Source organism: Streptomyces sp. NPDC036984 (assembly GCF_055607665.1).
Map to the genome: position 1 here is coordinate 1 of NZ_JBVJRL010000023.1, position 55,764 is coordinate 55,764.

Genomic DNA, 55,764 nt, shown 5'->3' on the forward strand with positions numbered 1-55,764 from the left:
GCTACGTGGCCCGCGAGATCTACCAAGCCCTGCTCACATCCAGAAAGCAAGCCCCGGCACCAGTCCCCGCCGGTTGACATCCATAGGGGCATCAAACGCGGATACGTCTTTCTCGGCACCGTCACCGTCGCAGCCATCGTCATCTGGCTCCGCACGTGATCGCCCGGACAGGTCCTAGCGGAGCTGCAGGACACCCGGAGCGCGGTCTTCGAAAATCTCAAGCAACCAGTCGAAGACGGTCGCCCCACGCCCCTCACGGGCCGCAGCCAGCTCCGCGCTGACCGCGGGACGGTTGTCGGGGTGACAGCGTGACAGACGCATCTCCAGCTGGCGGGCCGTCTCCGCATGCGCCAAATGCCCGCGGGAGACTTCGTGGTCCTGCCAGACCACCACGTAGTCGTCATCCTCGGGTGTCCCGAACCCGCCGTTGAGACAGTCGGCAAAGGCATCGAGGTTCCGGCCGAAGTAGCCGCCCGTACCGTTGATCGCCTCACCGATCACCTGCCAGAAGTCCTCCAGCGTCCTGATCCGCGTACCGTCCAGTACATATACCGCCGTCATAACCCGCAGAATACGTGCTGCTGGGCGAGGCTCCGGATACGGACTACTGGGCCGAGGGCCGGATACGGACTACTGGGCCGAGGGCCGGATACGGACTACTGGGCCGAGGGCCGGATACGGGCTCCTGGGCCCGGGTCCGGCCTCGGGACCGACCGCACGGCACGGACACCGGGGACGGCTCACCGCCTCCCCTGGGCCAACACGGCGGCCAGCAGCCCCGGGAAGCGGGCATCGAGTTCGGTGCGGCGCAGAGTCATCAGACGGGCTCTTCCCACTCGGCGGGTCTCGGTGATTCCGGCTTCTCGCAGGATCCGCCAGTGATTCGACAGCGTCGACCGGGGCACGTCCAAGCCGTCCGGGCTGCACACGCTCTCGCCGCCCTCGGCCATCCGGCGGACCAGTGCCAACCTCACCGGATCACCCAGGGCATGCAGCACTGCTGCCAACTCTTCATCCGTCTCCGCACGGTCGTGCTGTCCCACCGGCCCTCCTAGCCCTCGTGTGCATGACGCCCGTAGTATGCAGATCGCTTCGATGCTTCGAGAAAGTCGAAATGATCTTGGAGATGGCCGTGACCGTGCTCGCCACCCTTGCCCGCGTCTACGTCGACGACCTGGACGCGGCACTGCCGACGTTCGTCGAGCTCACCCAAGAACAGCCACGACTGCGGTTCACCTACGGCGACCTGGAGCTCGCCGGCGTCGGCGGCTATCTGCTCGTCGCAGGTTCGCAGGAAGCCCTCGCCCCCTACCGCGCCACCCACGCCACCACGATCATCGACTCCCTGGACCAGGTTCTGCGCCTCACCGAGGACCAGGGCGGGGAGATCCTCGACGGCCCCAACGACGTCCCGACCGGCCGCAACCTGACCGTGCGGCACCCCGGAGGCGCCATCATCGAATACGTCCAGTTCCACGCCGCCGCACGGACGTCACTTATATGAGAGATCCACCTTGCAACCATCCTCCCGACCCGCGTGTCTCCTCCTATAGCAGAACGAACCTCAACCAATGGGGACACCATGCAACGAACAAGGGCGGCAATCGCGGCGCTCGCTCTGACAGGAGCCTGGTTGGGAGTGGCAACGACCACCGCGGGCCCCGCAACGGCAGCCACCACCCACGCCACGGCCTGTCCGACCGGCTGGGGCAGCGGCGACAAGGGAGGCGCCACCTCAGGAGCCGCACCGCTGAAGAACATCAGGACCGGTCGGCACGACTGCTACGACCGCATGGTCTTCGACGTGCCCGGCGGCAGCACCGTCGGCTACTCCGTCCGATACGTCGACCGGCTCTACCAAGACGCAAGCGGCCGCTCCATCCCCGTCCGCGGCGGAGCCATACTCGACATCCACATCGGCGCGCCCAGCTACGACCCCGCCAGCGGCACACCCAGCTACCCCGGAAAGGTGGGCCGCACCCTGCCCGGCGTCAACATCAGCGGTTACCGCACCTTCAAAGACACCCGATTCGCCGGCAGCTTCGAAGGCCAGTCACAGGTCGGCCTCGGCGTCCGCGCCCGCCTGCCCTTCCGGGTCACCCAACTGACCGACCGCCTCGTGATCGACGTAGCCCACAACTGGACGGGCAACCGCTGACCACCCCACAGTTCCACCCGACGAGGGGCGCTGCACAGGAGTGCAGCGCCCCTCGCGCACTCGGAAGAAACAGAGGCGGCAAGGAAGACCGTCAGCCCGGCCGCCGCCTCCGCCAGGGCTTCACGTCGGCAGCGCTCGTCCGCTGGTTCGGGGCGGCGGTCGCAGATCTTGAGACTGTGATTGTCCATGTGGGAGGGGGTGTTCGTCTTGGGGGAATGGAGGCTCACCGGCCAACTTCTTTGTGCCATCAGCCAGTACGACGGCCACGACGGGGCGGAGGAGACTTTCTGCCGCGACCGCGACCGGGCGAGCCTCCGATTCCGGAGGGCCGGCGTGGCCGCGTACAGGTCCGAAGCACAGGAGGGGGCGGCACGTGAGCGTGCAGCAGTACGACGAGATCGGCGAGGCATTCGAGGGGTTCAAGTCTCTGCCTCTGATGCGGTACGGGGAGGTGCCGAGCTTCCTTGGCATGGTCGGGGACGTGAACGGCAAGTCGGTTCTCGACCTGGCCTGCGGCACCGGTTTCTACAGCAGGGAGTTCAAGCGGCGCGGCGCCACGGAGGTCTTCGGTGTCGACATCTCCGTCGAGATGATCGCCGCCGCGCGGGAGATCGAGCGTCGTGACCCACTGGGTGCCCACTACGAGGTCGGCGACGTGGCCGAACTACGGCCTCTCGACCGGCGCTTCGACATCGCACTCGGAGTGCAGTGCCTCAACTACGCCGAGGACATCGCGGTGATGGAGCGGATGTGCCACAACATCCACCGGAACCTGGCGCCGGGTGGGGAGTTCTTCGTCCTCGCCCAGAAGCCCGACTACCAGTTCGACTGTGCTTCCTTGGACAGGTACGGGTTCCGCTGCGAGCCGACCGGCGAGGAGATCGAGACGGGTCCGCGGGTGCGGGTCACGGCCCTCCTCGACCCGCAGCCGATCAGCATCGTCTCCACGGCCCCGCGCCGCGAGGTCTACGAAAAGTGTCTGCGGGCGGCCGGTTTCAGCGCAGTGGAGTGGGTTCCGCTTCAGGTGTCCGAAGCCGGCATCCGTGAGTTCGGCAAGGACTTCTGGGCGGACCTCCTCGCGCACCCGCCGCTGGAGATGCTGCGCTGCCGTGCCTGACCGGCCGGCTGACCGAACCCAAAGGCTGTCCCGTAATGATCAACTGAGTCGACACGTCAGCGTCGGGGATGGCCGCCTCAGGCCGGTCCATCCGGCGAGCACGAGGTTGTGCAGGCGGGCTATGCCAAGCATGGCGTGATGAACGCCGTCTCCCTTCAAGCGGCAGTCGCGGACGACCTTCCAGCTCTTCATGCGGGCGAAGGTGCGCTCGACGCGGGCACGGGCCTTGCGGTGTGAGCGGTTGTGCTCCTCTTTCCCCACCGGGAGTCCGGCCTGGCCGGGTTCGCGGCGGTGCGGGCTCACCAGAGCAGTGCCGCGGTAACCGCCGTCAGCGATCACCGTGGTGTTGCCGACCACGGCCTTCGCTCCGGACAACTCCCATGCCTTGCACTCGCTGCGGTTGCCAGGCAGAGGCTGGCCGACCGCGACGACCAGCCGCGTATCGGGGTCGATGACAACCTGGTGGTTGGTGGAGTACCGGTAGTTCTTCGACTGCTCGGCCACCGTATGGTCACGCGTGGGGACCACGCTGTGCGGCGCGATTTCCGGTGGTGACACAAAGCGTCTCGCCGCCGACCGGATCTGCTCCTCGGACCATCCCGGCTGCTCAGCTCGCAGTCTCGCCGCGTATTTCTCGAAATAGCGGTGCTGCAGTGCCGGGGGACGATAGCCCTCGACCACCAGGAACCTCAGGTCGGCCGGCAAGTGCGCCTGCGCCTGGAGCAGACGCTCCAGCACGCCTTCCCGCAGGTAGAAGAAGGCGTCCGAGTCGTCCTGCTTCCGCAGGTCCACAAGGAGCGGACCGCCCCTTCGGATATCGATCAACGGCTCACCGCACTCGCGCACGGGGACGGCTGCTACTCGTGGATCCGACATCAAGATGATCTCGCTCATCGTGCGATGATCTCGCACGTGCTTTGGGAGTCATCAAGGAAACCTTGGCCAATCACCCGGCGAACGTTCCTGGTCACAGTACTAGCAGCCGGTGCTTCGTCCGCCGACCAACTACTCCACCCGATCGGACGGCACGCCCGATCACCGGCAGACGACCCAGGTCGCCTAGGATCCGGCGCGTGGCACAGGTCCCCGATGAATTGATCAAGCTGGAACGATCCGCCGAAGAAGAACGCGCGAAACTCGCCGGCCTCACCGGTGAGGAGTACGACGCCCAATTGAACCGCTGGCGCACAGCCTCCGAAGCAGTCCGCGCGGCCATCAGCGAACACGCCGAGGCCACCAAAACCAGTCGGCAGGAAGTGGAACAGGCCGTGAAAAAGGCCCTCCACAACACCCAGGAAGACCCGGCCGTCGAATAGCCGGCCGCACATCCACCGCTGGTCGGGCCAGGCGACCAGCGCGCCGGCGATGTCCTCACGCCCCGACCGGCCGAGCCGGACCGACCGGCCATCGCCGGCGCTTTGGGGCGACCGGCCGAGGTCCCGCTGCACGCCATCGGCAGGCGCCGCATGAGAGCCGTCATCGACGGCCACGAGGATCGGTGAAATGGGCGGTCATGCGGGCCAGCACAGGCTGACGTCGGACGTCGGCGTGGGGCAGCTCAACCAGCTGCCCGACGCGGTCCGGGCCGCCGGTTTCAGTAACCGATGGTGAAGCGACGCTGGACGAGGCGAGGCAGCTCCGCCTCGTCGATCAGAGCGACGGCGGCGTCCTCCACCGAGATACGGCTACGGCCGTCCGCGTCCAGGACCGGCTGGTCGCCGCCGACCCTGAAGCGACCGGTACGTTCCCCGGGGGCGATCTCCTCTGCTGGGCTGAAGTAGGTCCACAACCGGTTGGAGGTCCGCAGGACGTCGAGGGCGTCCCGGTGACCGCGCACCGCGGCCGCATACTCACGGGGCAGCCCCAGTTGGTCCAACGCGGCGTGCAGCAGCGCGTCGGAGTCGGCGCGCACCACACCCGGCTCGCCCTCCAGGCTGCCGGCACCGCCGACGGTCGCCGGGCGCGGGCCTGGCCCCGCCACCGATTCCAGCACGGCCTGCTTGGCGAGCAGCCGGGCCCTGGCCGTCGGATACTGAGAGGTGAAAAGGCGGGGAGTCGCATACGCCTTCTCGCTGGCACCGCCCTGCCAGGGGGTAACCATGAGTGACCATCACGGGCACGACCATGACCACGACCACCCCAGCCCGAGCCCCGACGACCCGACCGGCACGACCGGCGGTCACGGAATGCTGGTGTTCGGTCAGGATGTGATCTACTTCTCGCATCTGCCAATGTTCGACATACCGCACAACTACCAGGTGCTACTCGAAGTGGGCCTGGACGACAACGTGCGTGAGACGCTTCGATCGCACCACCACGTGATCCGTAAGGAACCGTACGACACGTTCAAGCCCGTTCCCTTCCCGATGGCCGAGATCGATCCGGCTGAAAGCGGCCCGAGGCGAACCTCCATCAGCGGAAGCATCTTCTGCGGCCACTTCGAGCGCGGGGCGGACGGACAGCAACCGCTCGCCGACGACATCGAGGTGCGCATCGAACGCATCGTGCGGTTCACCAAGCTCGATGTGGACGCGCATGCGACCGGCGACGGCACGCTGGAATACCTGTGTTTCGGCCACGGCGACCACCTCTACCTCGCGCACGCGATCGGCGGCTGGCCGAGTTTCGACCAGATTCTCGAGGTCCATGCCGTTCCCGGCACGGCAACGAGCCGTATGGGAGAGCCGCTGCCGGATGACGCGGCCACGATGGAGGAGTTCTTCCGGGAGCACTTCGCCACGGCCGACCCGTTCGACATCCGCGGGCGGAACGACGACCCGGACCACCGGCTGGCTTCCCATGAGGTGGCCGACGGAGCGTTCCTCGCCACCTCCCCGCCCAGCGGGTTCCACGGGTTCAACGTTCAGCTCGAAGCCGAGCGAGAGGTGTATCTCGAAATCGGCGAACTGGCGCACCCCATGCACCCCATGGGCTGATCCTCGGGCGACGGGTCGTGGCCCCTGTCCCCACCGGGCCCTGCCTCGCGGAACAGCCCGACCAGCGGCCCGTATCGCCGCCCGGCAGCATCTCGCCGAGCCCCGGCGTTGATCAGGAACTCCGGGCCGAGATCAGGAACTCCGGGCCGGCACGCAAGCTGCTTCCTGCGCTGCCATGACCTCGTCGCCGTGCTCGAAAGCCCACGCACCGACGGCGTCGATGGGCGCCAGGAAGGTCCGGCCCAGAGTGGTGAGTCGGTACTCGACCCGTGGTGGTGCGCCGGGATGGGTCTCGCGGTCGACCAGTCCGTTGTACTGCAGCCGCCGTAGAGTCTCGGTGAGGACTTTGGAGCTGATGCCCCCGATGCGCTCTCGAAGTTCGACGGGGCGCATGGGGCCGTCGCGCAACGTCCAGAGCACCACCGCGTTCCAGGTGTTGGAGAGCAGGTCGAAGGCCAGGCGGGCGCGGCAGTCGGCGAGAAAGGCGTTGGGCGTCACGTTCGTCACGTACCAAATGGTGCCTGAGCGTCCCTCTAGCGTCGGTGCGAACGGTCGAAGCCGGCACGGAGAGGGAACGCCTGATGAAAATCGGAGTACTGGGAACGGGCACCATGGCCGACGCGCTCGCCACGCACTGGGTGCGCGCCGGACACGAGGTGACCATCGGGGGGCGGGACGGAGACAAGGCAGCACGGCTTGCGACGCGGATCGGAGGCGGCGCGCAGCCCGCCAGTCTGCGTTCGGCGGCCCAGTCCGGTCAGGAAGTGGTGCTGGCCGCGCTGCCGTTCGGGGCCGGAGCAGAGGTGGCACGGGATCTGCGTGCGGCCCTGGACGGCAAGGTGCTGCTCGACTGCTCGAACCCGGTCGGGCCAGGGTTCCGGCTTCTGACGGAAGGAGGGCCCTCGGCCGCTCAGCAACTGGCCGCGGCGGCACCCGGAGCCCACGTGATCAAGGCTTTCAACCTCTGTCACGAGGGCGTGTGGCGCATGCGGCCGCCTGTCTTCGACGGGAGGCCGCTGGCCGTGCCGGTCTGCGGGGACGACGAGACGGCCCTCGCACGTGTACGCCAGCTGGTGCGGGACGTGGGCTGCGTCCCCGTGTCCAGCGGCGGCCTCGAACGCGCGGGACTCCTGGAAGCCACCGCCGCGCTGTTCATCGGACTGTGGGTCGGCGAGGGAGCGGACGCCCAGGCGATCGCTCCTCCGCTGGCCTTCGCGACCGGCCCGAGCAACCAGGAGACGGAAGACGCGACGGGGGCGTCGCGGTAGGGCTTCTCAGGCCGACCCGCCGGCCGGCGGCGGGAGTTCACACCGGCGGGCTCCGTCTGCCGGAGGTGCCGCCGGGGCCCCCTGCGCGGAGTGAAGGCAACCTCCAAGGTACCAAGGTGATGTGGGTTCGGCGGGCGTCATGCAGTGAACGCGCCACGGGGCTGCGAGGCTGTTTGCCGAGGTGGGCGCCGAATTGAGCGGTCGCACCGCCACGGCGCCCAGACATCCCGGCTCCTCACCCCCACGTATGAGTGGGCCTCAGCGGCATGTCCCAGCCGCGGGCAAGTCTCGACGGGTGCAGATTCCGGCTGTCGCCGTAGAACTCGCAGAACTTCATGATCAAGGGGTCCCAGCGGTCGGCGTCCAGGTATGAGGGACGGTCCGGCACCAGGAGCTCCTCCTCCACGTGGATCCGCACGATCCGCGCGTCGATGGCCACGACACCCGAACCTTCCTCCGCGAAGGGATGGATCCTGTCGACGACGGCTTCCAGATGCACCGGGCACTCGGCGATCCGGGGCGGATCGACCGTCTCCGAGGGCAACGGGCTCAGGCCGGCCGCGCCGAACTTATCGGGTTCGTAGCGGTACCCCTTACGCCGTTTGTGCTCTGGCACCACAGGTGATCCGGTGAGCAGGGCGAGACGGTCGACGGCCCCGACGAGTTCGGACGACGGGAGGTTCAGTACGCACTCCCCGGTGCGGGCGAGGTTCTCCGTCGTCCGCGAGGTCTCATCAAGCCCCAGCATGCAGGACTGCCCCACCCACCAGACGGACGACATGGGCGCGAGGTTCGCGGAGCCGTCGTCGTTCGCGGTGCTGACCAGAACGACTGGTGTGCCGAAGTAGAGAACCCGTGGATGAACGGTTCGATGCACGCTCCTGCTCCCCTGTGGTGCTGCCCGCCCGCGCCGCGCCCGGACGTGATCCGCCGGCGGCGGACACTCCACTGTGCGGGTGCGGATGCGCCGGCACCGGCGGAAAAGCGACATCGAGCCGGCACGCGGTGGCCGGCCCGCCGGCTCCGAGACGGGCCGCCTCGGTAGGGCGAGCGCGGCCCCGTCTGCCTGGGCGCCGTCACCGCTGCCGCCCTGCTCCTCCGGCTCCGGGCCTGATCGGCACGGCCGAGCCGCAGCGCATCAACCGTTCGCGCGCTCCCCCGCGCTGGGTTCCACGCAGAACTCGTTGCCCTCGGGGTCATGCAGCGTTACCCATCCGGTTCCGTCGGGCCGTCGGTGGTCGCCCTGAAGCGTGGCACCGAGCGAGAGGAGGCGCTCGACCTCCTCGTCCCGGGTGCGGTCCTGGGGTTGGAGGTCGAAGTGCACGCGGTTCTTCACCGCTTTGCGGTCGTCGACCCTGACGAACAGCAAGGTGGCTGCCGCAGCCGTGACGAGCGCTTCCGGGTCTCCCGGGAAGTCGTCGTCAGCGAGCGAGCCGTTCAGGGCCTGGGCCCAAAAGCCCGCGAGAGCATAGGGATCGGCGGAGTCGATGGTGACATGACGAATCAAGGAACTCATGCCGGGACCCGATCATGGATGCCTCCGGCTGTCCAGAGGCGGCCGGCCCTGGAGCCGTGATGCCACTGGCCGCGACTGGCTGCGCCTGCCGGCAGCTGCCCCCTCGTCCGGACCGTCGAACCGACCGCTCGCCGTCGATCGACGCGCCGACGGAAATTCCCTACCGCAGTGGCCGGAAAGGGCGGAGACTCCTTTCATGGCTGACATGGAGTCGTTCCGGGAGGCGGTCACCACGTGGGCGGCCGGTGGGCCCGGCGACGCCGCGCGCGAGCTGGCCGCGCGACTGTCCGTCCGGACGGCTGTCCTGCTCGAAGGGCCGAGCGACGCCGCAGCGGTCAGCGCGCTGGCCGCCCGGCGCGGCCGGAACCTGGCGGCCGAAGGCGTCTGCGTCCTGCCCATGGGCGGTGCGATGAGCGTCGGGCGCTTCGCCCGGCTCCTCGGGCCAACCGGCCTGGGCCTCCGCCTTACCGGACTGTGCGACGAGGGGGAGCGTCGCTACTACGCCCGTGCCTTGGAGCGGGTCGGTGCGGCACGGCAAGAGTTCTTCGTCTGCGCGGCGGATCTGGAGGACGAGCTCATCCGCGCACTCGGCGTGCACCGGGTGGAGGAGCTGGTGCGGGCGGAGGGCGATCTGCGCGCTCTGGAGACCTTCCTGCGCCAGCCCGCGCAGCAAGGGCGCACCTCCCAGCAGCAGTTGCGGCGCTTCTTCGGCACGAAGAAGGGGCGCAAGATCCACTACGGCCGTGTGCTCGTCGAGGCCCTCGACCCCGGCCGTACACCGGCCCCGCTCGACGGCCTGCTCACCAGCCTCTGACCGCACGCCGTACTCCCCCTCGTGGTTGTCCGGATCCCTGGCCGGCCCGGGCCCGCCGGGAGTCCGCTCCGCTCACCCCGCCGGTGAGAGGGCCTGATCACCCATCGCCGAGATCCACCTGGATCGGGCCACGCGCCCCCTCAAGTCCGCCGCCTGTGTGATCGGTTGAAGGCGCGTCCGGTCGTGGCCCGGCACCCGCTTGGGTTCTGGGGCATCACCGGGGAAACTGATTCCGTGACGTCCCGTGATCCGCGTGGCTCCCTGCTCCGACTCGTCCGACCGCGACCGCTGACCGCCGCCCCGAGGACTCTGAATGCGCGGCCTCCGCGCCGTCCCGCCCCGCGGCCGCCGGAGGGCACGCCCGCCCCCGCGGAGCTGGCCGCAATGGCCCGCGCCTGCCTGGCCGGTGCGGCGCGCGTCGCCCGTTGGGCCGACGCCGCCCTCGGCGCCGGCCAGGGCGGTGCCACCGCCGACGGCAGGGCCGGTCTGTCGGACGCCACCGCCGAACTCGCCGCCGCCGACCTAGGCCTGAGCGTTCGTCAGGTCCGCGCCGAATGGGACACCGCCCGCCTCGCCGGACTGGTCGAGGTGCACGGCGACAGCGCGCGCCCCGGCTGGCGGCTTCGGGTCTGGGACCGCGACCAGAGCGCCGTACTGCGCAGCTGGGTCGCCCTCTTCGACGCCTGGTCGCTCGCCTGCCGCGAACCCGCCGGGCACGATCCGGCCGCCGTCGCCGACGTCGTCGCGGCCATGCCCCAGGTGCTTTCCTTCCTCCAGTTGTGCGCCGGCCCCGTCCCGGTGGAACAACTTCTCGACCTCTTGATGCAGCGGGCCGCAGAACTGCGTACCGAACGCTACGAGAAGCCCCATGGACCGCAGGTCGAGGGTGCGCACGAGCCGGCCACCGCGGAACTGCTCGCCCCGCTGCTCGACTGGGCGCTGCGGGCCCTCGCCTCCGTCGGCGCCCTCACCTGCGGCGACGGCCAGGCCACCCTCACCCCGCTGGGCAGCTGGGCGGTGTGGGTCAAGCTGGAGCAGATCTGCGTGGCCGCGCAGAGCCCGGCCGGCAACATCGAGCAGTCCGCCGAGGACATGCTCCGCGGCTGCGCCCGGCTCCGCCCCAACGCCGCCCGCGCCGAGTACCGCGCCTGGCTCGCCGCGCGCTCCGTCCACGGCGCCGTCGCCGAGCTGATCGCCGCCGCCCGCGGCGACGACGCCCTGCTGCGCGGCCTCGCCTTCGAGGCGCTGCGCGTCGTCGGCGCCCCCGCCGAGCCCGGTGTCCGGGAGGTGGTGGACGAGCCGGCCCTCAGGCCGTACGCCCTGCTGTGGCTGGCGGAGTACGACGGTGTCGAACCGGAGGACGCGTTCCAGGTCCTGACCCGGGAGGAGGCCACCTGGCTGTGGGTGGACACGGCCGCCGCGGTCGCCGACCACGGTGAGGCGCCGATGCTGGTGCGGCATCTGGAGTCGGCGGTGCAGCCCACCGTGCCCCAGCTGCTCGACGAGGTCCGCGCCGTCGGCCACCCGCGCACCGTGCAGGTCCTGGTCGCACTCGCCGCCGCGCATCCGGATCCGGTCCTCGCGAAGGCCGTGCGGCGGGCCGCCTTCCAGGTGTACGACGGTGTGCCGCCGCGCTGTCGGGCTCAGGTGACGCTCGTGGACGGCGATCCGCGGGCGGGGAGCCCCGTACGCCTGGCCATGCGGCTGGTGGCCGACTCCGGTCATCCCTGGGCCCGCCCGGGTGCGCGTCCCCCGCTGGACATCGTCGCCGTGCCGCTGAGCAGTGCGGACGTCGTGCCGGCCACGGTGCTGTACGGCCCCCAAGAGACCGGATCCGCTCAGTTCAGCGTCACGGCGGCGGAGCCTGGCACGCACCGGATCCGGTTCACCTTCCTGCACCACGACACCGGCGTCGCGCTCCAGCAGGTGGAGACCGACGTGGACATCGCGGCAGCCGCCGTTCCCCCGGAGGTGGGGAAGAGTCCGCTGTGGCCGCACGGGGGGAGGGCCTGACGACGTGCCACGCCCATTGACCACCCGCGTCGTCCAGGACCCCAGCGACGGCTTCCGTCACCTGCCGCATCTGGAGACCGAGCCGCCCGATCTGCGTGTCAGTTTCGATGTCCTCGGTGGTGGCCGGATCCGGGCCCGGATGACGGGCGCGTCCGTTCCCGCGCTCGCGGGCAGCGAGCACAAGGCCGACCTGGTCTGTGGGCCGGACGAGGTCCACGGAGCTGCGGCCCGGCTGTGCGCTCGGTGGAAGGAGCGGTTCGTCGACTTCCAGCCGGTCGACGGCCATGGCCGGGTCATACGCGACCGGCGGCGCCCGTATGCGCTGGCCGCGGACCTCAGCGGCGAACCGGAGGACGAGGTGCGCACGGTGGTGGCCGATCTAGCGCGCGGCGGTGAGTCCCTGCTGTTCGACACTCTGCTGCGCGGAGACGACGTACGGATCGAGACGTTTCGCACCTATCTCCGGTCGGCCTTGTCCAGGGAGGGGCTCCGGGTGCGGTTCGACTCCGATCTTCAGCTTCCCTGGCCGATGCTGTGCACCGGAGCGGAGTCCACCGCGTCGGCAACCCTCGGTGAACTCTTCGCCCGCTTCCTCGGCCACCGGCATCAGATCGAGTACACGGGCGACGCCTACGCGTGGATCGGACCACCGCGCAGGCCGCAGCAGCGGCCCGCCGTCAGCTTGAACCACGACGTCCACGTGGGCAGCGCGACCCGGGCCGACGAAGTCGCGAAGGCGCTGGCGGAGGGCACGGAGTGCACCGTGCGCACGACGTACGGGGAACTGGTCCGCGACTTCGAGAATCCGTGGCTGGCCGAGCAGTTCATGTACTTCTGGTGCCACGGCGAGTTCATCGGCAACGCGCCCGAACCCCACGTCCTGGTCATCAGGCTGACGGACGGCATCGCCTTCGACGGGCACCTCGTGCGCGAGCTGCGGTCAGGAAAGCGGCACAGCTGTTTCCGGCCGCTCGTTCTGCTCAACGCCTGTCATGCCGGAGTCCCCGGGGCGAGCGCGGACCGTGCCTTCCTCGGGCGCATGCTCATCGAACACGGTGCGCAGGGCGTGCTGGGACCGCATATCGCGATGCCGCAGGCGTTCGCCGCCGAGTACGCGCTCGAGTTCGTCCGACGCTACCTGCGGGGCGAGTCGACGGCCGGCCGGATCGTGCACGGGCTGGCCCGGCACTTCGCGGCCCGCTACCGCAACCCCCTGGGGTTCGCCTATGGGCTGCACGGTGGCATGGACGCCCGTCTGGAACGGAGAAGCGGAGGTGACACGTGAACCGTGGCGTCGCGGTCGTCGAGGCCGTCGACCTGGACGAGAGCGGCTGGTTGCTCGACGCCGGCACGGGTGAGCCGGTACCCGACCACCGGCTGCGTCACTACTTCACGGAGCACCTCGCCCCGCCCCCCTGGGCCACGGACGTCTTCGTCTACGTGCACGGCTGGCAGACGTCACCCGGCTCCGCCCTCCGCACTGCGGAAAGGCTGCTGAGTCTGGCACACGGCAATCTGGCGGCGGCCCCCGACAGGTATCCGGCCCTGGCGGCCGAGGGCTTCAGCCCGTGGTGTGTCGTGGTCCGCTGGCCGTCGTCCAGCCCGGTCAGCCCGGCCGGCTACCGCAGGGTCAGGGACCGGGCGCACGCGATGGGTGCGCGCGACGGCGAGGGACATGCCGCTCACATCCTGGGCCGCTTGCTCGGCTATCTGGACGAGGAGCGCGCCGACCCCGAGGCGGCCCCGGTGCTGGCCAACCGCGACGGTCAGTACCTCCATCTCGTCGGGCACTCCTTCGGCTGCCGGTTCCTGTGCGAGGCGGTGCAGTGGGCGGCGGACCCTCGGCGCGCGGACACGCTCGGCTGGAGTGCCTCGCACCGTTCACCGGGCCGCCCGTTCACCGTGGACAGCATGGTGCTGTTCCAGATGGCGGCACGCCGTGACGCCTTCCTCTCCCTCTTCCCCCGCCTCCTGCCGAGTGACCGGCACGGCGGCGCCCCCCTGCGAGGGCCCATCGTGGCCACGTACTCCCGCCACGACCGGGCGAACGGGTTCTGGCACCTGCGTGCCGAGGGGCAGCACGGCATCGGGCACTCCGGGATCGGCCCGGCGCCCGCGCCCATGTTCACCACACGTCTGCTGCCGCTGGACGAGCGGTATCCGCTCTCCGCGCTGGACCACCGCTTCGTCAACGTCGACGCCTCCGACCTGTACGTCCGCGGTCGCCGTCTCAGCCCGGCGGGCGCCCACTCCGACCACGTGCGTCCGGAGTCGGCCCATCTCCTGCTCACACTCGCGGACTACTCGCGCTGAATCGGTCGTGCAGGACGTCCGGCGAGCCATGCCGGGTCGCACAGGAGCAGGCCGTCGTCGGGTCCGACGGGCAACGAGCCGGTGGTGAGCGCCGCGCCGGCGAGACCGGCGGCGAGCTCCTCGCAGGGCAGGTCGAAGAAGGAGGCATTCGGCGTGGGTCGGGGCGGGCGTGGAGCCGTCGACCGGCGGAGCGCGTCGATGGTCAGAAGGTCGGTCGCCTCCCGGACCGCCTCGTTGGTCAGGATGGCGAAGATCCGGACCGGTTCGCCCAGGTTCCTCCAGCCGACAAGGTCCAGGAGGCCGGGCTGGACCTGGAGGGCGGGTATCCCGGCCGTCCGGGGACGGAGGGCCACCATCCGCCGGGGCCCGTGGGGGAAGGCGATCAGGACCCGGGTCTGCTCGCAGACCGTGTCGAGCAGCCGCATGGCGTCCTCGGCGCGGTTTCGGATCATCGTGCGTGCGGCCCACGGGTGCCCGGCGGCACCGCTGGAGGTCAGGGCGTGCACCAGGAGCGGCTCTACGAGACGCAGGGCCAGGTCGCGGTCGAGGAAGACGGTGTCCGGGGCGGGAGCGGCCTCGTCCTCGTCCGGGTCCGGCAGGCTGGCGATCACCAGTCGGGCGCGGGCGCTGTAGTCCACCGGCCGACGGAGGTAGTCGTCCCGCAGCGGACCTGTGGAACTCCGGCGGGACTTCAGTGAATCCGCGAGACCGACGAGCTTTCTGCCGTCGCCCTCCTGCGGCGGTTCCGGCTGACGGCCGTTGTCCAGCAGCTTGCCGACCTTGAGCTGGAGGAGTCGGCGCGCCTCTGTCCGCACCTTCGACGGCGCGCCCATGTCGTCCAGGCGCCGGAGTGACGCGGCGCTGGAAAGCACCGCGCTGTAGAGGGCGTTGAGATCGCTGACGAACGTGAAGCCCTCATCGGAGCGCACGACGTGAGGGCGCAGATCCGGAGGCAGGACGGGCAGCCGCTGCATGACGACGGTGTCCGGGGAGAGGCCGGCTGGGATGGAGTCACCGGCTCGACGAAGAAGGAACCGCACGGCTTGACCGCCCGTCAGGGCTGTGGCGCCGCTGCAGTGGGTGGTGGCGGTCCACTCCTCGGCACTCAGCAGCCGACCGGCACGCAGTGCCGTGGGGCCGGGGTCGGTGACCAGGAACAGTTCGCAGTCGGCGATCTGCCCGAGTTCCCGCTCGGTCAGCCGGAGGGAGCGCGCGAGCAGTGCGCCGGCCGTGCCGCCGAGGCACCAGCCGTGGACCACCGGCACGGGGAGTTCGATGTGGCCGAACCGGCGGCCGCGCTCACGGAGGGTGGCCAGAGGGCGTCCGCAGGCGTCACATGCCCCGTCGACGTCCCGGAGGTTGACGGGCCAGGGGCTGAGGAGCGCCCCGCAGACGCAGTCCTCCGCACGGTCCGAGCCGAAGATCCGCTCGCAGAAGAGCCCGTCCGGCCAGGGGCGTCCGGTTCGTACGTCGAAGTAGACGTCGCTCTTCACTTCGCCGTGCGAGAGGCGCAGTACGTCGGCGTCGGTCATCAGGCGCAGCCCGATCCGATCGGCTTCGCGCCGCGGCGCGATACGAGCGGCGCGCAGTGTCAGGTCGAGCCGACGGATGGCATGGGTCGGTGCGTCATGCAGCGCGGTCGGCGGGCCGGGGGGTGGGCCGGCGGCATCGCCGCGTTCCTCCAGCGAGGTGCGCAGGCTCTTCCGCCAGCCTGCGCAGTCGCCGCGCGGTCCATAGATCTCCAGCGCCAGGTGCCGTGCCCCGTGCTCGATGAGTAACTGGAACTCCTCGGGTTCGATCAACTGGGCACCGTCGCCGGTCCTGCTCCACAGCGGCTGCTGGAGGACCAGGGAGTAGCCGCCCGCGGACCGGGCGCCGGTGTCCTGCCCGGCCAGGCCATGGGCGGCGAGGCGGACTCGGACGGTCTGGCCGGCTTCGCCCGGTGGTGGAGCCCAGGGGTGGTCGGGGGCCACGACCAGGTCCGGTTCGTCGGCGCTGCCCGCGAGGTGTCTGAGCGAGGGTCCGCCGACGAGGCCGCAGACGACGGCGGAGGCACCGGACTCGTCGTCCAGCCTGTCGCCGTGCTGCACGGGCTGGTCGACGGCGATGGTGACCGTGATGTGCGTCCCCGACCCGCCGCCCCGCAGCTGCCGACCGGGGACCGCCGGAATCGCGTCGGTCGCAAGGGCACCGCTGATCCGCTGCTCCAGTACGTGTCCGGGCAGTCGACCGGGCATGGCCAGTGACCTGTTCCGCAGCGCCCGGTCACCGAAGACGGCGTACAGCAGGCGCTCCTCAGGCGTGCGCAGCGTTTCCTCGTCGGTCACGGGCGAGGCTGCCCCCACCAGGAGCTGCCCGGGTCGCACCGGCCGTCCCGGGGTGACCAGGCCGCACGTGTCGAGGCTCGCTGCCTCCTCGTCGGCCACAGTCGGTGGCGTCGGGGTGAGGATGGCGCCGTCGGGCAAGGTCGTGCCCAGCTGGACCAGGGTCGGGACCGTGAGCGCGTCCGGATCCGCCAGGCGCTCATTGGCCAGGGCCGCCGTGCCCCGAAGTCGTGGCGAGGCGACGACGGTGCACTGCGCGGACACCGCGCCACGGCTCACCAGATCGCCGAGTTCGAGATTCCGGACGGTCACGCGCTGCAGGCGGTCCCAGAATCCTTGCGTGTACGACGTGCTGCTGCGGTACTCGGTGCCCGTCGGGGGCCGCCGTCCAAGAGGGCGCGTCTGCCCGGGCGGCCCTTCGATCACGTCCTGGAGGAGTTCGTCGGTGAACCGGGCGTACCCCTTGCGGTAGCCCAGCAGGGTGCGTCGCAGCAGGGCTTCGAGGATGGGGCCGAGCTGGGTCCGGCCGTCGTAGCGCAGTGTGTCCTTCAGCCCGAGGAAGCGGTCGCCCTCGTAACCCCGGGGCCAGGGCACCGTCATCGCGCTCGCCCAGAAGACGGTGGGTGCGTCGAAGACGATCTCTCCGTGCCGTTCCCGTAGGCCGATCGGCAGCGGCAGGTACATCAGCAGGTGGCGGGCCCGCTCGATCGGTCCCCGGTCCTCGGCGACGAGGTCGAGGAAGAGGGGTACCAGGAAGTCGTCGGCACCGGCCCCGCCCCGTCGTGCCTGCCAGAGGTTCGCCAGGGTCACCCTGGTCCGGCAGGCGGGGCAGACGGCGTAGTCGACGGACCCGGTGCAGGTGGGGCCCGGGCAGCGGGGCGTCGCCTCGGTGATCCTGCCGTGGCCCGAGACGGCCGTGCACGCGCAGGTGTGGTCGTAGCGCCGGGCGAGGCCGGTGAGCCGGCCGCAGGAGCAGCTCCATTCGCCCAGCTCGTACCCGGCCAGTCGCAGGCTGATGCCGGACGTGTCGGAGACGGAGTCGGGGAAGAATCGCCGCAGGACTCTGTGCAGGCCGGTGTCGAGCCGCTCGTGCGGGAGCCGGTCGATCTGGAGGAACCCGGCCAACTCCTGGCAGTGCTGCTGCTGGGCGAGCACGCTCTCGGGGGTGCCGAAGGGACGCTGTTCCAGGAGGAGTACCTGTACGTACCTGAGCAGATCGGGTCGCTGCGTCAGGGAGTACGTGCGCGCGATGTGCAGATCGGCCCGCAGTGCGTCGACGCCGAACATGCGCCGGCGCAGGCTCCTGAACTCCTCGTCGAGGATCGTGTCGTGGAGGTCGTCGCCACGTCCCTCCTCTGCGGCCAGCCGGATGGCGTTCTGGATGGTGTAGGGCGTGGAGCACTGCCGCCAGTTCCGCACCAGGGCCGAGAGGCCGGCCCGCGGCCGCCCGCTGGACAGCAGCGCGCTGACCTCGTCGCGTATCGACGGCATCCGCTATCCGATCCCGGCGCGGCTCCGGAAGTACTGCCGGAACCGGTCGTGGCAGAAGCTGTACTCCTCGCCGGCCCTGCCCGGTGCGACGCCGGGCGCGGCGCGCCGGTGAACGAGCAGGAAGCGGTGGATCTCCCGCAGGATGGTGTCGAAGTTCAGCCAGGTCAACCCTTCGACCAGGTTGTACAGGTCCATCGCGGAGAGCGTCCCGGCTTCCAGGAGGAACCCCAGGATCTCGACGTGCTCGGTACGGTGGGCACTGCGGTTGAGCTGCTCCAACTGCTGGTCCAGGTAGCCTTCGAGACCGGTGGGGGTGCGCTCGACGTTCTCGCGTGTGAGCACGCCGGCGGCGGCGTCCTCCGCCAGGAAACGTACGTAGAACGGGTCGCCGGCGGAGACGCGGTGCATCTCTGCGACGAAGTCGGCGTCCTCGGCGAGTCCCGGGGCGGCCGCGCCCGCCCTCCGGAGCAGTTCCACGAGCGCCGCCTCGTCCAGCCCCTCCAGGCGCAGGTGCAGGTCCACGTCCGCCGGGGAGAGCGCGATATCGCTGAGGCAGGACCGATCGCCCTGGGCCCGGCCCGACAGCACGAGCACCAGCCCGGGCGGCAGCTGTCGCGGCAGCAGAGTGCGGAGTTGGTCCGGCGGGTCCAGTTCGTCGATGGCGTCCAGTACGACGACCGTCGGCTTCTTCGGCGGCCGGGTCATGAGGCCGCGGAACTGCCGCTCCAGGCTCTTCAGTCCTCCGCCTCGCACATGGGCGGGGTCCAACTGCTCACAGAGGCACTCCAGTACGTCCTCGGGACTGGTGGGGTCGAACCCGCCGCCTCTGCGCCGGTACGCCTGGCTGATGAAGTGGTAGCGGAACTCGGTGTTCTGCCTGACCAGATCGGCGAGGAGGGAGGTCTTCCCGTATCCCGAGAGCGCCTCCACGAAGACGTAGCCGGAAGAGCGGTTCCGGACGAACTCCATGATCCGGTGGTTCTCGGCCCGCCGCCCCGCGAACAACTCCGTGTGTTTCTTGATGAGATCGCGGAAGAAATCCCGCGTGGCGGGCTCCTGAGCTGCCCCCTGGTGGCCGGATTCCTCCGCCTGCTCCCACAGGTACAGCAGCGGGCCCGGATCCATCTTCAAGGCCCGCGTCAGCGCCATCACGGTTGCCCTGCTGGGAAGGTCGGGCCCGTTGAGTGCCTTGCTGACCGTGGTGTGCCCCAGGCCGGTCAGCCTCTCCAAGGTGATCATCTTGACACCGCGCTCGTCCCGCCGGTCCCGTAACCGCTTCTTGAGCTCGGCCAGCGCAGCGTCACCGTCGGACATGTCCTCCAGGGACCGCACCGGACCTCCTAGACGATCAGCCATATCGACGAGCGAGCCCGTACAGGTTCGTTCGCCCGAACGCCGGCGTACGGGCACTGCGGCACCTTCGTTCTCGGGCGACAGCCCTCAACAGCCCTTCGGAGAACGGAGAAAGACCATGGCCGCCTCGCCGCCCGTGCACGCCCTCACCCTACTGGTCGTGTTCCTCACCGCGGCCCTTCTCGCGCTCCTGGCCGCGGTCGCCGCCGGGCTCCTCGCCCGCTGGGACGGTGCTTCCCTCCCTGGCGCCCTGCTCCGCGCGGGCACGGCGTTCGGTGCCACCCTCACCGTGCTGTGCAGCCTCATCGCCTGCGGAGTCGCCGCGCTGTCATGACGTCATTGTCCTTGTGCCGGTGCGTTGTCAGTGGCTCCGGCCAGGGTGCTCTGTGTGGGGCCGGACGGAGATCGTGAGGGACTCGCGGCCATGGGGGGTGGGTCGTACCGGCCCCGGCAGCCGGCTCGGGACTGGAGATGGAATGCCGTATTCCCACCCCCCACCTCCGGCCATCCGTTCAGGCCCTGCCGTGGGAGGGCGCGGTCACCGTGCCGGGTCCGGCGCCGCATGCCGGCGGCAGCGGCGGCGACGGCGTGCGGCTGCCCATTGCGCGCGCCGGCGCACAACCACTCACACAACCTCCCCCTCGGCGCCGCTGCCGGAGGCTCCTGATCCCGCACAGAATGGGCGGGCTGTGCGCACTTTGCCGCATATCAACACGGGGGGTCCGATGAGCAGGTGGCTGTACGTCGGTGGCGGCTCGGGGCCTGACGGGGCGGGGGGCGCGGCGCAGGTGCTCGCGGTGCACGCCGCGCTGGTGCCCGTGGGCCAGCAGGGCGGCGTGCTGTATTTCGCGGGCAGCCAGTGGCTGGAGGCGCCCCTGTGGGAGGCCATCGAGAACGAGCCGAATCCGGTGACCGATCCCCGCTATCCCGCGGGGAAGGCCCAGATCGATCACACCAGGGTCTACGACGTCGCCGCGCGGCGGGTGTCCAATCCCGGCTCACCGGACGCCGACCTGTTCTGCAGCGGGCACGCGTTCCGGCCGGACGGTCGGCTGGTCGTCGCGGGTGGTACGCAGCACTGGCCCGACCCCGCCGAAGGGGATCCGCACCACGCACACTGGAGCGGCACGCGTGCAAGCTGGCTGTTCGACCACACGGCACAGTTCAGGGCCCAGCCGGGAGCGCCGGTCACGGCCCTGTGGCACGGTGACCAGCACCTCGACCTCTTCGCCACGGGCACCGACGGCGCGGTGTGGAGCACCTGGTGGGAACCCGGCAGCAGCTGGGTCCCGTGGTTCCAGATCCAGCCGCAGGTGCGGATGCAGCCGGGCGCGAAGGTCACGGCTCTGTGGCACGGCGACCAGCACCTCGACCTCTTCGCCACGGGCACCGACGGCGCGGTCTGGAGCACCTGGTGGGAACCGGGACCCGGATGGCAACCCTGGTTCCTCATCCACCCCGAAGTAAAAATGCAACCCGGCACCACCATCACCGCCCTCTGGCACGGAAACCAACACCTCGACCTCTTCGCCACCGGCACCGACGGAGCCGTATGGAGCACCTGGTGGGAACCGGGACCCGGATGGCAACCCTGGTTCCTCATCCACCCGGAGGTGAAAATGCGGTCCGGGGCCGCGGTCACCGCCCTGTGGAACGGCGATCACCTCGACCTCTTCGCCACGGGCACCGACGGCGCGGTGTGGAGCACCTGGTGGGAACCCGCACGCAACTGGCAGCCCTGGTTCCTCATCCACCCCGAAACAAAGATGCAGCCCGGCACCACCGTCACCGCCCTCTGGCACGGAAACCAACACCTCGACCTCTTCGCCACCGGCACCGACGGCGCCGTATGGAGCACCTGGTGGGAACCCGCACACAACTGGCAGCCCTGGTTCCTCATCCTGAAGGGACAGTTCTGGGTCTATGCGGGGTCGCTGAACCGGGACCCGGCCCAGCGGGCGGCGGGAGCGCCCATGGGCGGCGGACGGTGGTATCCCACGCTGGTGACGCTGGCGGACGGCGGGGTCTTCGCACTGACCGGGCATCCGCTGATCGGAATGTACGGAGACCGGCGGTACGACTACGACGAGCGGCACAACAACACCAAGCCGGAGATCTACCGTCAGCAGGGCAACTCGTGGCACCACGTGGACAAGCAACTCGGGGTGAGCGGCGCCCACGACTACGCGATCTACTACCCGCGGCTCCATGTCCTGCCGCACACCGGTGAGGTCTTCGTCGTACAGCCCCTCTACAGCAAGCTCGTGACGCCCAACCCACAGGCTCGCAACCTGTATTCGCCGAACCCGGAGGACACCTCACCGCCGTACACGGCGGACGTCATGGACAAGAGCCTCTGCTACAACGTCGGCAGCCGGCAGGTCACGCGTGCCTTCACCGGGCCGCAGGCGATCGACGCCATGTACCTGGACCGATTCTTCACCAGCCAGCCCACGACGTCCGTGCTGCTGCCGCTCCACCACGAGGACAACTACCGCCCGCGGGTCCTGGCGTGCGGTGCCCAGCAGGCGGTGGTCACCGACCTGGGAGCCGCCGCCCCGCAGTGGGCGCCTACGGCGCCGCGCGCCCTGACCGACCCCGCGACGGGCCGACCGCCGGTGCGCTACTTCGCCACGGCCACGCTGCTGCCGACGGGTGACGTGCTCGTCTCGGGAGGCGTCACCAAAGAGACGTACAAGGAGGCGGACGGCGTCCGCACGGCCGAGCTGTACCACCCGTCCGCGACCGGCGGCAGCTGGAGCACCGGCGCGGTCGCGGCCGAGACCCGGGGATACCACTCGGTGGCGCTCCTCACCCCGGACGGCCGGGTGTGGACGGCCGGCTCGGAGTTCAACGACACCTCGACGCCGAACCTGTCCATCGAACTCTTCGAGCCCGACTACGTGTCGGTCGCCGACCGGGTGACGGTCAGGTCCGCCCCGGGCAGTGTCGGTTACGGCCGCACCTTCCGGGTCGACTACACCCCGACCTCGTCGGCGACCCCGATCGCGAAGGTCGTCCTCATGCGGTGCGGCTCCGTGACCCACTCCTTCGACGGCGACCAGCGGTACGTGAGTGTGCCCTTCACCGCTGCGGGCACTTCCCTCACCGTCACCGCACCGCCGGACGGTTCTGTGGCGCCTCCCGGCTCGTACATGCTGTGGCTCGTCGACGCCCACGGACTGCCGTGCAAGACGGCGCCCTTCGTCCGGCTCGGCTAGGCGGGGTTTGGGACTCCAGTTGTAGATCGCGATCTTCATGTCTGAGGGGCTTGTCGCTGCCGGCGCGCACGGCGATGAGGAAAGCATGGGCGGGCATCGCGAGAGTGACCCAGCGGTGCCAGGACGCCCAGCGTCCAGCCCGACCAGACCCTTGCCGGACTGGAAGGTCTCCTCGGCGCTCCTTCTGCGTCCGGCGACCCGCACCAAGGTGGACAGCGGCGCCGGGACAGCTGAGTAGCAGCGGTGGAAGGCGAGTTCACCGTTGCTGCGGTTGCGGCGGACGAGCATGTGGTGGTGGCCGGGCCGGTCGTCGGCGACGTCGGCCAGGGCCCAGTCGTAGAAGCGGTGCCCCTGGGTTCCGGCCCCCGCGGAGCGTATCTTGCCAGGCTCTCTTCGGCAGCCGCTCGACCAGGGCGTCGGCGCGTAACGTGCCCGCGCGGGTGGTGATCCGTTGGCCGGCATGCAGCCGCTTCAGCTCGGGCGTTGCCCGACCTTACCCAGGTAGTACGCCGAGCTCCCACCTGGTTTCCGTCAGCGACAGACAGCCCCAAGCCCAGGGCGCACAACGATCTGCAACTGGAGTACCAACCACAGGGCCAGGGAAGCGAATTGCCCGCCTGCGCCTTCAGGACCGATCCTCGAAATGACAGTGGCACAAGGGGGTCCTAGGATGGAATGAGCCCGAAATGGGAATCGTCGTGCTGCATTCCGCTATCTCCTCGTGGCCATGATCCCGCTGCTCGAATCACTGCGTTCTCCCGCATCAGCGTCTTTTGGCCGCAGGCGTGGGAGGAATCATGGACATCCCCGAGGAACTCGTCCAGGCGAAGAACCGCGTCGAGCCGGACCTGCTGGCGCTGCCCGGTGTCACCGGGATGGGCATCGGGCTGCGCGAGGAGCGGGGTGAACTCCTGGACGAACTCGCGGTCCGCGTCCAGGTGGACCACCCCCGATACATCACCGCGGACATCCCCGACGAGATCGGCGGGCTGCCCGTGTGCGTCATCGTCCGGCAGATACAGCCGTGCGCTACACCTGACACCCTGCGCTACGGTGACCTGCCGGGCGGAGTCATGATTCGCAACCCGCTGGTCGCCGAGGGAACCATGGGCGTCATCGTCGCGGACGCGAGCACGGCCGAGGCCGAGTTGCTGGGACTGACCTGCTACCACGTGGCCGGAGGTCCCGAGAACGACTTCCCGCACACCGTCTGGCAGCCGGTCAACCCGCCTCTGGTCGTGGGCAGCACGGTGCCTCACACGGACAACTTGGGAAGGGTGGACCGCGCCGACTTCCCGCAGACGCCTCCGTTGCCGGGCTCGCCCGTCCTCGTGGGCCTCGTGGACGCGGCGGTCTTCCATCTGGACGACGCGCAGTCGAACGGCCGGACGCTCTCCAGGCGGATCGTCGGCCGGACGCCCGGCGGGGCGGACCTGGTCGCCAAGGTCACCGCGACGGCCCGTTCCTTCGTCACGCAGCCCGTCCGGAAGCGGGGCTCTCAGACGCTCCTCACGTTCGGGAGGGTCATCGCCAACTTCTGGACCGTCCAGTGGTCGGCGGGCTCATCGGACACCTGGCTGATCGATCAGGCCGAGATCCTCGCGGACGACCCGCGCCCGGCGGACGGCGTCAATCCGGACGGGGTGTTCGCCCTGCCCGGCGACTCGGGATCCCTGGTCCTCGACGCCACCCAGCCGACGGCCGTCGGCCTGCTGTGGGGGGCGAACAAGCCCGGCGAATTCGGCCGTGTCGAGGGCAAGATCGCCATGATGTCCGAGATCGTCAACGTCGAGGCCCAGCTGGGCGTGACGGTACCGGTCTGACGAAGCCCCCCCCCCGCGGACGCGGCACCTCACCGCGTGCCCGATCGCGTGAGCAGCGGCGACGGTTCTCCCGCTCAGGCGCGCAGGAAACCGTCCCCGTGAGTGGCGATGTGGGATTCCAGAGCGGAGAGGGCGTCCTGAGTGGCCTGCGCCGACCCACTGCCGCGCCGCTCGGCGTAGTACGCCGCACCGAGTTGCTTCAGCAGATCGGTGCCGGCACGCTGCGCCTGGACCTCCTCCACCTTCTGCTTGCCCTGGTTCAGGGCGCTCTGCGCCTGCTCCTTGGCCCGGTCCAGAAAACCTGCCATGATCGCCTCCCGTCGTGTCCCGGTATCACTTCCCATCCCCCCGTCACGCATATGCATGCGCGCCTTCACATGGGCTAGTCACGTGACCCGCCGGGCACACCCTGAACAGCGGTGAAAAAATCTTGGCCGGCGATGTCGAGAACCCCTGACGGGCTCCGTCCCCGTGGTGAAGGCGACCACAATGGGTCGCACCAGCACCGAGGAGAGACACCATGGCCAAGTACCTGCTGCTCAAGCACTACCGCGGCGCCCCGGCTCCGGTCAACGACGTGCCCATGGACCAGTGGACGCCGGAGGAGATCTCGGCTCACGTGCAGTACATGCAGGACTTCGCGGCCCGGCTGGAGAAGACCGGCGAGTTCGTCGACGGCCAGGCCCTCGCCCCGGAGGGGGCGTGGGTCCGGTACGACGGTGAGGGGCGCCCGCCGGTCACCGACGGCCCGTTCGCCGAGACCAAGGACCTCATCGCCGGCTGGATGGTGATCGACGTCGACAGCTACGAGCGCGCCGTCGAACTGGCCGGGGAGCTGTCGGCCGCGCCCGGAGCGGGCGGGAAGCCGATCCACGAGTGGCTGGAGGTGCGCCCGTTCCTGGCCGCGCCGCCCACCATCACGGAGTGACCTCACCGATGGACGAGCCCCTGCTCCGCAGCCTCACGCCGAGCGTGATCGGCGTCCTCGTCCGCCGCGGAGCCGACTTCGCGGCGGCCGAGGACGCCGTACAGGACGCGCTTCTCGAGGCGGTCCGCGGCTGGCCCGCCGCCTCCCCCAGCTCTTCGGGCAGGGGCGAGGCCGTGCGGGACCCCAAGGGCTGGCTGGTCACCGTGGCCTGGCGCAAGTTCCTCGACGCGACCCGGGCGGATGCCGCCCGCCGCCGGCGTGAGGACCGTCTCGACGCGGAGCCGGCGCCCGGGCCCGCGGCCGCGGTGGACGACACGCTCCAGCTCTATTTCCTGTGCGCCCACCCGTCGCTGACGCCGTCGTCCGCGGTCGCACTCACCCTGCGGGCCGTGGGCGGGCTGACCACCCGCCAGATCGCCCAGGCGTACCTGGTGCCCGAGGCGACCATGGCCCAGCGGATCAGCCGGGCCAAGCGCACCGTCTCGGGCGTGCGGTTCGACCAGCCCGGTGACGTCGCCACCGTGCTGCGCGTCCTCTACCTCGTCTTCAACGAGGGCTACTCCGGCGACGTCGACCTCGCCGCCGAGGCCATACGGCTCACCCGGCAGCTCGCGGCCGCCATCGACCACCCCGAGGTGGCGGGGCTGCTCGCCCTCATGCTGCTCCACCACGCCCGGCGCGCCGCGCGGACCGCACCGGACGGCAGCCTGGTACCGCTCGCCGAGCAGGACCGCGGCCGGTGGGACACCGGGCTGATCGCCGAGGGCGTCGAGATCCTTCAGGCCGCCCTCGCCCGCGACCGGCTGGGCGAGTTCCAGGCCCAGGCCGCCGTCGCGGCTCTCCACGCCGACGCGCCCACCGCCGAGGAGACCGACTGGGTGCAGATCGTCGAGTGGTACGACGAGCTTGCGCGCCTGACCGACAGCCCGGTCGTCCGGCTCAACCGCGCGGTGGCGGTCGGCGAGGCCGACGGACCGCGCGCCGGGCTGGCGGCGCTCGCGGAGCTGGACGCCTCGCTGCCCCGCCACACCGCGGTGGCGGCGTACCTGCACGAGCGCGACGGCGACCTGACGACGGCGGCCCGGCTGTACGCCGAGGCGGCCCACACGGCACCCAACCTCGCCGAGCGCGACCACCTGACGCGCCAGGCCGCCCGGCTCAACGCCGGCCGGAGCCACTGACGCGTCCCACTCGGCACGCGATTCGCTGTTCTCGGCGTCTGCCGCGGCGGGCCGGGCCGCCGGGGCGAGTGAGGTGGTCACCGCGTCGTACTGCTCGCGTTGCCCGCGGGATCGGGCCGGTCGGCTCTGGTGCGCATCCCGTTTCCATGGTGTGCTGGTAGGGACGGGAAGGACCCGCTGAAGACGCGGGGAAGCGGCTGGCAGCCGCGCACCGCGCAATCCGGATCCGCGAGAAGCGGGTGGCGCCCTTCCCGTCCTGTCCGCCGTGGCCCGGTCGGTGGTTCCGGGTGCCGCGGCGATCCGGTGCCGGCCGCTCGTGCCGTCGATCCGCAGATGAGGGTGTCGTGGTCTCGACGGACGAAGGGACCGGAGCAGGGCCGCTCCGAGCGTTCTCCTCCCCCGCGGTCCGGCCGGCGGCGTCGTCCGGCTCGGGGCCGATGGGCCCCAGGCCGGGCCCGAGTGGCCCGTGGCGGTCCGGGCCGGACGCGCCCACCCTGGGAGCAGAAGCCAAGAAGGGAGCCGGTGCGATGACCTCCGCCACCACCATGACCACGGCACTTGAGCCCGTGCACCGCGAACGGCTGATGCGCCTCGCCCACGAGGTCTCCTTCGAGGCCGGGGCCCGCCTGTTCGAGGAGGGTCGGCGCGCCGACCGTTTCTGGATCGTGCGCACCGGCACCGTCGCCCTCGACCTGCACGTGCCCGGCCGCCAGCCGGCCGTCATCGAGACACTCGGGCGCGGCGAACTCGTCGGGTGGTCCTGGCACTTCCCGCCGTATCTCTGGCAACTGGGCGCCGAGGCGATGAGCCCGGTGCGGGCCTGGGAGTTCGACGCCGAGACCGTACGCGCACTGTGCGCGGAAGACCCTGCGTTCGGCCGGACGATCGCCGCCTGGGTCGGGCGCGTGGTCGCCCAGCGGCTGCACGCCTCCCGCATCCGGTTGCTCGACCTCTACGCCCCCTACGGCAGCGGTGGCCTGACATGACCGCGGCGAGCGGAATCCGGGCGGCGTCCCGCACCTGTCCGCACCCTCCGAGTTCACGAGGGTAGCGGGACCCGCCAGTCCAGCATGGTGCCGTGTCCTTCGGGGCTGGTCACCTCGAGTCGCCCGCCGAGATTCTCCGCCCGCTCAGCCATGTTGCGCAGTCCGCTGCGCCGGCCGGCGGGCGGGATGCCCACGCCGCTGTCGGAGACCATCAGACACACCTCGCGGCCGTCGGTCGTGAGGACCACCTGGGCCCGGTCGGCGCGGGCGTGCCGGGCGATGTTGGTCAGGGCCTCGGACAGTACGGCCACGACGTGGTCCGCGATCTCGGCCGGCACGTCGGTGTCGACCAGTCCCTCCATGCGCACGCTGGGGGCGAAGCCCAGCACGGGGGCGGCCTCGCCGGCCACCCGTACGACCCGCGCCCGCAGTCCGCTCCGGGCGGTGCCCTGGCGGGCTCGCAGCCCGAAGATCGTCGACCTGATGATCTTGATGGTCTCATCCAGGTCGTCCACGGCCCGCAGCACCCGCTCGGCGGCCTCCGGGTGCTCGATGAAACGGCCCGCGCTCTGCAAGGTCATCCCGGTGGCGAACAGCCGTTGGATGGCCAGGTCGTGCAGATCGCGGGCGATCCGGTCGCGGTCCTCCAGGAGTGCGATCTGCTGGGCGTCCTGCCTGCGCTCGGCCAGTTCCATCGCGATCGCGGCCTGGGCGGCGAAGCCCTGGAGCATCTCGGTCTCCTTCCGGCGGAAGACCTGCCTGCCGGCTTCGCGGACCACCAGCACCACCCCTCGAACGCCGCCCGCCCCGGTGCCGATCGGGACGGCCACGGCGGGGCCGAGACCGCCGAAACGTGGGGGCTCGGGCGCGATCCGGGGGTCGTGCACGACATCGTCGCTGGTGACCGGGGCACTCGCGATGTACGCCAGCCCCATCAGGCTTTCCTCCATGGGCAGCACCAGTCCGCGGTGCGCCTCCGCGTCCACTCCGACGGCGATCTCGACGGTGAGCGACTTCGTGCCCTCCATGGGCAGGGCGACCGCTGCCAGCGCCGAGCCCGAGATCTCCCGGGCCCGCTCGGCGATCAGCCCGAGGGACTCGGCACGCTCGCTGCCGGACATCAGGCTGTTGCCGATCTCCGCGTTGGCCCGCAGCCAGCGCTCGCGCAGCCGGGAGTCCTCGTACAGGCGGGCGTTGTCGATGGCCACGCCGGCGGCCACGGCCAGTGTGGAGAGGACCGACTCGTCCTCCTCGTCGAACTCCAGCCCACCGCGCTTCTCGGTCAGGTACAGGTTGCCGAAGACCTGGTCGCGGACCCGGATCGGGACACCGAGGAAGCTGTTCATCGGCGGATGGCCCGGCGGGAAACCGTACGAGGCCGGGTGGCCGGAGATCTTCGCGAGCCGGAGCGGCTGCGGGTCGCGGATCAGCTCGCCGAGGATGCCGTGGCCCTCCGGGTAGGGGCCGATCACGGCGATCTGCTCCTCGGTGACGCCCACGGTGTGGAAGGCGGACAGCCGGGTGCCGTCCGGGCCGATGACGCCCAGGGCCGCGTACTCGGCCTCCACGAGCACCGCGGCCGCCTCCACGATGGAGCGCAGGGCCTGCTCCAGCTCCAGCTCACGGCCGACGGAGAGCACCGCCTCCAGCAGACTGTGCACGCGGTCCTGCGTGCCCCGAGCCGCGTCGATCCGAGCCTGAAGCTCCTCCAGCAGCTCGTCGAGCTTCAGCTGAGGCAGTCGTACGCGGGGCTCCTCCGGGCTTGCCACCACGTCCCTCCAGGTCTCCTAGGCGCGCCGACCCGGCACCGGGGGTCAGCTCCACCGTATCCCGTCCCCAGTGGACGACGGGACGTCGGAGCGGCAATCGGCCACTCCCCCTCCCCGCGGTCGACGAGTCGGTCCGGCTGATGGTGCTCCGCTTCGACACCGGTGGCCGAAGCGGAGCGAACGGAAGGACGGCCGGCCCCGGTTCGGGGGCCGATCGGCACTGGAGAGGCGGACGGGCCGGGACGGATCGTGGAGTCAGGAGCGGCACCGAATCCCCCGCGGTGTCGCTCCGCCCGTGCGGTGCGACAGCACGCACGGGCCCCGTTCCGGCGGCAAGAGAGTCCCCCGCGCGCGAAGCCAGCCGTGATCCGTCATCCCGCAGCGACGCCCCACCACGTCGAACTCGACCGGGCCGAGGCGCTGCGCCTGCTCGGCAGCCTGTCCTTGGGCCGGGTCGTCTTCACGCGTCAGGCGCTGCCCACCGTCCGCCCGGTCGACCACATCCTGGACGGCGGTGACCTCGTGATCCGCACGCACGAGGGCGCGTCCCCGACGTCCCAGGCCCGGCAGTCCGACAGCGCCGGTGTGGTGGTCGCCTACGAGGCCGACGTGATCGACCCGGACACGCATCTCGGCTGGAGCGTGGTGGTGACCGGCTACGCCCGCCTGGTCACCGATCCTGCCGAACTGGCGCGGATTCGCGGCCTGTTGGCTCCTTGGGTGCCGCACCAGGGGATGGACCACGCGGTCCGTATCCATCCCGAACCGGTCACGGGGGTGTTGCTCGCCGGGAGGGACGACGCGTCGGGCCGAGCGTAGGAGCGCCACTGCCCTCGGCCGGTCTGTCGGTCGAGGGCGGAGCCTTTCATGGCGCTCCTCACCCTCTTCGGTCGGTCCGCCGCGGGGATCCGCCGTTCCGGCACGGTGCCGGATCCGGTCCCGCACGTTCAGCTTCGCGGGCGGGTGAGCGGTACTGCTTGAGCCGTCCGGCCCTCACGTCCGGCTGCACGGCACCCTCCTCGAAACCGTCGGCACGAGGGCCCGCACGTGCCGCGCGGTGCCCGGACGGGCTCCCGGCCAGGGCCGGACGGCCCTACCGCCCCGTCCGGCGTCCCCGGTTGGCTCTCCCTATGTCCGAGAACGACACGGCCCAGCTGCCAGAGCACCGCGCCGAGCAGGACGTGGTCGTGGCCCATGGGGTGAGCGGCGGAGCGACCCTCGTGTCCCTGCGCGGCGACATCGATCTGCTGACCGTCTCCACCCTGGCGGAACGGCTCGACGCCCTCACCGCACATACGCGCCCCGACCTGGTGGTGGATCTGCGGTCGGTGGCGTTCATCGACTGCGCCGGGCTGGGTGTGCTGTGCCGCGCACGCAACCGGGCACTGGCCCGCCAGGGCCGGCTGCGGCTGGTCACGGAGAGTGCGACCGTGCGGCGGATGCTGCGGGTGACGGGACTGGAAGAGGTCTTCGAGCTGCACGCGCGACTCCCGCGGCCGCTGCCTGGGGCCCATGGAGCCTCGTAGGCGTGGGTCGTGCGCGTCGGGCGACGGTCAGTCGTGCGGAACCACGGCGACCGGGGCCACGACGTGGTGCAGGACGGCATGCGCGACGTGGCCGATATGCGGGCCGAGGGGGTTGGTGCGGATGCGCCGGCCGACGACGACCAGCGATGCCTGGCGGGACGCGCCGACGAGCACCTGCGCGGCGCTGCCGCACCGGCTCGCCTCGATCACCTGCACATCCGGGAACTTCTGCCGCCAGGGCCGCAGCAGCTCGGTCAGGACCGTGGACTGCCCGCGGGCGAGCGATCCGGTCCGCTCGGCGTCCCCGTGGAAGTGGTGGAAGGAAGCGGACGGCTCGCTCCAGCCGTGCACGACCCGCAAGGAGGCGCCCCGGCGCGCGGCGGCGTCGAAGGCGAACTCCAGCAGGGCCTCGTCCGGGGCACCGGTGTCCAGGCCGAGGACGACGGGCCGGAAGGGGGTCGCGGCGGACGGTACGCCGGCCGGGTCCGCCTTGTGCTCGTCGGCGGCCTGCTCTCCGGCCCGGACCAGCACCACGGGGCGTTCGGCGTGGGCGATGACGGCCAGGCTGACCGAACCGGCCATGAACCCACCGATCGCACCGAAGCCGCGGGAGCCCAGGGCCATGAGCTCGGCGGCGTCCGCCGCCTCGGTCAGGGCTTCGGCCGGGTTCCCGGTGAACTGGTCGGTGATCACTTCGAGCCCGGGGTGACGCAGCCGCAGCCCCTCGGCGGCCTCACGGGGAACCTCTCCGGTCCGGGGCCGGCGGGTCTCGGCGCCGACGAGCGGGGCCCGGGCCACGGGTCCGGGCAGCGGCTCCCGGACGTGGACGATCTTCAGCGGCAGACCGCGTAGCCGTGCTTCGCGCGCCGCCCATTCGCCGGCGGCCCGGCTCTCGGGCGAGCCGTCGAGACCTGCCGTGACGCTTCGGGTCATCACCACGACCTCCCGGGACCGGGTTCCGCTTCCAGCGTGATGGCACCCCGGCTCGCGGGGTCAGGGGCCGCAGGTCCCCGTGCGGGACCGACCGGCCCTGTCCGGGGGGCGGGGCGACGGGCCGCCGAACGGCCCGTACGGGGGCTGCGGCGGCCATTGCAGTTGCTTTATGCGCGTAAGAGCTGAGTGCCATGATCTCGGGATGACTGCCGCACTCACCTTCCAGCAGCTCACCTCCCCGGACGACGCCACCCCCCAGCTCCGACGCGCTCTCACCGAGTGCTGGGTCGAGGTCACCGACGCGGGCGGTCCGGCAGGCTTTCCCTTTCCTCCTGTCGATGCCGCCACGGTGACGTCGGTTCTCGATCGCATCATCGGCCTGCTCGCTCCCGACACCAGTCGACTGCTCACGGCAACCATGGATGGGGAACTCGCAGGCTGGCTCAACGTTCGTCGCGACCGGTCCGAGCTGATCGCGCACTGGGGCACTCTCCATCATGTTCAGACCCGCACCGCCATACGCGGGCGTGGTGTCGGCCGTGCCCTCATGAATGAGGTGCGCAAGGTCGCCAAGGAAGAGATGGGCCTGGAACAACTGCGCCTCGCCGCCCGCAGCGGCGTTGGCTTGGAGAACTTCTACGGGCGGCTCGGCTGGAAGGAAGTCGGCCGGTGGCCGGGCGCCCTCCGACTTGCCGAAGGCGACGACCGCGACGAGATCCTCATGATCCTCGCCCCACTCTGATCCGCACAGCCGGAAGCCGCGGCGCGCCCGGTGCGGTACCTCGAAAGGGTGGTGGACGTGCTGGGCGACCCCGCCCGCGACGAATCATGGAACGAGTGGGGCCGGTCGGCCCTAGCCGGGACGGCGGCGACGGATGGATGATCAGGCTCGTGAACCGCACGCAGCGTCCGTCACCCGCGGAACGAGAGGTCCTCATGGCCGAGACACGCACCTTCACGGAACAGGACCCGATCCGCGTGTTCCTCCTGGACGACCACGAGGTGGTACGGCGTGGACTGACCGACCTGCTCGACGCCGAACCTGACATCTCGGTGGTCGGCGACGCGGACACCGCCGAGCACGCCCTCGCCCGCGGCCCCGCCCTGCGCCCGCACGTCGCCGTGCTCGACGTCCGGCTCCCGGACGGCGACGGCATCACGGTCTGCCGCGAACTGCGCAGCCGGATGCCGGAACTCGCGTGTCTGATGCTGACCTCGTTCGACGACGAGGACGCACTGCTGGACGCCATCATGGCCGGGGCCTCCGGCTATGTGCTGAAGCAGATCAAGGGCTCGGACCTGGTGTCGGCCGTGCGCACCGTCGCGTCCGGGCAGTCGATGCTGGACCCCGCGACGACGGCCCGCCTGATGAACTCCCTGCGGGCGGAGCCCTCCGTGTCCGCGTCGCTGCCGCCCGAGCTCGCGAGCCTGTCGCCGCGCGAGCGGGACATCCTCGCGCTGATCGGAGACGGTCTCACCAATCGCGAGATCGGCAAGAAGCTGTTCCTGTCGGAGAAGACCGTCAAGAACCACATCTCGCGGATCCTGGCGAAGCTGGGCGTCCAGCGCCGGGTGCAGGCGGCGGTCCTGGCGTCCCATCTGGAACCGAGGGAGTCCGGGGAGGCATGACAGGGGACACGGACGCGGCGATCCCCGGTCGTCCGGGGTGCCGTGGACGCACCGGCCTGCGGCGGGCCCGGCCCGTCAGGCGAGTTGGGGCATGACCTCCGCGGCGACGACTTCCAGGTGGTCGCGGTCCTCCAGGTCGAACGGCTGGAGGTAGATACGGTCGACGCCCGCCTCGACGAATCTGCCGATCTTGTCGACGACTTCGGACGGCGTGCCGGAGATGCGGCTCTTGGAGAACGCGCCGCCCTCGGGGCCCAGGGCGGCGGCACGGCGGCGGAATTCCGCTTCGGTGCGGCCGCAGCACAGGACCTGGGCGACGGACAGGTGGAGGGTGTCCGGGTCGCGGTCGGCGTCGCGGCATGCCTGACGGACGCGGTCGAAGAGCGGAACGGTCGCGTCCAGGGACAGGAAGGGGACGTTGAACTCGTCGGCGTAGCGGGCGACCAGGCGGGGGGTGCGGGACGGGCCGTCGCCGCCGATCAGAAGGGGCGGCCGGGGCTGCTGGACCGGCTTGGGGAGCGCCGGCGAGTCCGCGAGCCGGTAGTACGTGCCCTCGTAGGTGAAGGTCTTTCCCGGTGGGGTCTCCCACAGGCCCGTGATGACGGCGAGTTGTTCCTCGAAGCGGTCGAAGCGCTCGCGGAGCGTGGGGAACGGGATGCCGTACGCCGTGTGCTCCTCCTCGTACCAGCCCGTGCCCAGGCCGAGTTCGACCCTGCCGCCGCTCATGTGGTCCACCTGGGCCACGGCGATCGCCAGGGGACCCGGGAGGCGGAAGGTCGCCGAACTCATCAGGGTGCCCAGCCGGATCCGGCTCGTCTCCCTGGCCAGTCCGGCCAGGACGGTCCAGGAGTCGATCGGGCCGGGCAGGCCCGGGACGTCGCCCAGCTTCAGGTAGTGGTCGGAGGTGAAGAAGCCGTCGTATCCGCAGTCCTCGGCGGTGCGGGCCACACTGAGCAGGCGATCGTAGTCGGTGCCCTGCTGCGAGGCCGTGTAGACGCTCAGCCTGGGTTTCATGCGTGCCTCCGGGGGTCGTACACAAGACGTGCGTGGTGCAGGAGTTCGGTGTCGTAGACGGAGTGGTGCTGGGCGACGAGGACGAGGTCGGCCTCGGCGATCACGGCGCCGAGACGGGACACGGACTTGTGGTGGCGGCCGTCCACGAGTAGTTCGGGGACGTACGGGTCATGGATGCGGACCTGGGCGCCGCGGGCGGTCAGCTCGCGGATCAGGGGCACCACGGGGCTGTTGCGGATGTCGGACACATTGGGTTTGTAGCTGACGCCGAGGACCAGGACCTCGGCTCCGTCCAGCGGGGTTCCCGCCGTCCGCAGCAGCGTCTCGCACAGGTCCACAACCCTGACCGGGCGTTCGTCGTTGATGCGCTGGGCCAGCTCCACCAGGTGCAACGGTGTCCCGGCGGCGCGCGCCGAGTGCGCCAGGTACAGGGGGTCGACGGGAATGCAGTGGCCGCCGACGCCGACGCCGGGGTAGAAGGGCTGGAACCCGAACGGCTTGGTCGCGGCCGCGTCGATCACCGCCGTCGCGTCGATGCCCAGGGCGTCGCAGTAGGCGGCGAATTCGTGGACCAGCCCGAGATTGACCTGGCGGTAGGTGTTCTCCAGGACCTTCGTGGCCTCGGCCTCGCGCAGCCCGGCCGTGATGTGCACGGAGGACACGACGCCTCCGTAGAGCTCCTCGGCACGCAGGGCGCAGACCGGGGTGAGACCGCCGATCACGCGCGAGGTGTCGGCCGAGTCGAACACGGGGTTGCCGGGATCCACGCGTTCCGGGACGTGCGCCAGGCTGAAGTGCACGCCGGCGACGAGGCCGGAGCGTTCCAGGACGGCCCGGACCACGCCGTCCGTCACTCCCGGGTACACGGTGGACTCGATCACCACCAGCTGGCCGGGTCGCAGGTGGGCCGCGACCGTGCCGCAGGCGGCGCGCAGGGCGGTCAGGTCCGGTTCCCCGGCGGCGTCGACGGGGGTGGGCACGCACACCACCACCGCGGAGCAGCCGGCCAGCGCCTCGGTGTCGTCCACGGCGCACAGCGCATCGCCGAGCCGTCGCACCCGGTCGTCGGGGACGGTGTCGACGGGGCTGCGGCCGTCGCGGAGCGTCGCCGTCACCTCGGGGCGGTTGTCGATACCGATCACCGGGTGCCCGGCCTCCGCGAAGGCGACCGCCTGCGGCAGCCCGGCGTAGCCGAGGCCGATGACACCGACGCGGCAGCGCGCTCCCACGGGCGTGCGCGTGCTGACCGGCAGGGTGAGTTCGCTCATCACGCACCGCGCCGGGTCGTCGTGGCGGTCGGGCTCTGCGCCGGTCGGTCCCCGGGTCCGTGCCGCACGGCCGCCGGGGCCGCTGTCTCGTCTCGGGTGCGGGGCATCAGGCGGCCGAGGGCGTGCACGACGCCAAGGGCCCGGTTCAGCTCGCGCACCGCGTGGTCGTCGCCGACGGCGCTGTTCCGGGCGGTGGCGACCAGGTCGGAGACGGTCATGCGCCGGGGGTGGTCGGCCCCGGCGGACCATGCGTTGCGCAGGGCGGCGGACCATCCCTTGCCGTTGCGGTGGGCGATCACGAGATCGGGGTGGAACCGGACGGGGGTCCCGACCTCGTCGAGAGAGCGGGCGAGACTGTTGTCGCCGCCCACCCCCTCGTTGCTGAATCCGTGCACCCCGTGGAACGCCGACGTGAGCACGGAACCGTTGCCGCAGGCGAAGAAGTCGACCGGGGTGCCCTCGCGCAGTGCCCGGTAGCGGGCGTCGTAGCGCGCCTGCCGGGCGCGCGAGACGAGACCGGCGTCGAAGCCCAGGACCCGGCCGGTGAGGGCCGGCCGGTCGGCGTCCACACCGGCCGCCACCGTCAGCCAGTCGCCCCGCGGTACGGCGTCGTCGTCCAGGAAGGCCAGCACATCGCCGTCCGCGACCTCCACGCCCAGACGCCTGCTGGCCCCCGCGCCGAGCCGCTCGGGGTTGCGCAGCAGGACCACGGGCAGGTCGCTGTCGCGGGCCGGTGCCGTGGCGTCGGGGGTGGTGGAGGCGTCGTCCACCACGATGACCTGGTGCAGCGTCACGCCGGCCGGCAGCCGGTGGGCGCACTCGGCGAGGCCGTCGAGACATCGGCGCAGGTCCGCTGCCCTGTTGCGGGTGGGGATGAGCACCGAGATCCGTACCACTGTTCTCTCCAATCTGCGGCCATGGCGGGCCAGCGGTCGGTCTCGTGGACCGGCAGGTAGGTGCGCCTGATCTGGAGCGGGCGAGCCGTCCAGGGGGCGGGGGCGGACTTCACGGTCCCGAAGCCGAGCACGGTGGACGGCACCGGGTTCACCTCGGGGATGAGGCCGTAGGGGTAGGCGAAGGAGCGCGCGGGGCGTCCGGTCCGCTCGGCCACGTCCCGCAGCGCGTCGTGCACCTCGCGTTCGGCGCTCGCCGGGTCCAGCTCGTCGAGTTTGGGGTGCGTGCGGGTGTGCGCGGACAGGACATGACCGTCGGCCGCCAGGCGACCGGCCTCCGCCCAGTCCAGGTAGGACTCCCTGGGCGGCAGAGCGGCGCGTTGCTGCGGCGTCATCGTGGACGCGCGGTCGAGTCGCTCCGTGGTGCAGAACAGCAGGACGCGGACGTCGAACTCGGCCAGCACGGGAGCGGCCAGGGTGAGCGTGTCGCGGTAGCCATCGTCGAAGGTGAACAGCACGCTCGGGTTGTCGGGCGGCCGGAAGCCGGGTCCGACGTCGGTGGGCTCCAGCGCCGGTCCCACCCGCGTCAGGACGGTCTCCAGACCGCGGCGGAAGTCGTCCGGGTCCAGCGAGGTGTAGTGCCGGACCAGCGGGTTGACGTGGTGGAAGTAGAGCACGAGCGGCCAGCCCGGAGCGCTGCCGAGGGCAGGATCGGCGAGCGGCGTCATGAGGCGTCCCAGCCCAGTGCCGTGACGATCGACGCGGGCAGCTCCAGGCCCTGCTTCTCGGCGTGTTCGGCCTTGCCCTCCTCCAACTGGTCGGGGAAGTAGGGTCGTTCGGGCGTCGTGTCGTGGCCCGCCTCCACGGCACCGCGCAGCTGGGTGACCAGGGCCGCGAGGTCGGCCGGGGCGGCGGGCGCGTCGGAACGCACCGCGGGGTCGGTGAAGTGCCGGACCGAGAACCCGACGAACAGCTGTGCGCAGCGCATGACTTCGCCCGTCCGCGTGACCTGCCGAGCCACGTCCGGGCTGACCAGGCCGCCGGCCAGGCCGCCGGCCAGGATCTCGGCGATCAAGGTGATGCACAGGCCCTTGTAGTCGCCGAACAGGGGTATGGAGCCGCCCTGGTCGAGTTCGGCGGGGTCGGTGGTGGGGGCGCCTTCGGGGTCCAGCAGCCAGCCTGGGGGGACGGGTTCGCCGCGGTGCCGGGCGTCTCTGATCTTGCCCGCGGCGACGATGCCGGTGGCGAGGTCGATACAGAAAGGCTCTTCCGCCGGCGTGGGAGTGACCAGACAGACGGCATTGCTGCCGAGGGTGGGGCGGCGAGCGCCCGGGGCGGCCACCGAGGGCGCCGAGATGTTGAGCAGCAGGCCGACCACACCGTGCTCCTGGAAGGGCCGGCGGTAGGCGGCGAGCATGCCGACATGGTTGTTGGTGTGCACCGCGACGGCGGCCAGGCCGTGCTCCGCGGCGGTGGTCGCGCACCAGCGGGCGGCCAGGTCGGCGGCGGGCTGGCCGAACCCGCCGCCCGCGTCGACGGAGGCCAGCGTGGACGTGACGGAGGTGAGCCGCGGTTCGGCGCCGGCGACGATGCCGCCGTCCGTGATGCGCCGCAGATACGTCGGCAGCAGGGCGACACCGTGCGAGGCGTGGCCGCGCCGGTCGGCGTCGACGAGGACGTCGGCGACGAGGGAGGCGGTGCCGGCGTCGGTACCGGCCTCGGTGAGGGAACGGTGGGTGCGCTGCCGTACCTCGTCCAGGGTCATGCGAACGGCCGGCGGCGGCGCGGGCCGCTGCGGCTCGGCCAGGAAGCGGCCGCCCTGGAGAGTCAGTGTGCGGTGCTCGCCCGGGATCGGCGCCGACGTCCAGCCGGGCCCGCCGAGCACCAGGACGCCGGCGTGTGGCCCGTTCGGCAGGGGCGTGGTGGTCGCCGTCGCGGTCGGACGGTCACCACCGTCCAGGACGAGCGTCTCCCCTGCGCGGGGGCGGTCGCCGAGGGCACCGGTCCGGGCCCGGGCCGCGCGGACCGTGCCGTACCGGGGGCGCAGGCGGCCGGTGAGCAGCGCGGCGAGGCTTCGGCGCGCCGTGGCGTCGAGGCCGGTGAGCAGCACCGTCTCGCCGGCGGCGACACGCAGGTCGGCGCCGCGCAGCAGGACGCGTTCGGCTCCGTCCGGCCCCAGGGCCAGGACGACGTCAGACAGTTCCAGCACGGTGGTCCCCTTCCGGAGCGATCGGCGGCAGCCAGGCGGTGAGCGCGGCGGCGACGCCGACGGGGTTCGTGGCCAGCAACAGGTGGCCGCCCTTCACGGGCGTGATCTCCAGGGCGGAGACGCTGTCGCGCCATGCCTCGACGGAGTCGACCGGGCATCCCGGGTCGTCGGGGGCGTAGAGCGCCAGGGCCGGGGCGGGCGTCGTCATCGCCGGGTCGGTCCGCTCGGGCAGCCACTCGGCGAGGGCGGTGAAGTCGGCTCGCAGGGAGGGCAGCAGCAGTTCTAGCAGCTCGGGCATCTCGGCGATCTCCTCCGGGACGCTTCCCATGTCGATCACCTGACGGATGAAGTCGGCGTCGGCGGCGGTCGCGTCGGGCAGGTCGCCGGGCCACGAGGGAGCCGACCGGGACACCAGCACGAGTCCTGGAACGGTTCTGCCCCGCCGGGACAGCTCGATCGCGGCCAGCCAGGCGACCAGGGCGCCCGAGCACTGGCCGAGCAGCACGGGGGCGGTGCCGGTGAGCTCCTCGGCCTCGGTCGCGGCGGCGACGGTGTCCCCGACCAGGTCGGCCAGCCGGGCGGGTGGTTCGTCGAGGAAGCGGGACTCCCGGCCGCCGAAGGCCACGCCTGCCACCAGCCAGTCGTCGGGGAGAGCGGCCCGCAGCGGGTTGGCGGTCGCGGAACCGCCGCCGGCGTGCGGGACGACGAGTACGGTACGTGCCGGACTTTCGGGGTGTTCCTCCGGCAGAGCGAATGCCGTCATGACGGGCGGCCTCCCACCGTGGTCAGCTCGGGGCGGATGAGTTCGGACAAGGTGCGGAAGGTGGGCGAGGCGTACAGGTCCCGGGGAGCGACACGCACCCCGTGCTCCCTGGTGAGCCAGGCCACCAGACGGGCGAAGGCCAGGGAGTCGCCACCGGAACGGAAGAACTCCGCGTCCGGGCCGGAGGGCGGACGACCGAGCGCCTGCGTCCAGGCGAGCCGCGCGAGGGCGGCGGCGGGATCCGGGGCTGCGGTAAGAGCCGGCCCCACCGCGGCAGACGCCTCGGGCGCGGCGGCCGTCTCGGGCGCGGCGGCCGTCTCGGGCCCGGAAGACGCCTCGGGCCCAGTAGACGGCTCAGGCAAGGGAGTCGGTCCCGCCTCCGGCGCCTGGCGTTCCTGCTCTTCCACCAACGGTCGTGCCCCCGCCGCCACGGCCGCCGCGTCCACCTTTCCGTTGGTGGTCAGCGGAATCGTGTCGAGCACCGACCACAGCGTGGGGACGCAGTAGCCCGGCAGGATGCGGGAGAGGCGGGCGGCCAGCTGCGACGCGGACAGGCCGGCCGGGCCGTCGGGTACGACGCCGGCCACCAGGCGGCGCTGCGCCGCGTCCGGGCCGACGGCGACGACCGCGGCGTCCTTCACACCGGGCTGTGCGGCCAACGCGAGGCGGACCTCGTCCAGTTCCACACGGTAGCCCCGGATCTTCACCTGCCGGTCCACGCGGCCGAGGAAACGCAATTGCCCCGCACCGGTCAGCCGGACGAGGTCACCGGTGCGGTAGGTGCGCTCCCCGGCGGCCGGGATCACGCGGAACGAGTCCGCTGTGCGTTCGGCGTCCCCCGCGTAGTCCAGCGCGAGGCCCAGCCCGGTGACGTACAACTCGCCGATGCCGCCGGGCGGAACGGCCCGTCCCGACGCGTCGAGGACCAGTGCGCCACTGCCGGGTACGGGGGTGCCGATCGGCAGGGGGCCGATCGCCTCGCACGGGTCGTCGAAGTGGGCGACGGTGCTGAACGTGGTGTTCTCCGTGGGGCCGTAGCCGTTGGTCACGCGCAGGCCCGGGTAACGGGTGAGCAGGTCGCGGACCTGCTCGGGCGGCACCACGTCCCCGCCGGCGAGGACGTGCGAGGCGCGGGCGAAGCCGTGCGGGGCGAAGTCGGCCATGAGCCGGAAGAGCCCTGCCGTCAGCCACAGCACGTCGACCTCGCGTTCCAGCAGGAACCGGGCCAGCTCGGCGGGCGCGACCAGGCCGGGCGGATGGACCTCGACGCAGCCCCCGCCGACCAGGGGGGCGAAGACCTCCAGGGTGGAAGCGTCGAAGGCGAGGGGGGCCAGCCTCAGCATCCGCCGTCCGGGGCCGCAGGAGACGACCTGCCCGGGCGACGGCCACACCAGCCGGGCCACGGCCCGGTGCGGCACCCGTACCGCCTTGGGCAGCCCGGTCGAGCCCGAGGTGAAGGCTATGTAGGCCACCCGGTCGCCGCGTGGAGCGGGCGGCTGCACCTCCGGCTGCCGCTCGCGGGACGCGAGACGGATGTCGACGGGCGCGACCCGGCGTACCGGGAGCGGGCAGGCGCTCTCCGCGCGCCGGGCGAACGTGCCGCTCGCCGGATCGGTGCCGGCGAGGACGGCCGCGGGGGGCAGGACCCGCAGGAGGGTGCGCAACCGCTCGTCGGGCGTGCTCGGGTCGATGGCGACATAGTGGGCGCCGACGGCGAGGACGGCCAGCACGGCGACGATCTCCAAGACGCCGCGTTCCAGGGCCAGCAGCACCGGGTCGCCGTCGGTGACACCGGCTTCGGTGAGTGCGGCGGCCTGGGCGGTCACGGACCGGACCAGCTCCGTGTACGTCAGTGTGGTGTCGCCGTCCCGGACGGCCGGGGCGTCGGGGTGGGCGCGGGCGGTGGCCAGCACCAGGGACCACAGGTCGCTGCCGGCGACCTCCGGCGGCAGCGGGGGCCCGGTGCGCAGCGCGTCGAGGCGGGCCCGCTGGGCGGGGGTTGTGGTCCGTATCTCGGCGAGCGGCGCGGCGGGCAGCCCGGCGAGTTCCTCCAGGGTCCACTCGACAGCGTCCAGCAGGTCGTGGGCCTCGTCGGGCAGGAAGGCGCCGTGTGCGTATTCAAGGGCCAGCCGCGGCTCGTCGCCCGTGCGCTGGACGTAGAGGGTGGCGTCGAACGGCGCGCCGTGGCAATGCCCCTCGTGCAGGCGGAGGGTGACCTCGCCCCGCCGTACCTGTTCCGGTATCAGGTCGTCGTGCGCACCGAGGACGAACTGCACCAGCGGGTTGCGCCGGCGGTCGTGCGGCACGCCGATGGCCGGTACGAGGTCCTCGACGGGGACGTCGGACGCGGCCACGGCGTCCGAGAGCGCGTCGGCGACGGCCACGACATACTCGGTGACGGTCGCGGTGTCGTCCAGGACGCAGTGCACGGGGACGAGCCCGGAGCAGGGGGCCAGCACCCCGTGGAGGGCTGGGTCCCGGCGTCCGGCGACGGGCACGCCGACGAGGAGTTCGCGCGCGCCGCTGCGCCGCCCCAGGACCAGGGCGTAGGCGGCCAGCAGTACGGCGGTCCCGGTGGTGCCGGTGGCCCGGGCCAGATCGCGCCAGGCCCGGGCCGAGGACGGGCCGAAGGCGGCGGGCAGCCGGTCGCCGCCCACCTCCCAGCGGGCGGGCCGCCGCGCGTCGCCGGGCAGTTCGAGCACCTGGGGGACCGGTCGCAGCCGGTCGGCCCGGCCGCGCAGTGTTTCGTGCCAGGCGGGCGTGGCGGTGCGGGCCCGGTGCGCGGCGAGCACGCTCTCCGGACTGGGGGCTGGGGTGGGCAGGATCTGCCCCGCGAGAAGGGCGGCCAGTTCGTCGAAGAGAACGCCGAACGACCAGGCGTCCAGCAGCGCGTGGTGGGCCAGGACGGACACCAGCAGGCGGTCGGCGGCAGCGGGCCGGGTCACGGTGGTGACGGCGAAGTGGACCGGGGGCCGTTCGTACGGGCGCAGCAGTGCCGCGCCGGCCCCGGCCAGCTGCGTGTGCACGACGGCGACGGGGTCCGTGCCGTCCGGAATCCGCAGGGTGTGGTGCCGGATCACGGGCCTGGCGTGCGGGACGACCCGGCGCCCGACCCTGCCGGTTTCGGGGTCGGCCGGCACGAACACGGTGCGCAGGCCCTCGTGCCGCTCGACCAGTGCGGTCAGTGCAGCCGGCACCGCGACCGCGGGGGCGCCGTCGACCTCGGCGGTGAACAGCAGGTGGTAGGCGGGGCCGGGGGCGAGGTCCTCGACGCCGAGCATGCCGGTCTGCCCGGGCAGCGCGGCACGGCCGGCGCCAGGCTCGGTCAGTTCGGGTGAGGGTGCGGCCGGGGGCGGCGGACCGGCGGCGCGCAGCACCGCGCCCACCGGTTCACGCCCGAGGATCCGGTGCAGTGGCAGGTCGGCGCCGGCCCGGGCGGCCTCGCCGACGAGATGCAGGGCCTGGAGGGACGAGCCGCCCAGGGCCGTGAAGGACAGGCGTTCGCACCGCTCCCGCACCTCTGCCGGCGGCAGCCCCAGCGCGGTGGCGGCCAGTTGCAGCAGGGTGGCGAAGCCGGGTGTGTCGGTGGGCCCGGTCATCGGGGCGCACCTCCGTCGACCGGGGCCGGGTCGCCGCCGGCGAGTTCCGACAGCAGTGCCGTCGCCCCGTCCAGCAGCTGCCGTGCCGTTTCCTCGGTGTAGTGGTCCGTGCTGTACCGGATGGTCAGCACCAGCTGGTCGGCCACCACGTCGCCCTCCACGTTCAGCACCCACGGTTCCCGCTGCCGGGCCGACCGGCGGCTGCCGCCCGCCGCGTCGGCCGGGCGCAGCCAGCGGCCCACCCGGTCGTTGACCTGGTTGATACGGCTGCGGAAGTTGAGCCGGATCCCGCTGCCGTGCAGGGCGTCGGGCCCGTCCGGGCCGTCGGCCGGGAGCCGGTCCCCCGCGTGGTGCAGTGCGTCGAAGCCGAACTTGTGCGGCGGAACCGCGGCGAGGTCGGCGAGGGCGTCGGTCTGCCAGGACGCGCGCGGCCCGGAGTGGATCACCACGGGGTACGTCGACTGGAGGTAGCCGAGTGCGCTGGTGATGTCGTGGCCGTCGGGGACGCCGTCCCGGCCGTGGTGGTACGTGTCCACGCTGACGGCGGGCAGGTCGAACCGCTCGGCCACGGACCGGGCGACGGCGGCCAGCACGAGAAGGCCGACGGGGTGCCCGAGCCGTCCGGCCGCCGTCTGGAGGGCGGCGGTGTGCCGCTCGTCCAGGCCGGCCGTGACGGCAGTGGAGGTCGACAGCGTGCCCGGACCGTCCGAGTCGGTGGGCACCGGGGGCACGTCCGCCAAGCCGAGCGCGGTCCAGCGCGCCGCGTCCTCGTCGGCCCGCGGGGACGCGAGCCAGGCGGCCAGGTCGGCGGCGAGATCACGGGGCTGGGCGGCGGACCGCCCGGGTTCGCGGCCGATCAGCGCGTCTTCCAGCTCGTCGGCCAGCATCGTCAGGGAGTAGCCGTCGAGGGTGAGGTGGTGCACGGCGATCTGGAGGTAGCGCTGCCGGGGCAGCCACAGGGCGTTGAACACGCGGCCCTCGGCGAGCCGATGGCCGCGCACCGCCTCCTCGAACGCCTCGGCGAGTCGGCTGTCGTCGGCGTCCACGGTGGTGAACAGTCCGTCCGGTGCCTGGGGAAGGACCTCGGCGACCGGGCCGTCGGGGCCGTCCAGCAGGTAACGGGTGCGCAGCGCCTCGTGCCGGTCGCTGAGCCGGCGTACGGCCGCCTCGATCCGCTCGGCGTCGACCTTGTCGCCGTCCGGTGTGGTCTCGGGCACGTCGAAGACCCAGACGAAGCCGAAGTGGTCGGGGTCCGTGAAGGCGTTGGAGATCCAGCGCGACTGGCAGGGCAGCAGGGGCACGGGCCCGGCGGACGGCCGGGCCTGCGCCCGGCCCGCGGTCGTGTTGTCCGCGTGCAGGCGGGCGAGGATGCCGCCGAAGGTGCGGCCGTGCAGGAAGTCGGCGGGTCCGGCGGCGAAGCCGGCCTTGCGCAGCTGGGTGACGCTGCGCACCATCAGCAGCGAGTCCCCGCCGGCGGCGAAGAAGTCGGCGTCCCGGCCGGAGGGGGGCTTGCCCAGGGCGGCTTCCCACACGTCGGAGAGCAGCCCGGCGAGGGCGTCCGGTCCGGAGTCGACGGATTCCGTCATGGTTGAACTGGGTCCTTTCCTTACGGTCTCCCGTACCGGCCCGGAGCCGGCGGTGACGCTCAGCTCGCGGGAGGGGTGGCGCTCTTGGGCTCGATCGGGGAGGCGGCGGGGGGGTGTGCGGTGTCCGGTCCGGCCGCCGTGCGCACCAGCCACGCCGACGCCAGGCAGCCGACGACGAGCAGGGCGGCCAGGGCGAACCAGGCCAGGTCCGCGTCGGCGGCGATCAGGGTGGTGACCAGAACCGGGCCGACCGCTTCCTGGGCGGCCAGGCTCAGCCCGAACAGCGACAGGTACCGGCCGCGCAGCCGCTCCGGCGCCAGGCTCATGGACACGGTCCACTCCCCGACCGCGCCGAAGAGCTCGGTCAGGGTGTGGGCGAGGACCGCCAGCACCAGCAGGCCGATCACCACGGCCGTGGCGTCGCCGAAGCGGTGGGCCGCCCAGTAGCCGATCGCCGCGAGGACGAACAGCACGGCGGCCGCCCGGTAGACGCGCGGCGCCTGGGCGGGAGAGGTGCAGCTCTTGGCCGTGCGCATCTGCAGCAGCACGACCAGCACGGTGTTGAAGGTGAACAGCAGGCCGACGAGGCCGGCGGGGGCGCTGGTGTACTCGTACACCCACAGCGGCATGCCGATGGTGAACGCGGTCGAGTACATCAGGACGAGGATGTTCAGCACCGCGAGACTCACGTACCGCCGGTCGGCGAACACCTGCCGGTAGCCGGCGCGTGGCCTGCCCGGCTCGGGGGGCTGAGCGGGCTGGGTGGGGCGGATGACGGGAATGGTGAGGACAAGGGCGATGGCCCCGGTGTAGGAGACGGCGTTGACCACCAGCACCGCCTGGTAGCCGGTGTGTGAGCCGAGGGCCAGGACGGCCGCGGTGACCAGGCCGCCGATCCCGAATCCGACGTTGAGGACGGCCCGTTGGAAGGCCATGAGGGGCACCTGGTCCTCGGCGTCCGCGATGGTGGTGAGGAAGACCTTCCGGGCCGGGTTGACCATGCGGTCCGCGACATGGGCGACGCTCGCCACGGCGACGAGACCCGCCCAGTTGTGGACCCCGAGGAAACCGACGTACGCCACGGCACCCGCCGCCCAGCAGCCGACCACCACCTTGCGCGCGCCGAACCGGTCGATCAGCGTGCCGGACAGCGGGGTGGCGAGGCTGCCCACGAGTCCGGCGACGCCGAGGCCGGTTCCGACGGAGCCGGCGCTCAGGCCGACCACGACCGTGAAGTAGAGAACGGAGATCGGCAGGAACATGCCGGTGCCGACGGCGTCCACGACCGCGACCAGGGCCCAGCGCTTGGCCGCGGGTGCGTCCGGCACACCCGCGCGGCTCAGGACGGCACGGCCCCGCGCTCCCCACTTGGTCATGGACTTCTCCCTTGCATGGTCGGTGGCGTCGGCCCGGCGGGTCACGGGGTGCGCAGGTCCAGCAGCGTCTGCCACAGGCGGCTGATGTGCTCGGGCAGCGGCTCCTGCTCCGGCTCGCCGGCCCGTTCGGTGAGCTGCTGCGCGTACGGGAGCAGGTCGAGGCCGATCGCCCGGGACAGCCGGCCCAGGTCCTCGCCGGCGCACAGGCGGGCGTACTCCACGACGGTGGTGCGGGCGGGGTCGCGCGTGGCGGCGTGCGCCAGCCACTGCTGGTGCCAGGCGGCCCACTTCTCCAGCGCCTCCTGCCGGCTGCCGGGCCGCCACGGCCGGTCGCCGGTCCACCTCAGCATGGAGCGGGCGACGGCGGCCGGGTGACGTACGAGGAGCACCCAGTGCGCGTCGGGCAGGGTGTCGGCGAGTTGGTCGAGTTCCAGCAGGTACTCGTTGTACTTGTCGCCGTAGCGGGTGGCGTCCGCGTATGCCGCCCGCATCACGTGTCTGCGCAACGCCGGCGCGTCGGTGACGCGGCCGTCGGCCACGTCGGCGGCGGCCGTGCGCAGGACCTTCTCCACGGTGTCCAGCCAGCGCTCGCTGTGCCGGCCATAGGGCGGCTTGCGGTGCAGGGCGTGCAGGATCTCGTCCACCCGGAGGTGACGGCCCGTCACGTCGGCCTGGGTGCACCAGCGGTGCAGCAGGTAGGGCAGTTTGCCGTTGATGGTGAACGTACCGCCGGCGTCGGCGAAGGCGTCGTCGAGGACGCCGGCGAGGGCGGTGGTCCCCGAACGCTGTGCGCCGAGCAGCACCAACGGGGGCGCGGCCGGGATCATGAGGTCTCCAGCAGCTCGCGGGGGAGCCGGTCGCACCAGGCGCGCAGCCGCTGCATGCACTCGACGCTGGCCGCGAAGCCGTCCCGGGAGAAGTCCTCGCCCCAGGGCCGGTCACGGTTGACGGGCGAGAGGACCCGGCCGTGGCGCCAGTGGGTTTCGAGGCTGAGGAAGCCGGTGTAGCCGTCGTCGGCCAGGCGGGCGAGCATCGTCGGCCAGTCCAGGTCCCCGTCGCCGAGGCGGACATAGCCGTTGGTGCCGTCCGGGTCCTTCACGTGCACGTGCCGGATGAGGTGGCGGCCCATCAGGTAGTCCGAGGGGTAGCGCACGGGCCCCCAGCCGCCGCGCACGGCGTTGGCGGGATCCCAGAGCACGCCGATGTCGTCCCGGCCCACCGCGTCCAGGAAGTCGAGGACCTCCCGCATGTGCGGGGTGTTGCTGCGGGACTCGGTCTCCAGGACCAGCGGCAAGCCCGGGTCCACGCCCTGCAGGAGAGCGGCGACGACGTCGGCCGCCCGCAGCGGCTCAGGGGCGTGCTCGGCGTCCGTGAAGAAGCTGAAGATGCGTGCGTGCGGCGCCCCTAGGCGCACCGCGCGCCGGCAGGAGTCCACCAGCACCTGGCGGGCCTCGGCGAGTTGTTCGTCGGTGGTGGGCAGCGGGCCCTTGAAGATCGGCGGCGCGAAGCCGGCGACGGCCAGTCCGCGCTCGTCGAGGAGCCGGCGGTGGTGATCGATCTGGTCGTCGGTCAGCTCGTGGGGCGGCGTTTCGTCGTACGACCGCACCTCGACCCCGGCGAAGCCGAGCTGGACGGCGGTGTCGGCCACCAGGACAGGGTTCTGGGACAACTCGTCACCTATGACGGCGAGTTTCATGCGTGTGCGGCTCCTGGCTCGGACGGGTACGTCGGGGCGGCCGGGTGTCGGCCGGGCGGCGTCCCTGGTCGAATGGCGCTCGGGAGGGACGATGGCGTTGTGTCGGCGCCGTTGTCCGGACCCGCTCCCCGTCGTGGGGGGTTCGGTCCGGCGGCGGGCGAAGCCAGCTCGGCGGCGAGCACGGCGAGATCGGCGTCCGGGGTGCCGGCGCGCGACTCGACGGTCACGGCGTGCAGCGGGCCGAGGCTCAGCAGGTACGACAGGTCGGACAGGTCGTGCGGGGTCAGCGAGCGGTGCCGGGTCCCTTCCGGGGTACGGAGAACGCCCTTGACCTGCGCCGCACGCACGAACGGGGCCAGAGCGCGCAGTTGCGCGTGGTCGGCGCCGCCGATCTCGGCCAGGCCGAGGAGGTCGACCAGCACGCCCACACCGGTGCGGTCCGCGAGATCGATCAGTCCGGTGACGTCGGGGCCGCCGGCGTGGGTCTCCACCCACGGTTCGAGGCCGGCCTCGGCGGCGGCGGCGAGCTGCTCGGTCACCAGGGCCGGGTCGGGGCGTTCGGCGCAGAAGACCTTGACCGGGTACTCGGTCGGCACGGCTTCCTCGCCGACGGGCCAGCGCGCGGGGTCGCCGAGGCGCCAGCCGACACCGACGAAGAAAACGTCGGCGCCGGTGCGCCGGATCCCGTCGATGCCCGGCCGTACGCCGTCCCGTTCCCAGCCGTGCCCCTTGCCGATGCGCAGGTCCACGCCCGTTCCGCCGGCGCGCCGCACCGCCTGGGCCAGTTCCTCGGGGCCGGCTCCGGGCAGGGTGCCGGACGAGTAGCCGAGGGGCGGGTGGCGAAGGGCGGGCGAGGACGTGGAACGGGAGCCGGTCATGCGGCCACCTGACAGGTCGTACCGACGGAGGAGTGGAGCAGGCCGTCGAGAACCGCGACCACGCCGGTGCTGCGATCGAGCCGGGACAGGTCCGGGGCCGGGCCGCCGCGCAGTGCGTCGGCGAGCTCACGGTAGACGTCCTGGCGCAGCTCGGCCGCCGGGTGGGCGGGGGCGGCGAGCGGTCGGCCGTCGACCTCGCCCGTCGTGGCGCCGGCCCGCACCTCGACCCAGTCCTGCCGCCCCAGCACGGTGAGCTGTTCGAAGCGGGCGGCTGCCCGGCAGGTCACGGTGACGGTGAGCCGCGCACCCGAGCGGAAGGCGACGTGGCCGCACAGTTCCGTGTCGATGCCCGCGGCGGCGTCCGTTCTGGACAGGCAGGTGACCGCGACGGGTTCACCGAGCAACTGGCAGGCCAGATCGAGGTAGTGGGCCCCGAGGTGGACGCTCACCCCGCCGACGGCCGCTTCCGGCTCGGCACGCCAGCCCTCCCGGTAGTGGTCGTCGGAGCGCGGACGGGAGATCAGCAGGCTGCCCACCGCCTCCGCGAACCGCTCCGGTGCCTTGGCCCGCAGCTGCTCGGGCAGGGCGAAGCGGTGCTGGAACATCACCGTGCTGAACAGGTCCGCGCGGGTCGAGGCGGCGAGGATCTCGTCCAGTTCCGCGGGCGACCGCGCCGGCAGTTTCTCGACGACCAGATGCTTACCCGCGGCGACCGCGTCCGCGAGCACGGGTGGACGGTTTCCCGGCGGCAGGCAGACCGCCACCGCGTCCACCCCCGGGTCGGCCAGCACCTCCGGCAAGGGGCGCACGGGCAGGCCCGCCTCGCGGGCTCGTCGTGCGGCCGCCGGGTCGGTCTCCACTACGGCGGCCAGCCGTACGCCGTGCAGCGCCTGGACGGCGGCGACGTGCTGTCTGCCCGCGTTGCCGAACCCGACGACGGCGATCCCGACACCGTGCGTTTCCGTCGCCACTGCCCCGCCCTTCCGTATCACGCCCGGTTCCCCGGATTCTGTCGCCATGTCAGCGGCCGGCCGGCGATTCGTGGGGCGGACACCACAGTTTCGCGGCGGTCCGTCCGAGGTAGTCCGCCGCGCCCTCGCCGGGCAGCGCGCGGGCCACCTCCCGGGCATAGTCGACGAGTCCGGGGTAACCGCGGTCGTGGGTGTGCGGATAGTCGGATCCCCAGACGAGGCGATCCGTCCCGAAGCACCGGCCCAGCTCCTTCAGGAGCGGCGCGGGGTCGGCGTCGTCACCCACGCCGTACAGGTTCATGGTCGAGACCTTCACATAGAGGTTGTCGTGGGCTCCGACCTCGAACAGGGGCGCTGCGCCCCTGCCGTCGGGGCCGTCGCGGAAGTCGACGAATCCGCAGTGGTCGAGGACCAGGGCGACCCCCGGGAACCGCTTGACCAGGGCCGGCACCTGCGGCAGTTGCTCGGGGGTGACCCGCACCAGGACCGGAACGCCGAGTTCCTCCGCGCATTCCAGCAGGGGATGGCAGCGAGGGTCGATGGTCCCGGATCCGGTCGCCAGGTTCAACCGTACGCCTGCCAGGCCCTGTTCGCGGATCATCCGGTGGAGGGCAGCGCGCGAAGCGGCCGGTTCGCCGACGTCGACGACGGCCACGCCGCGCAGCCGGTCCGGGTATGTCGCGCAGCTGTCGGCAAGGTAGCTGTTGTCACTGCCGTAGACCTGGATCGGCTGCACGAGAATCGTCCACGCGACGCCCCCTTCGTCCATGAGCGCCAGCAATTCCTCCGCGGTGACGGGGTGGGTGCTGTACCAGGCGTCCTCGTCTCCGTCGCGGAGAATCGACGGATAGCGAGAGGCGTCTCCCGCGATGATGTGCACGTGCGAATCCACAATCACTGTTTACGACCCCCGTCGAATCGCGGCACGTTTCCGCGATCATTTGCTATCACAGCACTTTCGGCCACGTCAACGTCATTGTTTTCGCTGGACACGCTTCTCCTCCCGCTCGCCACGTCTCACACATGCACAGTTTCTTCACGGGTTAGAAACCCCTTGACACGGGCACGCCACCGGACGGACGATTCCGGCGTGGCCGATTCACAGAGCAATTCATCGACAGCTCGCGCCCGCGCTGCCGCAGGCGTCCTTTTCTTCGACGAGCAGGGTCGTATCATGCTCGTCCAACCGACCAACCGCGACGATAAATTCCTCGGCATTCCGGGCGGTTATGTCCCACCCGGGGAGTCCCCTTACGAAACCGCCGTACGCAAGGTCAAGGAAGAACTCGGAATCGATGTACCGGTGGGTCGCCTCCTCGTGGTCGACTGGGCTCCCTCCGGCGACGACGAGAAGATCGTCTTCGTTTTCGAGGGGGCGGTCCTGGACGCCGAGACGCAGCGCCGCATCCAGCTGAATCCGGAATCGACGAGCGGTTTCGACTTCTACGAGCCGGAGCGTACGTCGGATCCCGAGATGCTCATGCTCCGGCTCATCAAGCGCATCGAAGCGGCGGTGCCCGCCCGTGCCGCGCGGACGACGGCGTACCTGGAGCACGGCGAGCCGCTCGCCTAGGAGCCGGTGACCGTTCGCTGTCCCGGCAGGCCGGTCGCCTGCGCACGAGTGCCAGTGCCGCAAGCAGGCCGGCCGTCACCGGGCGGTCTTCGTCGCCGGAGGCGAGACGCACGCCCATGCCAGGTCTGCGGTGTCGAGTCCGGCGTCATACCATCCCCTGGACGCCCTTGACCAGGACGGAAAGGCCGCCGGTCAGAGCGAGGGCGAAGATGAGGCGACGCACCCACCGCTCCGGAAATCTCGGTGCGAGCGCCCTGCCGATGAGGGCGCCCACCACCATGGCGGCCACGGCCACCGACCAGGCCGACCCACTCAGCCGGGGCACGCCGTTGGCGGCCACCGAGAAAACGTTCACCATGATTCCGTAAAATTGCGCGTTCGGCACGAATTCACGGACCGACCAGCCCGCATTCACCGCGTACAGCGAATACGGCGGCCCGCCGACACCGGCAGCGGAATTCATGAATCCACCCACAGCACCTGCGGTCACAGCACCCTTCGTCCCGGCCAGAGCCGGTATGCGCACGCCACCTATCACGAAAACGACGGCGAGCGTCACCAGCATTCCGATACCGGCCAGCAGTACGGGTTCGGGAAGTCGGGCGGCCACCCATGAGCCTGCGGGCACCGTGCACGCGGAGGCGATGACCAGGGGAATCATGGCGCCGATCCGTACCTGCCGCCATCCCGCAGCGAGTCCGACGATACTGATGACTCCGGCCACGCAATTCGCGAGTACAACGCCCTGGGCCGTCCCGAGTACCAGAACGAGCGCGGGCACCGCGATAAGCGCGAAGCCCATGCCGGTGAGCCATTGCACCGACGCACCCAACACGACTATGCCGCCCAGCAGTAGCTCGGCCGCCCCTGCGCTCGCCACAGCAGACACCTACCGTCATCCGAGATGATCACTGCCATCCTCTCCAGAGGACGGCGGAGAACGCAACGGGCTGGCACGCAAGAATTTCTGCACAGCCCTGACCCCGTCGCTTACCCAACCCTTATATGCGGAGGTCATGCAGAGATTCACGCCTTCTGGGACAGAAAGCCGGCGCTCGGGCACCGCTGCCGGCCGGCGACCGGGGAGGAAGGGGCGATAGTGCGCCAGCTGCCGAAGAACACGTCGTGCGCACTCCTCAGCACGTTCGATGCATGACACACTCACCTCCGCTGCCGTCGGTGCCGGCCGGACCACGAAGGAGGCCGCAGCATGCCCCGTCCCATCCAGTCCCTGTCCCGTGCCGCGGCTGTGTTGCGGCTGTTCGCCACGGGCACCGGCCGGTTCGGCCTGTCCGACACCGCCTCTGCCCTGGGACTGCCGAAGAGCACCGTCTACGGGATCCTTCATACGCTCGAACAGAAGGGCCTGGTCGAGCACCACACGGAGTCCGGCACGTACGGCCTTGGCCCCGAACTGGCGCGGCTGGGCGGCAGTTGTCTCCGTACCCATGAGTTACGCACGCGAGCGCTGGCCTGGGCCGACGACCTGGCCAGGGCCACGGGGGAAGCAGTGCACGTGGGAGTCCCGCACCCTTCGGGCGTGCTGATCGTCCATCACGCCTTCCGGTGCGACAGCACGCGGCAGGTCCTGGAGACCGGACGCGTGCTGCCCGTCGAGGGGACCGCGCTGGGTACGGTGCTGGCGGCCCACTGTTCCGGGCTGACCGCCGCGTCGGCCGTTTCACCCGACCTGCTGCGCGTCGCCCGGGAGCGAGGCTGGGCCTGCGCATCCGACCGGGTGCGCGACGGCATGATGTCGATCGCCGCACCCGTCCGCGACCGGTACCGGGCGACCGTGGCCGCCGTGAGCGTCTCCGCGGTCGCCGCGCGTGTCCGCGAGAACACGACGGTACGCGACCAGCTGGTCTCCTCGCTCCGGACCTGCGCCCGCGCCATTTCGCACGATCTCGGCGCCAACCACCCGTGACGCGGCCGTGGTTCACCGCCACGCCGGACAACTGCCGCGCCCTGCCTCCCGTAGAAGGAGCGGGACGCTCGGACGGCGCCGCCGTCGGTGGCGGCCGCGCTGCACGCGGTACCGCCCTCGCGCGACGCGTGTGATGGTTCGGTGACCCCGGGGCGGTCACAGGCGTTCACGGCGGCTTGGGCACGACCGCCACCGGGCACTGCGCGTGGTGCAGCAGCGTGTGGACCACCCCGCCGAGCTGGTGCCCGAGGTGGCCCGTCCTGCGGTGTGCGCCGACGATCACGAGGTCGGCGGCTGCCGACAGGTGCACGAGAATCCTGCTCGCCGGCCCCTCGTGCACGGCGCGGTGCGTCCGGACGTGCGGGTGCTCGGCGAGCATGCCCGCGATCGACTCCTCGACCAGCGCCGAGGCCCGCGCGTCGGCCGGTTCGTCCGCGCGAAGGGAACCGCCGCTCGCCTCGTGGGCGGAGCGGCGCCAGGTACGGACGACGTCCAGGGTGCAGTGCCGTACGTCGGCCTCGCGGAAGGCGAACCGGACGGCCTCGGCGCCGGTGTCGGGGTCCCCCAGTCCGACCAGGATGCGCCCATGCGTACCGGCGACACCCGCGTGATCCCCTCGCACCACCACGACGGGGCAATGCGCCCGGGCCGCGACGGCGAGCCCCACCGAGCCGAGCAGCAGCTCCTTGAGCCGGCCGCGCCCGCGTGAGCCTGTGACCAGGGCGAACGCGCTCTCGCCCGCGTGCACGAGGGCGGCTGCGGCATCCTCCGGGAGGATGTCCGTGGTGACCTTCACCTCAGGGTTGTGCCGCTCGGCACGGTCGGCGGCGGCGACGACGATGCGCTCGGCCAGCACCTGCTCGGAGGAGCGTTCGACGCCGGTCGAAGGCACTGCGCCCTCGTAATGCTCCCAGAGACAGGCGTAGACGAGCCTCAGGGGAAGTCCGTGGCGGGCGGCTTCGTCCACGGCCCAGTCGACCGCACGCAGACACGCGTCCGATCCGTCGACGCCCACGACCAGCGGGAGTGCCATCGTCTCCACCGCCTTTCATGGGGCTGCCACGTCGTGCAGCACATGGGAGGCGATTTCCCCTGTCGTTTCACTGTCGCACTGTTCCGCGCAGGGCACGAGCGCCCTGCGGCTCTCCTGCCGGACGCCGCTGCTCCGCCAAGCGCTCGTCCACATGCGCGAAGGGCGCAACCGCTGGAGCCTGATGCTGGGCCCACCCGTGCAGGACAGCTGCCGTCCCGGCGCACCGAGCGCAGAGGTGCGCGCGGGGTCGCCCGGAGAGGAATGATCGGTCGTGAGCGTTGTTCAGGGGCGAACGCCTGTTGCGGCCGACGGCCGGCTGGGTGCGGCCGTCGATCATCCGGGGTTCAGCGATCCGGGCTACCTGCGCCGGCGCCGGGCGATCGCCGCGCTTGCGCGGGGCCGCCGGGTCGGTGATCCGTCACCGCCCGTGGACTACTCCGAGAGCGAGGAGCAGACCTGGCGGACCGTGCACCGGGCGCTGTGGCAAGCCCAGAGCGCGCATGCGTGCCGCGCCGCCCTCGACGCCCGAGAGCATGCCCCGATCCCCGCGGACCACATCCCCCAGCACGCCGAGGTCGGTTCCCACCTGCGGGGACTGACGGGTTTCGACTTCACCGTCGCGGGCGGTGTGGTCGAGAACAAGCGGTTCCTGGGGTCGATGGCCGACGGCTACTTCCACGCCGTGCAGTTCGTCCGCCACCCGGCCGTACCCCTGTTCACCCCCGAGCCCGACGTCATCCACGATGTCTTCGGCCACGGAATCCACCTGTCCTCGCCGGCCTTCGCCGACATCTACCGCCTGATCGGGCAGGCGGCGCAACGGGCCGAGCGCGCGGGCGTCCTCCAGATGATCAGCGACGTGTACTGGTTCACGCTGGAGTACGGGGTCCTCCACGAGGGCGGGACGCCCAAGGCGTACGGCGCGGCCCTGCTCTCCTCCTACGGGGAGATCGGCCGGCTGGAAGCGGCCCACGTCCGTCCGCTGGACGTCGATGCCATGCACGCGACCCCGTACGACATCCGCGGCTACCAGCCGGTCCTCTTCAGCGCCCGCAGCCTGGACGAGGTCACCGACACCCTGGCCGGCTTCCTGGAGGAGCTCGACGACGGCAGCGAGCCGCGTCCGCGCTCGGCCTTGAGGAGCACCGGTAGGAGGTGATCCCCCTCCCCCCGGTCGGCAAGGACTGCCCGGCGTCACGCACAACGCGACCGGCGTCGTCGGTCGCGGCAGCGGTCCGGCGTGGTGCCGTCGGCGCCTCGGCAGCGACGGGGATGATGTTGTCCTCTCGCGCCCCGTCGGCGAGAGCGCCGTTCCACGACGTGGCCCGACCGAGGAAGCCCGCCATGGCCAAGACACTGACCGATCTCCCGATCAGCGGATTCGTCGCCCAGGAGGTCGCCTTCTCCCAGCTGTTCGGCCGACTGTCCGCGACCGCGAAGAACACCATCCGAGAAGCGGTGATCGAGCCGGCGGTGAACGCCGAGCACTTCCCGTCGGACAACCAGTTCTGTCTGATCACCATTCTGGGGCACTCCGACCGGGTCGACACGCCTGGACTCAGTTCGGAGCAGCGTCGTGCGCAGGAGCTGGACGCGAGCGACAAGCGGGCCGGCAGCGCCGGCGAATGGGTCTTCGACCAGATCACCTCCGCGCTCGCCGCCGCCGGGGAGACCCCTCC

51 protein-coding genes and 2 pseudogenes (1 of these 53 only partly in view) are annotated in these 55,764 nt (G+C 71.5%); 24 read left to right on the top strand and 29 right to left on the bottom strand.

Annotation, left to right across the window (positions count from 1 at the left end; translation table 11 throughout):
* Positions 1 to 174: 174 nt before the first annotated feature.
* Together ACZ7DL_RS31210 and ACZ7DL_RS31215 are read right to left on the bottom strand one after the other, a co-directional pair.
* Entirely contained in the window at positions 175 to 561 is a 387-nt protein-coding gene (locus tag ACZ7DL_RS31210; RefSeq protein ID WP_470779271.1) for a barstar family protein, read from the bottom strand.
* Between the two features lie 179 nt (positions 562 to 740).
* Complete coding sequence (locus ACZ7DL_RS31215) at positions 741 to 1,043, bottom strand: ArsR/SmtB family transcription factor (RefSeq protein WP_470779273.1); 303 nt, start codon at positions 1,041 to 1,043, stop codon at positions 741 to 743.
* 71 nt (positions 1,044 to 1,114) lie between these two features.
* On the opposite strand from ACZ7DL_RS31215, the gene ACZ7DL_RS31220 reads away from it, so the two are divergent.
* From ACZ7DL_RS31220 to ACZ7DL_RS31230, 3 genes are all read left to right on the top strand, one after another.
* Complete coding sequence (locus ACZ7DL_RS31220; RefSeq protein ID WP_470779275.1) at positions 1,115 to 1,504, top strand: VOC family protein; 390 nt, start codon at positions 1,115 to 1,117, stop codon at positions 1,502 to 1,504.
* A gap of 78 nt (positions 1,505 to 1,582) precedes the next feature.
* Positions 1,583 to 2,158, top strand: a complete 576-nt coding sequence (locus ACZ7DL_RS31225; RefSeq protein ID WP_470779277.1) for an AMIN-like domain-containing (lipo)protein — start codon at positions 1,583 to 1,585, stop codon at positions 2,156 to 2,158.
* Positions 2,159 to 2,531: 373 nt separating this feature from the next.
* Complete coding sequence (locus ACZ7DL_RS31230) at positions 2,532 to 3,275, top strand: class I SAM-dependent methyltransferase (RefSeq protein ID WP_470779279.1); 744 nt, start codon at positions 2,532 to 2,534, stop codon at positions 3,273 to 3,275.
* A gap of 39 nt (positions 3,276 to 3,314) precedes the next feature.
* Here the strand turns inward: ACZ7DL_RS31230 and ACZ7DL_RS31235 are convergent, their stop codons facing one another.
* On the bottom strand, positions 3,315 to 4,169 hold the full coding sequence (locus ACZ7DL_RS31235; protein WP_470779281.1) for a transposase: 855 nt from the start codon (positions 4,167 to 4,169) through the stop codon (positions 3,315 to 3,317).
* 179 nt (positions 4,170 to 4,348) lie between these two features.
* On the opposite strand from ACZ7DL_RS31235, the gene ACZ7DL_RS31240 reads away from it, so the two are divergent.
* Positions 4,349 to 4,591, top strand: coding sequence for a hypothetical protein (locus ACZ7DL_RS31240; protein ID WP_470779283.1), 243 nt, complete (start codon positions 4,349 to 4,351; stop codon positions 4,589 to 4,591).
* Between the two features lie 278 nt (positions 4,592 to 4,869).
* Here ACZ7DL_RS31240 and ACZ7DL_RS31245 read toward each other — a convergent pair whose 3' ends face one another.
* Complete coding sequence (locus ACZ7DL_RS31245; RefSeq protein WP_470779285.1) at positions 4,870 to 5,376, bottom strand: NAD(P)-dependent oxidoreductase; 507 nt, start codon at positions 5,374 to 5,376, stop codon at positions 4,870 to 4,872.
* Here ACZ7DL_RS31245 and ACZ7DL_RS31250 point away from each other — a divergent pair.
* Positions 5,375 to 6,211: a hypothetical protein gene (locus tag ACZ7DL_RS31250; protein ID WP_470779286.1), complete on the top strand. Its 837-nt coding sequence runs from the start codon at positions 5,375 to 5,377 to the stop codon at positions 6,209 to 6,211. The genes ACZ7DL_RS31245 and ACZ7DL_RS31250 overlap by 2 nt on opposite strands.
* 132 nt (positions 6,212 to 6,343) lie before the next feature.
* On the opposite strand, the gene ACZ7DL_RS31255 is transcribed toward ACZ7DL_RS31250, so the two are convergent.
* Complete coding sequence (locus ACZ7DL_RS31255) at positions 6,344 to 6,709, bottom strand: winged helix-turn-helix transcriptional regulator (protein WP_470779460.1); 366 nt, start codon at positions 6,707 to 6,709, stop codon at positions 6,344 to 6,346.
* 83 nt (positions 6,710 to 6,792) lie between these two features.
* Here ACZ7DL_RS31255 and ACZ7DL_RS31260 point away from each other — a divergent pair, with 83 nt between their 5' ends.
* Positions 6,793 to 7,479, top strand: a complete 687-nt coding sequence (locus tag ACZ7DL_RS31260) for an NADPH-dependent F420 reductase (protein ID WP_470779287.1) — start codon at positions 6,793 to 6,795, stop codon at positions 7,477 to 7,479.
* Positions 7,480 to 7,714: 235 nt separating this feature from the next.
* On the opposite strand, the gene ACZ7DL_RS31265 is transcribed toward ACZ7DL_RS31260, so the two are convergent.
* Both ACZ7DL_RS31265 and ACZ7DL_RS31270 read right to left on the bottom strand, forming a co-directional pair.
* Positions 7,715 to 8,356, bottom strand: coding sequence for a flavin reductase family protein (locus ACZ7DL_RS31265; protein WP_470779288.1), 642 nt, complete (start codon positions 8,354 to 8,356; stop codon positions 7,715 to 7,717).
* A gap of 261 nt (positions 8,357 to 8,617) precedes the next feature.
* Positions 8,618 to 8,995: a VOC family protein gene (locus tag ACZ7DL_RS31270; protein WP_470779290.1), complete on the bottom strand. Its 378-nt coding sequence runs from the start codon at positions 8,993 to 8,995 to the stop codon at positions 8,618 to 8,620.
* Between the two features lie 196 nt (positions 8,996 to 9,191).
* On the opposite strand from ACZ7DL_RS31270, the gene ACZ7DL_RS31275 reads away from it, so the two are divergent.
* The 4 genes and pseudogenes from ACZ7DL_RS31275 to ACZ7DL_RS31290 all read left to right on the top strand — a co-directional run bounded on the left by ACZ7DL_RS31275 (position 9,192) and on the right by ACZ7DL_RS31290 (position 14,135).
* Positions 9,192 to 9,809, top strand: coding sequence for a TOPRIM nucleotidyl transferase/hydrolase domain-containing protein (locus ACZ7DL_RS31275; RefSeq protein ID WP_470779292.1), 618 nt, complete (start codon positions 9,192 to 9,194; stop codon positions 9,807 to 9,809).
* Positions 9,810 to 10,193: 384 nt separating this feature from the next.
* Positions 10,194 to 11,432, top strand: a pseudogene (locus ACZ7DL_RS31280) (hypothetical protein); the annotation flags it as partial.
* A gap of 394 nt (positions 11,433 to 11,826) precedes the next feature.
* Entirely contained in the window at positions 11,827 to 13,107 is a 1,281-nt protein-coding gene (locus tag ACZ7DL_RS31285; protein ID WP_470779294.1) for a hypothetical protein, read from the top strand.
* Complete coding sequence (locus ACZ7DL_RS31290; protein WP_470779296.1) at positions 13,104 to 14,135, top strand: hypothetical protein; 1,032 nt, start codon at positions 13,104 to 13,106, stop codon at positions 14,133 to 14,135. Before ACZ7DL_RS31285 ends, ACZ7DL_RS31290 begins: the two co-directional genes overlap by 4 nt.
* Here ACZ7DL_RS31290 and ACZ7DL_RS31295 read toward each other — a convergent pair.
* Together ACZ7DL_RS31295 and ACZ7DL_RS31300 are read right to left on the bottom strand one after the other, a co-directional pair.
* Entirely contained in the window at positions 14,123 to 17,950 is a 3,828-nt protein-coding gene (locus ACZ7DL_RS31295) for a hypothetical protein (protein ID WP_470779298.1), read from the bottom strand. The genes ACZ7DL_RS31290 and ACZ7DL_RS31295 overlap by 13 nt on opposite strands.
* Before the next feature lie 3 nt (positions 17,951 to 17,953).
* Positions 17,954 to 19,282, bottom strand: a complete 1,329-nt coding sequence (locus ACZ7DL_RS31300) for an AAA family ATPase (RefSeq protein ID WP_470779300.1) — start codon at positions 19,280 to 19,282, stop codon at positions 17,954 to 17,956.
* Between the two features lie 139 nt (positions 19,283 to 19,421).
* Between ACZ7DL_RS31300 and ACZ7DL_RS31305 the strand changes: the two genes are divergently transcribed.
* Together ACZ7DL_RS31305 and ACZ7DL_RS31310 are read left to right on the top strand one after the other, a co-directional pair.
* The gene (locus ACZ7DL_RS31305; protein WP_470779302.1) at positions 19,422 to 19,637 is read left to right on the top strand and encodes a hypothetical protein; all 216 of its coding nucleotides are present in this window, start codon (positions 19,422 to 19,424) and stop codon (positions 19,635 to 19,637) included.
* Between the two features lie 391 nt (positions 19,638 to 20,028).
* Positions 20,029 to 22,524 (top strand): galactose oxidase-like domain-containing protein, encoded by a 2,496-nt coding sequence (locus ACZ7DL_RS31310; protein ID WP_470779304.1) that lies wholly within the window; start codon positions 20,029 to 20,031, stop codon positions 22,522 to 22,524.
* 61 nt (positions 22,525 to 22,585) lie between these two features.
* Here ACZ7DL_RS31310 and ACZ7DL_RS31315 read toward each other — a convergent pair.
* Positions 22,586 to 22,975: pseudogene (locus tag ACZ7DL_RS31315) on the bottom strand (IS701 family transposase); the annotation flags it as partial.
* Positions 22,976 to 23,321: 346 nt separating this feature from the next.
* Here ACZ7DL_RS31315 and ACZ7DL_RS31320 point away from each other — a divergent pair.
* Positions 23,322 to 24,347: a chymotrypsin family serine protease gene (locus ACZ7DL_RS31320; RefSeq protein WP_470779306.1), complete on the top strand. Its 1,026-nt coding sequence runs from the start codon at positions 23,322 to 23,324 to the stop codon at positions 24,345 to 24,347.
* Positions 24,348 to 24,421: 74 nt separating this feature from the next.
* On the opposite strand, the gene ACZ7DL_RS31325 is transcribed toward ACZ7DL_RS31320, so the two are convergent.
* Positions 24,422 to 24,655 (bottom strand): hypothetical protein, encoded by a 234-nt coding sequence (locus ACZ7DL_RS31325; protein ID WP_470779307.1) that lies wholly within the window; start codon positions 24,653 to 24,655, stop codon positions 24,422 to 24,424.
* Between the two features lie 212 nt (positions 24,656 to 24,867).
* On the opposite strand from ACZ7DL_RS31325, the gene ACZ7DL_RS31330 reads away from it, so the two are divergent.
* The 3 genes from ACZ7DL_RS31330 (at position 24,868) to ACZ7DL_RS31340 (ending at position 27,442) form a co-directional block, all read left to right on the top strand.
* Complete coding sequence (locus ACZ7DL_RS31330; protein ID WP_470779308.1) at positions 24,868 to 25,275, top strand: YciI family protein; 408 nt, start codon at positions 24,868 to 24,870, stop codon at positions 25,273 to 25,275.
* Positions 25,276 to 25,283: 8 nt separating this feature from the next.
* Positions 25,284 to 26,456 (top strand): RNA polymerase sigma factor, encoded by a 1,173-nt coding sequence (locus tag ACZ7DL_RS31335; protein WP_470779462.1) that lies wholly within the window; start codon positions 25,284 to 25,286, stop codon positions 26,454 to 26,456.
* 527 nt (positions 26,457 to 26,983) lie between these two features.
* Entirely contained in the window at positions 26,984 to 27,442 is a 459-nt protein-coding gene (locus ACZ7DL_RS31340) for a Crp/Fnr family transcriptional regulator (RefSeq protein ID WP_470779309.1), read from the top strand.
* Between the two features lie 53 nt (positions 27,443 to 27,495).
* On the opposite strand, the gene ACZ7DL_RS31345 is transcribed toward ACZ7DL_RS31340, so the two are convergent.
* Positions 27,496 to 29,211 carry a sensor histidine kinase gene (locus ACZ7DL_RS31345; protein ID WP_470779310.1) on the bottom strand — a complete coding sequence of 572 codons (1,716 nt, stop codon included), beginning with the start codon at positions 29,209 to 29,211 and terminating at the stop codon, positions 27,496 to 27,498.
* Positions 29,212 to 29,574: 363 nt separating this feature from the next.
* On the opposite strand from ACZ7DL_RS31345, the gene ACZ7DL_RS31350 reads away from it, so the two are divergent.
* Positions 29,575 to 30,030: a pyridoxamine 5'-phosphate oxidase family protein gene (locus ACZ7DL_RS31350; protein ID WP_470779312.1), complete on the top strand. Its 456-nt coding sequence runs from the start codon at positions 29,575 to 29,577 to the stop codon at positions 30,028 to 30,030.
* Between the two features lie 311 nt (positions 30,031 to 30,341).
* Complete coding sequence (locus ACZ7DL_RS31355) at positions 30,342 to 30,737, top strand: STAS domain-containing protein (protein ID WP_470779314.1); 396 nt, start codon at positions 30,342 to 30,344, stop codon at positions 30,735 to 30,737.
* Between the two features lie 27 nt (positions 30,738 to 30,764).
* On the opposite strand, the gene ACZ7DL_RS31360 is transcribed toward ACZ7DL_RS31355, so the two are convergent.
* Complete coding sequence (locus ACZ7DL_RS31360; RefSeq protein ID WP_470779316.1) at positions 30,765 to 31,670, bottom strand: universal stress protein; 906 nt, start codon at positions 31,668 to 31,670, stop codon at positions 30,765 to 30,767.
* A 202-nt stretch (positions 31,671 to 31,872) separates the two neighbouring features.
* On the opposite strand from ACZ7DL_RS31360, the gene ACZ7DL_RS31365 reads away from it, so the two are divergent.
* Both ACZ7DL_RS31365 and ACZ7DL_RS31370 read left to right on the top strand, forming a co-directional pair.
* Positions 31,873 to 32,412, top strand: coding sequence for a GNAT family N-acetyltransferase (locus tag ACZ7DL_RS31365; RefSeq protein WP_470779318.1), 540 nt, complete (start codon positions 31,873 to 31,875; stop codon positions 32,410 to 32,412).
* Between the two features lie 194 nt (positions 32,413 to 32,606).
* Positions 32,607 to 33,299: a response regulator gene (locus ACZ7DL_RS31370; protein ID WP_470779320.1), complete on the top strand. Its 693-nt coding sequence runs from the start codon at positions 32,607 to 32,609 to the stop codon at positions 33,297 to 33,299.
* A 75-nt stretch (positions 33,300 to 33,374) separates the two neighbouring features.
* On the opposite strand, the gene ACZ7DL_RS31375 is transcribed toward ACZ7DL_RS31370, so the two are convergent.
* Genes ACZ7DL_RS31375 through ACZ7DL_RS31440 form a run of 14 tightly spaced genes read right to left on the bottom strand, consistent with a single transcriptional unit; the run spans position 33,375 to position 50,432 of the window.
* The gene (locus ACZ7DL_RS31375) at positions 33,375 to 34,313 is read right to left on the bottom strand and encodes an LLM class F420-dependent oxidoreductase (RefSeq protein ID WP_470779322.1); all 939 of its coding nucleotides are present in this window, start codon (positions 34,311 to 34,313) and stop codon (positions 33,375 to 33,377) included.
* Positions 34,310 to 35,581: a nucleotide sugar dehydrogenase gene (locus ACZ7DL_RS31380; RefSeq protein ID WP_470779324.1), complete on the bottom strand. Its 1,272-nt coding sequence runs from the start codon at positions 35,579 to 35,581 to the stop codon at positions 34,310 to 34,312. Before ACZ7DL_RS31380 ends, ACZ7DL_RS31375 begins: the two co-directional genes overlap by 4 nt.
* Positions 35,581 to 36,462, bottom strand: coding sequence for a glycosyltransferase (locus tag ACZ7DL_RS31385; RefSeq protein ID WP_470779326.1), 882 nt, complete (start codon positions 36,460 to 36,462; stop codon positions 35,581 to 35,583). Before ACZ7DL_RS31385 ends, ACZ7DL_RS31380 begins: the two co-directional genes overlap by 1 nt.
* Positions 36,372 to 37,202 carry a polysaccharide deacetylase family protein gene (locus tag ACZ7DL_RS31390; RefSeq protein ID WP_470779327.1) on the bottom strand — a complete coding sequence of 277 codons (831 nt, stop codon included), beginning with the start codon at positions 37,200 to 37,202 and terminating at the stop codon, positions 36,372 to 36,374. The genes ACZ7DL_RS31385 and ACZ7DL_RS31390 overlap by 91 nt, the downstream gene beginning before the upstream one ends.
* A complete protein-coding gene (locus ACZ7DL_RS31395; RefSeq protein ID WP_470779329.1) occupies positions 37,199 to 38,683 on the bottom strand; it encodes an Ldh family oxidoreductase in 1,485 nt (494 codons plus the stop codon). Before ACZ7DL_RS31395 ends, ACZ7DL_RS31390 begins: the two co-directional genes overlap by 4 nt.
* Positions 38,667 to 39,446: a thioesterase II family protein gene (locus tag ACZ7DL_RS31400; protein WP_470779331.1), complete on the bottom strand. Its 780-nt coding sequence runs from the start codon at positions 39,444 to 39,446 to the stop codon at positions 38,667 to 38,669. Before ACZ7DL_RS31400 ends, ACZ7DL_RS31395 begins: the two co-directional genes overlap by 17 nt.
* Positions 39,443 to 43,045 carry an amino acid adenylation domain-containing protein gene (locus tag ACZ7DL_RS31405; RefSeq protein WP_470779333.1) on the bottom strand — a complete coding sequence of 1,201 codons (3,603 nt, stop codon included), beginning with the start codon at positions 43,043 to 43,045 and terminating at the stop codon, positions 39,443 to 39,445. Before ACZ7DL_RS31405 ends, ACZ7DL_RS31400 begins: the two co-directional genes overlap by 4 nt.
* On the bottom strand, positions 43,042 to 44,631 hold the full coding sequence (locus ACZ7DL_RS31410) for a condensation domain-containing protein (protein ID WP_470779335.1): 1,590 nt from the start codon (positions 44,629 to 44,631) through the stop codon (positions 43,042 to 43,044). The genes ACZ7DL_RS31405 and ACZ7DL_RS31410 overlap by 4 nt, the downstream gene beginning before the upstream one ends.
* Before the next feature lie 59 nt (positions 44,632 to 44,690).
* Positions 44,691 to 46,007, bottom strand: coding sequence for an MFS transporter (locus ACZ7DL_RS31415; protein ID WP_470779338.1), 1,317 nt, complete (start codon positions 46,005 to 46,007; stop codon positions 44,691 to 44,693).
* Between the two features lie 41 nt (positions 46,008 to 46,048).
* A complete protein-coding gene (locus ACZ7DL_RS31420; RefSeq protein WP_470779340.1) occupies positions 46,049 to 46,834 on the bottom strand; it encodes a sulfotransferase in 786 nt (261 codons plus the stop codon).
* Positions 46,831 to 47,703 carry a sugar phosphate isomerase/epimerase family protein gene (locus ACZ7DL_RS31425; protein WP_470779341.1) on the bottom strand — a complete coding sequence of 291 codons (873 nt, stop codon included), beginning with the start codon at positions 47,701 to 47,703 and terminating at the stop codon, positions 46,831 to 46,833. Before ACZ7DL_RS31425 ends, ACZ7DL_RS31420 begins: the two co-directional genes overlap by 4 nt.
* Positions 47,700 to 48,581, bottom strand: coding sequence for a hypothetical protein (locus tag ACZ7DL_RS31430; RefSeq protein WP_470779343.1), 882 nt, complete (start codon positions 48,579 to 48,581; stop codon positions 47,700 to 47,702). Before ACZ7DL_RS31430 ends, ACZ7DL_RS31425 begins: the two co-directional genes overlap by 4 nt.
* Positions 48,578 to 49,552 carry a Gfo/Idh/MocA family protein gene (locus ACZ7DL_RS31435; RefSeq protein WP_470779345.1) on the bottom strand — a complete coding sequence of 325 codons (975 nt, stop codon included), beginning with the start codon at positions 49,550 to 49,552 and terminating at the stop codon, positions 48,578 to 48,580. The genes ACZ7DL_RS31430 and ACZ7DL_RS31435 overlap by 4 nt, the downstream gene beginning before the upstream one ends.
* A gap of 49 nt (positions 49,553 to 49,601) precedes the next feature.
* Positions 49,602 to 50,432 carry an amidohydrolase family protein gene (locus tag ACZ7DL_RS31440; protein WP_470779347.1) on the bottom strand — a complete coding sequence of 277 codons (831 nt, stop codon included), beginning with the start codon at positions 50,430 to 50,432 and terminating at the stop codon, positions 49,602 to 49,604.
* A gap of 210 nt (positions 50,433 to 50,642) precedes the next feature.
* Here ACZ7DL_RS31440 and ACZ7DL_RS31445 point away from each other — a divergent pair, with 210 nt between their 5' ends.
* A complete protein-coding gene (locus tag ACZ7DL_RS31445; protein WP_470779348.1) occupies positions 50,643 to 51,125 on the top strand; it encodes an NUDIX domain-containing protein in 483 nt (160 codons plus the stop codon).
* Between the two features lie 145 nt (positions 51,126 to 51,270).
* Here ACZ7DL_RS31445 and ACZ7DL_RS31450 read toward each other — a convergent pair whose 3' ends face one another.
* A complete protein-coding gene (locus ACZ7DL_RS31450) occupies positions 51,271 to 52,005 on the bottom strand; it encodes a TSUP family transporter (protein ID WP_470779350.1) in 735 nt (244 codons plus the stop codon).
* Between the two features lie 330 nt (positions 52,006 to 52,335).
* Here ACZ7DL_RS31450 and ACZ7DL_RS31455 point away from each other — a divergent pair, with 330 nt between their 5' ends.
* Complete coding sequence (locus ACZ7DL_RS31455; RefSeq protein WP_470779351.1) at positions 52,336 to 53,052, top strand: IclR family transcriptional regulator; 717 nt, start codon at positions 52,336 to 52,338, stop codon at positions 53,050 to 53,052.
* Positions 53,053 to 53,218: 166 nt separating this feature from the next.
* On the opposite strand, the gene ACZ7DL_RS31460 is transcribed toward ACZ7DL_RS31455, so the two are convergent.
* Positions 53,219 to 54,085 (bottom strand): universal stress protein, encoded by an 867-nt coding sequence (locus ACZ7DL_RS31460; protein ID WP_470779353.1) that lies wholly within the window; start codon positions 54,083 to 54,085, stop codon positions 53,219 to 53,221.
* Between the two features lie 271 nt (positions 54,086 to 54,356).
* On the opposite strand from ACZ7DL_RS31460, the gene ACZ7DL_RS31465 reads away from it, so the two are divergent.
* Positions 54,357 to 55,244 carry a phenylalanine 4-monooxygenase gene (locus ACZ7DL_RS31465; RefSeq protein WP_470779355.1) on the top strand — a complete coding sequence of 296 codons (888 nt, stop codon included), beginning with the start codon at positions 54,357 to 54,359 and terminating at the stop codon, positions 55,242 to 55,244.
* A gap of 185 nt (positions 55,245 to 55,429) precedes the next feature.
* Positions 55,430 to 55,764, top strand: the 5' portion of a protein-coding gene (locus ACZ7DL_RS31470; protein WP_470779465.1) for a hypothetical protein. Its footprint extends 145 nt past the window's final position; only the first 335 of its 480 coding nucleotides appear in the window; its start codon is at positions 55,430 to 55,432; the stop codon falls past the right edge of the window.

Coding starts and splice junctions, on each gene's coding strand:
- ACZ7DL_RS31210 (WP_470779271.1), bottom strand. CDS start 561: ATGACGGCGGTATATGTACTGGACGGTACGCGGATCAGGACGCTGGAG.
- ACZ7DL_RS31220 (WP_470779275.1), top strand. CDS start 1,115: ATGATCTTGGAGATGGCCGTGACCGTGCTCGCCACCCTTGCCCGCGTC.
- ACZ7DL_RS31225 (WP_470779277.1), top strand. CDS start 1,583: ATGCAACGAACAAGGGCGGCAATCGCGGCGCTCGCTCTGACAGGAGCC.
- ACZ7DL_RS31235 (WP_470779281.1), bottom strand. CDS start 4,169: ATGAGCGAGATCATCTTGATGTCGGATCCACGAGTAGCAGCCGTCCCC.
- ACZ7DL_RS31250 (WP_470779286.1), top strand. CDS start 5,375: ATGAGTGACCATCACGGGCACGACCATGACCACGACCACCCCAGCCCG.
- ACZ7DL_RS31245 (WP_470779285.1), bottom strand. CDS start 5,376: ATGGTTACCCCCTGGCAGGGCGGTGCCAGCGAGAAGGCGTATGCGACT.
- ACZ7DL_RS31260 (WP_470779287.1), top strand. CDS start 6,793: ATGAAAATCGGAGTACTGGGAACGGGCACCATGGCCGACGCGCTCGCC.
- ACZ7DL_RS31270 (WP_470779290.1), bottom strand. CDS start 8,995: ATGAGTTCCTTGATTCGTCATGTCACCATCGACTCCGCCGATCCCTAT.
- ACZ7DL_RS31275 (WP_470779292.1), top strand. CDS start 9,192: ATGGCTGACATGGAGTCGTTCCGGGAGGCGGTCACCACGTGGGCGGCC.
- ACZ7DL_RS31295 (WP_470779298.1), bottom strand. CDS start 17,950: ATGCCGTCGATACGCGACGAGGTCAGCGCGCTGCTGTCCAGCGGGCGG.
- ACZ7DL_RS31305 (WP_470779302.1), top strand. CDS start 19,422: ATGGCCGCCTCGCCGCCCGTGCACGCCCTCACCCTACTGGTCGTGTTC.
- ACZ7DL_RS31310 (WP_470779304.1), top strand. CDS start 20,029: ATGAGCAGGTGGCTGTACGTCGGTGGCGGCTCGGGGCCTGACGGGGCG.
- ACZ7DL_RS31320 (WP_470779306.1), top strand. CDS start 23,322: ATGGACATCCCCGAGGAACTCGTCCAGGCGAAGAACCGCGTCGAGCCG.
- ACZ7DL_RS31325 (WP_470779307.1), bottom strand. CDS start 24,655: ATGGCAGGTTTTCTGGACCGGGCCAAGGAGCAGGCGCAGAGCGCCCTG.
- ACZ7DL_RS31330 (WP_470779308.1), top strand. CDS start 24,868: ATGGCCAAGTACCTGCTGCTCAAGCACTACCGCGGCGCCCCGGCTCCG.
- ACZ7DL_RS31335 (WP_470779462.1), top strand. CDS start 25,284: ATGGACGAGCCCCTGCTCCGCAGCCTCACGCCGAGCGTGATCGGCGTC.
- ACZ7DL_RS31340 (WP_470779309.1), top strand. CDS start 26,984: ATGACCTCCGCCACCACCATGACCACGGCACTTGAGCCCGTGCACCGC.
- ACZ7DL_RS31355 (WP_470779314.1), top strand. CDS start 30,342: ATGTCCGAGAACGACACGGCCCAGCTGCCAGAGCACCGCGCCGAGCAG.
- ACZ7DL_RS31360 (WP_470779316.1), bottom strand. CDS start 31,670: ATGACCCGAAGCGTCACGGCAGGTCTCGACGGCTCGCCCGAGAGCCGG.
- ACZ7DL_RS31365 (WP_470779318.1), top strand. CDS start 31,873: ATGACTGCCGCACTCACCTTCCAGCAGCTCACCTCCCCGGACGACGCC.
- ACZ7DL_RS31370 (WP_470779320.1), top strand. CDS start 32,607: ATGGCCGAGACACGCACCTTCACGGAACAGGACCCGATCCGCGTGTTC.
- ACZ7DL_RS31375 (WP_470779322.1), bottom strand. CDS start 34,313: ATGAAACCCAGGCTGAGCGTCTACACGGCCTCGCAGCAGGGCACCGAC.
- ACZ7DL_RS31380 (WP_470779324.1), bottom strand. CDS start 35,581: ATGAGCGAACTCACCCTGCCGGTCAGCACGCGCACGCCCGTGGGAGCG.
- ACZ7DL_RS31390 (WP_470779327.1), bottom strand. CDS start 37,202: ATGACGCCGCTCGCCGATCCTGCCCTCGGCAGCGCTCCGGGCTGGCCG.
- ACZ7DL_RS31400 (WP_470779331.1), bottom strand. CDS start 39,446: ATGACGGCATTCGCTCTGCCGGAGGAACACCCCGAAAGTCCGGCACGT.
- ACZ7DL_RS31405 (WP_470779333.1), bottom strand. CDS start 43,045: ATGACCGGGCCCACCGACACACCCGGCTTCGCCACCCTGCTGCAACTG.
- ACZ7DL_RS31410 (WP_470779335.1), bottom strand. CDS start 44,631: ATGACGGAATCCGTCGACTCCGGACCGGACGCCCTCGCCGGGCTGCTC.
- ACZ7DL_RS31415 (WP_470779338.1), bottom strand. CDS start 46,007: ATGACCAAGTGGGGAGCGCGGGGCCGTGCCGTCCTGAGCCGCGCGGGT.
- ACZ7DL_RS31420 (WP_470779340.1), bottom strand. CDS start 46,834: ATGATCCCGGCCGCGCCCCCGTTGGTGCTGCTCGGCGCACAGCGTTCG.
- ACZ7DL_RS31425 (WP_470779341.1), bottom strand. CDS start 47,703: ATGAAACTCGCCGTCATAGGTGACGAGTTGTCCCAGAACCCTGTCCTG.
- ACZ7DL_RS31430 (WP_470779343.1), bottom strand. CDS start 48,581: ATGACCGGCTCCCGTTCCACGTCCTCGCCCGCCCTTCGCCACCCGCCC.
- ACZ7DL_RS31455 (WP_470779351.1), top strand. CDS start 52,336: ATGCCCCGTCCCATCCAGTCCCTGTCCCGTGCCGCGGCTGTGTTGCGG.
- ACZ7DL_RS31460 (WP_470779353.1), bottom strand. CDS start 54,085: ATGGCACTCCCGCTGGTCGTGGGCGTCGACGGATCGGACGCGTGTCTG.